Annotated in this window: 61 protein-coding genes, 1 pseudogene and 1 riboswitch (2 of these 63 running past the window's edge); of the genes and pseudogenes, 5 read left to right on the forward strand and 57 right to left on the reverse strand. The window is 50.1% G+C overall.

Translation table 11 applies throughout. From position 1 onward, the window contains the following. The 18 genes and pseudogenes from C557_RS0108575 to C557_RS0108655 form a co-directional block, all read right to left on the reverse strand. Window positions 1–504, reverse strand: the 5' portion of a protein-coding gene (locus C557_RS0108575) for a response regulator transcription factor (RefSeq protein WP_018751443.1). The gene continues 213 nt to the left of window position 1, outside the view; 504 of the gene's 717 nt are visible here — the first part of the coding sequence; its start codon is at window positions 502–504; its stop codon lies off the left edge, out of view. Between the two features lie 66 nt (window positions 505–570). Further along, entirely contained in the window at window positions 571–1,836 is a 1,266-nt protein-coding gene (gene ccsA / locus C557_RS0108580; RefSeq protein WP_018751444.1) for a cytochrome c biogenesis protein CcsA, read from the reverse strand. Next, complete coding sequence (gene resB / locus C557_RS0108585; protein ID WP_018751445.1) at window positions 1,833–3,503, reverse strand: cytochrome c biogenesis protein ResB; 1,671 nt, start codon at window positions 3,501–3,503, stop codon at window positions 1,833–1,835. The genes ccsA and resB overlap by 4 nt, the downstream gene beginning before the upstream one ends. 22 nt (window positions 3,504–3,525) lie before the next feature. Then, window positions 3,526–4,053 carry a peroxiredoxin family protein gene (locus C557_RS0108590; RefSeq protein ID WP_018751446.1) on the reverse strand — a complete coding sequence of 176 codons (528 nt, stop codon included), beginning with the start codon at window positions 4,051–4,053 and terminating at the stop codon, window positions 3,526–3,528. Window positions 4,054–4,459: 406 nt separating this feature from the next. After that, window positions 4,460–5,173: pseudogene (locus C557_RS0108595) on the reverse strand (pseudouridine synthase); the annotation flags it as partial. A gap of 133 nt (window positions 5,174–5,306) precedes the next feature. Further along, window positions 5,307–5,840: a spore maturation protein gene (locus C557_RS0108600; protein ID WP_018751448.1), complete on the reverse strand. Its 534-nt coding sequence runs from the start codon at window positions 5,838–5,840 to the stop codon at window positions 5,307–5,309. 7 nt (window positions 5,841–5,847) lie between these two features. Continuing rightward, a complete protein-coding gene (locus tag C557_RS0108605) occupies window positions 5,848–6,477 on the reverse strand; it encodes a nucleoside recognition domain-containing protein (protein WP_018751449.1) in 630 nt (209 codons plus the stop codon). Between the two features lie 68 nt (window positions 6,478–6,545). Then, complete coding sequence (locus tag C557_RS0108610) at window positions 6,546–7,742, reverse strand: D-alanyl-D-alanine carboxypeptidase family protein (protein WP_018751450.1); 1,197 nt, start codon at window positions 7,740–7,742, stop codon at window positions 6,546–6,548. Between the two features lie 287 nt (window positions 7,743–8,029). Further along, window positions 8,030–8,503 (reverse strand): GerW family sporulation protein, encoded by a 474-nt coding sequence (ytfJ, locus tag C557_RS0108615; protein ID WP_018751451.1) that lies wholly within the window; start codon window positions 8,501–8,503, stop codon window positions 8,030–8,032. Next, window positions 8,476–9,198, reverse strand: coding sequence for a DUF2953 domain-containing protein (locus C557_RS0108620; RefSeq protein WP_018751452.1), 723 nt, complete (start codon window positions 9,196–9,198; stop codon window positions 8,476–8,478). The genes ytfJ and C557_RS0108620 overlap by 28 nt, the downstream gene beginning before the upstream one ends. Window positions 9,199–9,329: 131 nt before the next feature. After that, window positions 9,330–9,968, reverse strand: a complete 639-nt coding sequence (gene scpB / locus C557_RS0108625; protein WP_018751453.1) for an SMC-Scp complex subunit ScpB — start codon at window positions 9,966–9,968, stop codon at window positions 9,330–9,332. After that, entirely contained in the window at window positions 9,937–10,752 is an 816-nt protein-coding gene (locus C557_RS0108630) for a segregation and condensation protein A (RefSeq protein WP_040676610.1), read from the reverse strand. Before C557_RS0108630 ends, scpB begins: the two co-directional genes overlap by 32 nt. 140 nt (window positions 10,753–10,892) lie before the next feature. After that, complete coding sequence (gene ribH / locus C557_RS0108635) at window positions 10,893–11,360, reverse strand: 6,7-dimethyl-8-ribityllumazine synthase (RefSeq protein ID WP_018751455.1); 468 nt, start codon at window positions 11,358–11,360, stop codon at window positions 10,893–10,895. Window positions 11,361–11,401: 41 nt separating this feature from the next. Beyond that, window positions 11,402–12,640 (reverse strand): bifunctional 3,4-dihydroxy-2-butanone-4-phosphate synthase/GTP cyclohydrolase II, encoded by a 1,239-nt coding sequence (locus C557_RS0108640; RefSeq protein ID WP_018751456.1) that lies wholly within the window; start codon window positions 12,638–12,640, stop codon window positions 11,402–11,404. Between the two features lie 45 nt (window positions 12,641–12,685). Beyond that, a complete protein-coding gene (gene ribE, locus C557_RS0108645; RefSeq protein WP_026263377.1) occupies window positions 12,686–13,366 on the reverse strand; it encodes a riboflavin synthase in 681 nt (226 codons plus the stop codon). Beyond that, entirely contained in the window at window positions 13,308–13,481 is a 174-nt protein-coding gene (locus C557_RS24925) for a hypothetical protein (RefSeq protein ID WP_018751458.1), read from the reverse strand. The genes ribE and C557_RS24925 overlap by 59 nt, the downstream gene beginning before the upstream one ends. A gap of 274 nt (window positions 13,482–13,755) precedes the next feature. Further along, window positions 13,756–13,908: riboswitch (FMN riboswitch) on the reverse strand. Window positions 13,909–14,031: 123 nt separating this feature from the next. Beyond that, a complete protein-coding gene (locus C557_RS0108650) occupies window positions 14,032–16,326 on the reverse strand; it encodes a beta-L-arabinofuranosidase domain-containing protein (RefSeq protein ID WP_018751459.1) in 2,295 nt (764 codons plus the stop codon). A gap of 21 nt (window positions 16,327–16,347) precedes the next feature. Next, the gene (locus tag C557_RS0108655; RefSeq protein WP_018751460.1) at window positions 16,348–17,580 is read right to left on the reverse strand and encodes a dicarboxylate/amino acid:cation symporter; all 1,233 of its coding nucleotides are present in this window, start codon (window positions 17,578–17,580) and stop codon (window positions 16,348–16,350) included. A gap of 299 nt (window positions 17,581–17,879) precedes the next feature. On the opposite strand from C557_RS0108655, the gene C557_RS0108660 reads away from it, so the two are divergent. Further along, window positions 17,880–18,788 (forward strand): helix-turn-helix domain-containing protein, encoded by a 909-nt coding sequence (locus C557_RS0108660; protein ID WP_018751461.1) that lies wholly within the window; start codon window positions 17,880–17,882, stop codon window positions 18,786–18,788. Between the two features lie 158 nt (window positions 18,789–18,946). Here the strand turns inward: C557_RS0108660 and C557_RS0108665 are convergent, their stop codons facing one another. From C557_RS0108665 to C557_RS0108760, 19 genes are all read right to left on the reverse strand, one after another. Then, window positions 18,947–19,384: a peptidylprolyl isomerase gene (locus C557_RS0108665; RefSeq protein ID WP_018751462.1), complete on the reverse strand. Its 438-nt coding sequence runs from the start codon at window positions 19,382–19,384 to the stop codon at window positions 18,947–18,949. Between the two features lie 156 nt (window positions 19,385–19,540). Next, on the reverse strand, window positions 19,541–20,869 hold the full coding sequence (gene lysA / locus C557_RS0108670) for a diaminopimelate decarboxylase (protein ID WP_018751463.1): 1,329 nt from the start codon (window positions 20,867–20,869) through the stop codon (window positions 19,541–19,543). Window positions 20,870–20,980: 111 nt separating this feature from the next. Further along, entirely contained in the window at window positions 20,981–22,639 is a 1,659-nt protein-coding gene (locus C557_RS0108675) for a spore germination protein (RefSeq protein ID WP_018751464.1), read from the reverse strand. 31 nt (window positions 22,640–22,670) lie between these two features. Further along, window positions 22,671–23,093, reverse strand: coding sequence for a stage V sporulation protein AB (locus C557_RS0108680; protein ID WP_018751465.1), 423 nt, complete (start codon window positions 23,091–23,093; stop codon window positions 22,671–22,673). Then, entirely contained in the window at window positions 23,093–23,740 is a 648-nt protein-coding gene (locus C557_RS0108685) for a stage V sporulation protein AA (RefSeq protein ID WP_018751466.1), read from the reverse strand. The genes C557_RS0108680 and C557_RS0108685 overlap by 1 nt, the downstream gene beginning before the upstream one ends. A gap of 226 nt (window positions 23,741–23,966) precedes the next feature. Further along, the gene (deoD, locus tag C557_RS0108690) at window positions 23,967–24,674 is read right to left on the reverse strand and encodes a purine-nucleoside phosphorylase (RefSeq protein ID WP_018751467.1); all 708 of its coding nucleotides are present in this window, start codon (window positions 24,672–24,674) and stop codon (window positions 23,967–23,969) included. Between the two features lie 252 nt (window positions 24,675–24,926). After that, the gene (sigF, locus tag C557_RS0108695; RefSeq protein ID WP_018751468.1) at window positions 24,927–25,682 is read right to left on the reverse strand and encodes an RNA polymerase sporulation sigma factor SigF; all 756 of its coding nucleotides are present in this window, start codon (window positions 25,680–25,682) and stop codon (window positions 24,927–24,929) included. 11 nt (window positions 25,683–25,693) lie between these two features. Next, entirely contained in the window at window positions 25,694–26,122 is a 429-nt protein-coding gene (gene spoIIAB / locus C557_RS0108700) for an anti-sigma F factor (protein WP_040676663.1), read from the reverse strand. 26 nt (window positions 26,123–26,148) lie between these two features. Further along, window positions 26,149–26,502 (reverse strand): anti-sigma F factor antagonist, encoded by a 354-nt coding sequence (gene spoIIAA, locus C557_RS0108705; RefSeq protein ID WP_018751470.1) that lies wholly within the window; start codon window positions 26,500–26,502, stop codon window positions 26,149–26,151. 89 nt (window positions 26,503–26,591) lie between these two features. Next, complete coding sequence (locus tag C557_RS0108710; RefSeq protein ID WP_018751471.1) at window positions 26,592–27,782, reverse strand: D-alanyl-D-alanine carboxypeptidase family protein; 1,191 nt, start codon at window positions 27,780–27,782, stop codon at window positions 26,592–26,594. Between the two features lie 136 nt (window positions 27,783–27,918). Then, entirely contained in the window at window positions 27,919–29,250 is a 1,332-nt protein-coding gene (locus C557_RS0108715; RefSeq protein ID WP_018751472.1) for a pyrimidine-nucleoside phosphorylase, read from the reverse strand. A gap of 28 nt (window positions 29,251–29,278) precedes the next feature. Then, complete coding sequence (locus C557_RS0108720) at window positions 29,279–30,106, reverse strand: purine-nucleoside phosphorylase (RefSeq protein ID WP_018751473.1); 828 nt, start codon at window positions 30,104–30,106, stop codon at window positions 29,279–29,281. A gap of 258 nt (window positions 30,107–30,364) precedes the next feature. Continuing rightward, a complete protein-coding gene (gene deoB, locus C557_RS0108730; RefSeq protein WP_018751475.1) occupies window positions 30,365–31,549 on the reverse strand; it encodes a phosphopentomutase in 1,185 nt (394 codons plus the stop codon). Between the two features lie 115 nt (window positions 31,550–31,664). Beyond that, entirely contained in the window at window positions 31,665–32,624 is a 960-nt protein-coding gene (gene xerD, locus C557_RS0108735; RefSeq protein WP_018751476.1) for a site-specific tyrosine recombinase XerD, read from the reverse strand. A gap of 105 nt (window positions 32,625–32,729) precedes the next feature. Beyond that, a complete protein-coding gene (locus C557_RS0108740; protein ID WP_018751477.1) occupies window positions 32,730–32,966 on the reverse strand; it encodes a DUF4227 family protein in 237 nt (78 codons plus the stop codon). Between the two features lie 172 nt (window positions 32,967–33,138). Further along, window positions 33,139–33,612 carry a ferric iron uptake transcriptional regulator gene (fur, locus tag C557_RS0108745; RefSeq protein ID WP_018751478.1) on the reverse strand — a complete coding sequence of 158 codons (474 nt, stop codon included), beginning with the start codon at window positions 33,610–33,612 and terminating at the stop codon, window positions 33,139–33,141. A 125-nt stretch (window positions 33,613–33,737) separates the two neighbouring features. Further along, window positions 33,738–34,361 (reverse strand): stage II sporulation protein M, encoded by a 624-nt coding sequence (gene spoIIM, locus C557_RS0108750; protein ID WP_018751479.1) that lies wholly within the window; start codon window positions 34,359–34,361, stop codon window positions 33,738–33,740. 84 nt (window positions 34,362–34,445) lie between these two features. Continuing rightward, on the reverse strand, window positions 34,446–35,633 hold the full coding sequence (locus C557_RS0108755; RefSeq protein ID WP_018751480.1) for an endonuclease Q family protein: 1,188 nt from the start codon (window positions 35,631–35,633) through the stop codon (window positions 34,446–34,448). Next, window positions 35,630–36,196 (reverse strand): NUDIX hydrolase, encoded by a 567-nt coding sequence (locus C557_RS0108760; protein ID WP_018751481.1) that lies wholly within the window; start codon window positions 36,194–36,196, stop codon window positions 35,630–35,632. The genes C557_RS0108755 and C557_RS0108760 overlap by 4 nt, the downstream gene beginning before the upstream one ends. Window positions 36,197–36,308: 112 nt before the next feature. Between C557_RS0108760 and mciZ the strand changes: the two genes are divergently transcribed. Beyond that, entirely contained in the window at window positions 36,309–36,485 is a 177-nt protein-coding gene (mciZ, locus tag C557_RS24435; protein WP_018751482.1) for a Z-ring formation inhibitor MciZ, read from the forward strand. 1 nt (window position 36,486) lies between these two features. Next, on the forward strand, window positions 36,487–37,041 hold the full coding sequence (locus C557_RS0108770) for a tetratricopeptide repeat protein (RefSeq protein WP_018751483.1): 555 nt from the start codon (window positions 36,487–36,489) through the stop codon (window positions 37,039–37,041). Window positions 37,042–37,145: 104 nt separating this feature from the next. Here C557_RS0108770 and C557_RS0108775 read toward each other — a convergent pair whose 3' ends face one another. After that, the gene (locus tag C557_RS0108775; protein ID WP_018751484.1) at window positions 37,146–38,273 is read right to left on the reverse strand and encodes a M20/M25/M40 family metallo-hydrolase; all 1,128 of its coding nucleotides are present in this window, start codon (window positions 38,271–38,273) and stop codon (window positions 37,146–37,148) included. Window positions 38,274–38,348: 75 nt separating this feature from the next. On the opposite strand from C557_RS0108775, the gene prli42 reads away from it, so the two are divergent. Next, entirely contained in the window at window positions 38,349–38,456 is a 108-nt protein-coding gene (gene prli42, locus C557_RS24705) for a stressosome-associated protein Prli42 (protein WP_018751485.1), read from the forward strand. 15 nt (window positions 38,457–38,471) lie between these two features. Here prli42 and lipB read toward each other — a convergent pair whose 3' ends face one another. The 5 genes from lipB to lpdA form a co-directional block, all read right to left on the reverse strand. Continuing rightward, window positions 38,472–39,170: a lipoyl(octanoyl) transferase LipB gene (gene lipB / locus C557_RS0108785; RefSeq protein ID WP_018751486.1), complete on the reverse strand. Its 699-nt coding sequence runs from the start codon at window positions 39,168–39,170 to the stop codon at window positions 38,472–38,474. 59 nt (window positions 39,171–39,229) lie between these two features. Then, entirely contained in the window at window positions 39,230–40,594 is a 1,365-nt protein-coding gene (locus C557_RS0108790; protein ID WP_018751487.1) for a dihydrolipoamide acetyltransferase family protein, read from the reverse strand. Between the two features lie 19 nt (window positions 40,595–40,613). Continuing rightward, the gene (locus C557_RS0108795) at window positions 40,614–41,600 is read right to left on the reverse strand and encodes an alpha-ketoacid dehydrogenase subunit beta (protein WP_018751488.1); all 987 of its coding nucleotides are present in this window, start codon (window positions 41,598–41,600) and stop codon (window positions 40,614–40,616) included. A 2-nt stretch (window positions 41,601–41,602) separates the two neighbouring features. Beyond that, window positions 41,603–42,628: a thiamine pyrophosphate-dependent dehydrogenase E1 component subunit alpha gene (locus C557_RS0108800; protein WP_018751489.1), complete on the reverse strand. Its 1,026-nt coding sequence runs from the start codon at window positions 42,626–42,628 to the stop codon at window positions 41,603–41,605. A 116-nt stretch (window positions 42,629–42,744) separates the two neighbouring features. Further along, complete coding sequence (gene lpdA / locus C557_RS0108805; protein ID WP_018751490.1) at window positions 42,745–44,166, reverse strand: dihydrolipoyl dehydrogenase; 1,422 nt, start codon at window positions 44,164–44,166, stop codon at window positions 42,745–42,747. 177 nt (window positions 44,167–44,343) lie between these two features. Here lpdA and C557_RS0108810 point away from each other — a divergent pair, with 177 nt between their 5' ends. Continuing rightward, window positions 44,344–44,646, forward strand: a complete 303-nt coding sequence (locus C557_RS0108810) for a DUF2627 domain-containing protein (protein ID WP_018751491.1) — start codon at window positions 44,344–44,346, stop codon at window positions 44,644–44,646. An 82-nt stretch (window positions 44,647–44,728) separates the two neighbouring features. Here C557_RS0108810 and C557_RS0108815 read toward each other — a convergent pair whose 3' ends face one another. From C557_RS0108815 to folD, 14 genes are all read right to left on the reverse strand, one after another. Then, entirely contained in the window at window positions 44,729–44,938 is a 210-nt protein-coding gene (locus C557_RS0108815) for a hypothetical protein (protein WP_018751492.1), read from the reverse strand. A 25-nt stretch (window positions 44,939–44,963) separates the two neighbouring features. After that, window positions 44,964–45,275 carry an ArsR/SmtB family transcription factor gene (locus C557_RS0108820; protein WP_018751493.1) on the reverse strand — a complete coding sequence of 104 codons (312 nt, stop codon included), beginning with the start codon at window positions 45,273–45,275 and terminating at the stop codon, window positions 44,964–44,966. Between the two features lie 214 nt (window positions 45,276–45,489). Then, entirely contained in the window at window positions 45,490–45,708 is a 219-nt protein-coding gene (locus C557_RS0108825; RefSeq protein ID WP_018751494.1) for a hypothetical protein, read from the reverse strand. A gap of 161 nt (window positions 45,709–45,869) precedes the next feature. Continuing rightward, a complete protein-coding gene (spo0A, locus tag C557_RS0108830; protein ID WP_018751495.1) occupies window positions 45,870–46,676 on the reverse strand; it encodes a sporulation transcription factor Spo0A in 807 nt (268 codons plus the stop codon). A 255-nt stretch (window positions 46,677–46,931) separates the two neighbouring features. Beyond that, window positions 46,932–48,263: a SpoIVB peptidase gene (gene spoIVB / locus C557_RS0108835; protein ID WP_026263381.1), complete on the reverse strand. Its 1,332-nt coding sequence runs from the start codon at window positions 48,261–48,263 to the stop codon at window positions 46,932–46,934. A gap of 98 nt (window positions 48,264–48,361) precedes the next feature. Then, window positions 48,362–50,101 (reverse strand): DNA repair protein RecN, encoded by a 1,740-nt coding sequence (gene recN, locus C557_RS0108840; RefSeq protein ID WP_018751497.1) that lies wholly within the window; start codon window positions 50,099–50,101, stop codon window positions 48,362–48,364. 29 nt (window positions 50,102–50,130) lie between these two features. Beyond that, on the reverse strand, window positions 50,131–50,580 hold the full coding sequence (gene ahrC / locus C557_RS0108845; RefSeq protein WP_018751498.1) for a transcriptional regulator AhrC/ArgR: 450 nt from the start codon (window positions 50,578–50,580) through the stop codon (window positions 50,131–50,133). Then, on the reverse strand, window positions 50,577–51,077 hold the full coding sequence (locus tag C557_RS0108850; RefSeq protein ID WP_154656197.1) for a hypothetical protein: 501 nt from the start codon (window positions 51,075–51,077) through the stop codon (window positions 50,577–50,579). Before C557_RS0108850 ends, ahrC begins: the two co-directional genes overlap by 4 nt. Before the next feature lie 159 nt (window positions 51,078–51,236). Beyond that, window positions 51,237–52,091, reverse strand: a complete 855-nt coding sequence (locus C557_RS0108855; protein WP_018751500.1) for a TlyA family RNA methyltransferase — start codon at window positions 52,089–52,091, stop codon at window positions 51,237–51,239. A gap of 18 nt (window positions 52,092–52,109) precedes the next feature. Continuing rightward, window positions 52,110–54,023, reverse strand: coding sequence for a 1-deoxy-D-xylulose-5-phosphate synthase (gene dxs, locus C557_RS0108860; protein WP_018751501.1), 1,914 nt, complete (start codon window positions 54,021–54,023; stop codon window positions 52,110–52,112). Window positions 54,024–54,153: 130 nt separating this feature from the next. Next, complete coding sequence (locus tag C557_RS0108865) at window positions 54,154–55,029, reverse strand: polyprenyl synthetase family protein (RefSeq protein ID WP_040676668.1); 876 nt, start codon at window positions 55,027–55,029, stop codon at window positions 54,154–54,156. A gap of 55 nt (window positions 55,030–55,084) precedes the next feature. After that, window positions 55,085–55,366 (reverse strand): exodeoxyribonuclease VII small subunit, encoded by a 282-nt coding sequence (gene xseB, locus C557_RS0108870; protein ID WP_018751503.1) that lies wholly within the window; start codon window positions 55,364–55,366, stop codon window positions 55,085–55,087. Further along, complete coding sequence (gene xseA / locus C557_RS0108875; RefSeq protein WP_018751504.1) at window positions 55,341–56,723, reverse strand: exodeoxyribonuclease VII large subunit; 1,383 nt, start codon at window positions 56,721–56,723, stop codon at window positions 55,341–55,343. Before xseA ends, xseB begins: the two co-directional genes overlap by 26 nt. Window positions 56,724–56,861: 138 nt before the next feature. Then, on the reverse strand, window positions 56,862–57,671 hold the 3' portion of the coding sequence (gene folD / locus C557_RS0108880; RefSeq protein ID WP_018751505.1) for a bifunctional methylenetetrahydrofolate dehydrogenase/methenyltetrahydrofolate cyclohydrolase FolD. It continues 48 nt past the right edge of the window; 810 of the gene's 858 nt are visible here — the last part of the coding sequence; its start codon lies beyond the right edge, outside the window — the gene reads right to left on this strand; it ends in the stop codon at window positions 56,862–56,864.

The following is a 57,671-nucleotide window of genomic DNA, read 5'->3' on the forward strand; positions in this document are numbered from 1 at the left end:
TTCATACTCCTTCGGAGTCAAGCTGACCTCCTGGCCGCTCGCCGTAACCCGGTGAGCATCATGCTCGATGACGAGATGAGGGAATACGATATTGTTGCTGGTCCCACTTTCCTTGGACAGATAAGCAGTGGCCGAGGCACGCCGCATAATAGCCTTGACCCGATAAATAACTTCCCGCGGGCTGAATGGCTTCACTACATAGTCATCCGCTCCGACCTCAAAGCCCTGAACCCGGTTGATTTCCTCTCCCTTAGCCGTCAGCATCAGCACCGGCGTTGACTTGACCTGTCTGAGACGATTGCAGACCTCAACACCATCAATTCCCGGCAGCATGACGTCAAGCAGAATTAATCCATAATCCCCGGCGGTTGCTTTCTTCAAAGCCGTCTCACCGTCTTCCGCTTCATCGATTTCGTATCCTTCCTTTTCCAAGTACATCTTCAGCAGCCGGCGAATTCTCTCCTCATCATCGACGACCAGAATACGGTTTGCTTGATCTGACATATAACAACAACCCCTTCATCATCTTACCCAAAGCACTTGAGCAGTCCATATGGTTTTGTGATCCTGTTAATCGGTACCCGCGTAGGAATGCAGCCCAGCAATAATCAGGTTTACCCCCACGAGCGTAAACATAACGACCAGAAATCCCAGGACGGCAAGCCAGGAGGCCTGTCGACCCTGAAATCCCCGGGATAAGCGAAGATGCAGATATGCACTATAGAAAAGCCATGTGATCAATGCCCATACCTCTTTCGGGTCCCAACCCCAGAACCGCCCCCAGGCCTGTTGGGCCCAGATCATGGCAAAGACGAGTGCCCCCAAGGTAAAGATGGGAAAGCCAATGGCTATCGCCCGGTAGCTGATTTCATCAAGATCATCCGGATCTATCCCGCGCAACACCGGAGATAATGCCTTGCCTAATGGCTTGCGAGCCAATAGCCGAAGCAGCAAATAAAGCACGGTACCTGTTAGTATTGCCCAAATGACCGTATTCAGTTTACGTCCCGCATTTTGCCCATTCATCCAGGAAGGGGCTTCAAACAACGGCTGCGACATCCCCAAAAAGGGTTGTATCTCCGCAGGCTTGCTATCATGTGGACCTACGATCGGCGGAAGCTTATAAACTTCTTTATCCTCTATTGTACTATCTTGATCTACTTGGCTGTCAATCACTGTCTGATTTTGTATGAAAACAGCTTCATATCCGGCTGCGCGAAAGGCAAACACGGAAACAATAAAGCCCACTACTATAATAATAGAAAAAAGCGTAAATTCAACCCATCTTTTTTGCCTGCGACCTGTACTGTCTTTAGCTCCAAAATCCACGGACCGCAGCAAATACATCAACCCGGCGATAAAGCCCACGGCGAAGAAGGCTTCCCCCGCCGCGGCAAGAGTGACGTGGATGTACAGCCAAATGGAACGAAGAGAGGGGATCAGCGGCTGCACATCCTGTGGAAATACGGCGGCATACGCCATAATCACAATCGCCAGCGGCAAGGCGAACATACCGAGCAAGATTTTGCGATAGATAAGGAATACAATCGTAAAAGCAATCATGATCATCATCGACAAAAACGTCATAAACTCGTACATATTGCTGACCGGTACATGTCCGCTGTAGGCCCAGCGTGTTCCGCAATATATCAGATGAGATAACAAGCCAAGTGAGGATACCGTGAAAGAGATGCGTCCCCACTTCTGCTCATGATGCCTGGGATCGCGGCCTCGCCACGTTCTGCCGGTCACGGCAACAACATATAAGATGAAAGCCGCGCAGTATAGCAAAAAAGCAGTCATAAATGCGGTTCTGCTGATTTCCAAGAAATTCATGGACGCTTCCCCCTGTTTTCCAAAGACTTCTCATCCGCCTCCACGCCCATAGCAGCCAGAAACGAAGCTACCTCTCGGCGCATGCCAAACCAATTCTTGGCGGTATGTCCCCCCAGCGTTAGCTTTCCGTCGTCCACTCGCAGCCAAATCCGGCGATGCTGCCAGTAAAATCCGAGAATTAATCCCGCCATGACAATGCCAAGTCCCAGCCAGACAAAAGGCATAGCTCGATCAATCCGGATGTTCAGATAGCTTGATGAAGCTATAAAGTCTACATTCTCCATCCCTTGCACATCCAGCTCAAGGATAGCTTCCTGACCGCTGAGCTGCCGATTGATCGCCTCCTGCTGAAAGCGCTCCTTGTCAATTTGCTTGGGGAAGTACAAATATTGCACACCCTCAGCGGGTAAGTCCGGACCTTGAATAAGAAATAAGAAAGCGGGTGCATTAGGCTCGCCGGAAAGAGAAACCGGCTGGCCTTGCTCATTCAAGGAGAAATCCATATATTTGTTATGAAGTGTCAGCTTATAGGGGCCTACTTCATATTCACGCTCAGGGTTCTGCATATCCAGCTTGAATTTACCATAGAACTCCCCGGTTTTGGCATTAACCAGCGCTGGCTGCACCGATCTGAGCTTGGGCGTTAAATCAAAATCAAATTGATACGCCTTAAGTCCCTCATAGACCAGAGGATTATTCACCTGAATAGGATGACGCGCTACTTCCTCAAGTTGCGGCGCTTTGGATGGGTCTTGACAATCAGCGACACACTTATACAAAACAGCCTTTGTTTCATACAGCTTCGGAACGATTTTCCCCGTTTGCCTGAAGCTCTCGGACATTTCCTCCTCGGTATAGTATTCCACCGTAAACCGCTCATTCTCCAGATAATAGTCAGTATCCGGAATCCGCGTAGTCTCGCCTTCAGGGAACCAATAATGTTCATCCATATGAAGCCCCGGCAATCCCCGAAACAAAACCGCCAGCAAAAATACAATCAGTCCGATATGGATGACGTAAGGTCCCCAGCGGCTGAACCGCTGCTTTTCGGCCAGCAGAGCATCTCCTTCTGTATAAACACGGTAGTGTCGCTTGCGCAAGGGCTGGGCAGCTTGCTGGACGAAGTCTTTTCCGTCTATCCCTATATCCCCTTGATAAACCAGCTTCTGCCTCGTCAGAAACTCCGGATGCTTGCGTATCTTCTGTTTTGAAAGCGCTTTGTATAATGGCAACACCCGGTCGAGACTGCAAATGACTAAGGAGGCCCCAATCATGACCAGCAGCAGAATGAACCACCAGGATTCATAGGTATGAGACAAGCCAAGTCGATAATAAATCTCCCCGATGGTACCATATTTCTCTTTGTAGAAAGTAGAAGGATCGAAGCGGATAAAATTGCTCTCCTGCTCGAAGATTGTTCCTAACATCGCACCGATCAGCGTAATGATAATTAAATAAATCGCAACTTTGACCGAAGAGAAGAAATTCCAAATACGGTCGACGATATTGGGATTCACTCGTTGCGATCTGCGAGCAACCCCGTCATACCGCATTTCCAGCAGTTCCCCGGTGGTCTCCCCTTCTAACAAGGGTTTGCCGCAGGCTTCGCAAAGAATAGTGCCTACCCTGTTCTGATGCCCGCACTCGCACTTCGTATTCTCAATCAATGTCCGCTCCCTCCTCCCTCACTCAAGGATTCACCAGTTGCCGGATTAGATCATCTAGCGTATCCAGATTAAGCTCACCTTGGTGAATAGAGGATATCTTTCCGTTCCTGCCCACAAAAAAAGTTGTGGGCATCGGTACAATGCCGTAATCTCGCGTAACGATATGATCGGAATCATAGAGAATCGGGAAGCTCACACCTGTCTGCCTGACGAAGCTCTCGACCGTTATCGGGTCTTCGCCCGTATTGATGCCAAGCACCACCACGCCTTGATCGCGCCACTTCTCCCACTGGGCTTGCAAAGCTGGCATTTCCTTAACGCAATAAACACACCAGGTTGCCCAGAAATTGAGCACTACCACCTGATCCTTGTAATCTTTCAAGCTATGTACTTCTCCGTCCAAGCCTAGCAGCTTGAAGGCCGGCGGTGTCCCGCCTTGAATCGGCTTCTGCGCTTCGCCGCCGAATACTGCTGTGCCGATGGCATAGCCTCCCAGCACAACAATGAGCAGTAAGACAACAATCTGGATAGGCCTTCTCGCCTTCCCCATAGTCTTCTCCCTTTCCACGACAATTGTCATAAGTGTTGAACAAATCGTGAACACTCTATGAACATTATAACGAAATGCGTGCTCATTTCAGCCGAAATAAGTGTGAACATTATGTGACATCCGTGATTAACAGATCAGCGTGGAAGACGCCGCAGTTCGCCGCGTGCTCCCAATCGCTGTTAAAGCCGGACATATCATTCATGCGGGTTGCCACTTATTAGCGCTTTTTAGGTGCGGATCGTCTTGTTTTTGCGGGTCGATTTGAAGAGCCTGATTTTCTTGAATTGAGGGGTCTCCCCGATTGATTCACCTTTGTCTCGTTTGGTCCCTTTCTTACTGGCTTTGCTGTGTAGGACGAAGCTGCCGGTTTTGCAGCCGCAACAGGTCTGGCTGGTCTGGTCATACCCGCCAGTTTATAGAAGCTTTCAATTTCATCCTTGGTTAGATGACGATACAAGCCTCTCTTCAAATTACCGAGGAATAATTCGCCAAAGGATATTCTTTTCAGTTTGATCACAGGATGCGAAATAGCCTCGAACATTCGACGCACCTGACGATTTCTTCCCTCATGAATTGTAATGGAGATTGTCGAGGACTTCCCGTCCGTATCCAGATCGTGATACTCTACTTCTGCCGGGGCCGTCATTCCGTCCTCCAGCATAATCCCTTGCTTCAGCTTGTCCAGAGCTGTGCCATGCGGGACACCCTTGACAGTAGCAAGATACGTCTTGGGTACATGGTGCTTCGGATGCGTCAGCAAATGGGCAAACTCTCCGTCATTAGTGAGCAGTAGCAATCCTTCCGTATCGTAATCAAGCCGGCCTACCGGATATACGCGTTCGTCGATTCCCTTTAGATAATCGGTGACAATTTTTCTGCCTTGCGGATCGGATGCACTTGTGATTACTCCCTTGGGCTTGTTGAAGACGAGATACAGCTTCTTCTCCACGCCGATGGTCTTCCCATCCACGGTTATCGTATCCACATCAGGATCAGCCTTTGTGCCCAGTGTGGTCACAGTCTCACCATTCACTTGCACCTTACCGCTCAGTATCAATTCTTCGCATTTGCGGCGAGAAGCAACTCCTGCGCCCGCTAAAATTTTCTGCAATCTTTCCATTTTCACTAAGTCACCTCATAAACATGATACCTACCTGCAAGGAAAATCACAATAGCCGCAGGATGCCAATATAAAAACCGCCCCTGGCAGCGTCTTGGACGCAAGGGCGGCTCTCCTGCTGCTCCTTAGCTGTTTAACCGAACAGGAGCAAGCAAACAGCAAGGGCGGCGACAAAACCAATCACATCAGAGAACAAGCCTACCTTCAGGGCATAACGTCCATTGCGAATGCCTACGGCCCCAAAATAAACGGTTAGCACATACAATGTAGTATCTGTACTGCCTTGGATGGTGGAGGCCATTCGACCGATCATGGAATCGGGGCCATAGGTCTTGATCAAATCCGTCGTGAAGGCCAGCGACCCCGTTCCTGTCAAAGGCCTAAGGAAGCCCAGCGGCAATACCTCCGCCGGAATATGTAGCGCCGCAAGGAACGGCGTCATCCAGCCCACAAGGAAATCAAGGGCTCCAGAGGCGCGGAATACACTGATAGCCACCATCATTCCAACCAGATGCGGGATAATGCCAATGGCTGTCGAGAAGCCATCCTTGGCTCCGTCGACAAACGATTCGTAGACCGGAACCTTTTTGAAATAAGCATACAGTGGAATGAAGGCAATCATCACCGGTACGGCCCAGGCCGATATCACATTGATCCAATCCAGCACGATTCACTCACCTCTTAAACGAAAAAGTTGGCGGTGTTGTTCGCTGTGGTGGCGTACGATAGCCGCTTCGTCCACGATACCATCGGTCCGCCAGAATGGCTGCTGCGGTGGCAATCGCCGTCGCAAGCAATGTAGAGCCCACAATTTCGGCAGGATTGTCTGACCCGAAGTTGATGCGGATAGCAATTAAAGTGGTCGGGATTAAGGTGATGCTTGCCGTATTTAAAGCTAGCAGCGTACACATCGCCGGGGATGCCGTTGTTTTGTCAGGATTAAGCTCTTGCAGCTCTTGCATGGCCCGAATTCCCATCGGCGTTGCTGCATTTCCCAAGCCTAGCAGATTGGCGCTCATGTTCGACAGAATATACCCCATGGCTGGATGATCTTTGGGCACATCCGGGAACAGATAAGCAACAACAGGACCAAGCCAGCGGGAGATGGTCTGAACCAGACCCGACTCCTCCGCAAGCCGTATAATGCCAAGCCAGAACACCAGCACACTGATCAAGCCAAAGCATACCGTTACTCCCGTTGCAGCCCCATCAAAAGCCGCTTGGGTGACTGTGCTGATATCCCCCTTTATTGCCGCAAACCCAAATCCGATCAATATTAGTGCAAGCCATATTTTATTGACCATCTCTATTCCCCCTCTCTCTCACCCTTACCCTGGCCGATAGGTCTCTATGCAGGGATGCCCTTTTTCCCCTAAGCACCAAGCAGCAGGGACTGCAGCACCTTATGCAACGAGCTTGGCCAGATACCGCTACCCAAGGCTCGAAGGCCCCCTTCTAAGGTGGCAAATGCGCTCCTGCCTTCTTCCCGGTCCTTCACACCGGACTTTAAGCTCTTCCTCTCATATACCGGTACCGAGCCGATAAGCTGTTCATTTAAGGTGATAGAGATTTCCCCGCGATAGCCAAACGAGGCCGTCCGGCTTTCCTTCAGCTTCATTCTTTTCTCCACATGTCTGATCTCCTCAGGGGCTAGCGCATACTGAAACGAAGCTCCCGTTACTAGTCCTCCTTGTATCCGCTGCCCTTTCTTAATGATGGTGGCGAGGGGATAGTTGGCAAAGCCGAAATCCAGCAGCTTGCGATGATCGTTCCAATCATCTCCATCATTCAGGGTCACCACAGCAAGCTGCTGCCCGCCACGGGAAGCAGAGCTTACAAGGCAACGCTTGGCGATCTTCGTGTAGCCGGTTTTGACTCCGTCCGCTCCTTCATAAAATCGCAGCATTTTATTTTTATTAAGCCACTTGTAGTCCCAGGGATCATTGGGATTGGGGGCCGTCTTGTCCGGAGTACGGACGATTTCCTTGAAATGCGGATTCTTAAGAGCGTAAGCGGTCAGCTTGGCCAAATCGTTGGCTGACGAATAGTGGCCCTTGGCATCCAGCCCATGCGGGTTTTGAAATTGTGTGTTGTCAAGTCCCAACAGCCTGGCTTTCTCGTTCATTAGATGTACAAAGCCTTCCTCTGAACCGCCAACATGCTCAGCAATTGCTGAAGCCGCATCATTGCCTGAGCGAAGCATCAGGCCATAAAGCATATTTTCCAGGCTCATCTCTTCCCCCAAATGCAAGTAAATGGAAGAGCCCTCCTTGGCATAGGCATTTTTGCCCACCCTGACTACATCGGACAGCTGGCCATGCTCAATAGCTACAATCGCAGTCATAATCTTCGTCAGACTGGCGATAGGCAGGCGCTCATCCCCCTTCACGTTAAAGATCAAGCGTTCCGAGGTCACATCGATAACGGCGGCAGCCTGAGCATGGATGGATGGTGGAGCTGGCGCGGCTTGTACGGTTTGCGGCAGCAAGAGCAGGGACAGAATCAATAGGCCGGCGGTTGCGCGGTGAATTGCACGCAAAATGCCAGAAAGTTGTCTACTATAGGTCATAAGTCAATTCCTCCGGTAGAGTACAGGCTTCTTATAGAAGTTGTTCAAAAAGTCGTCTTCCCAGAACGTGTAGCTCCGCTAGTTACATCCCTGGCTTCATCCAACCTAAAGCGTTTTAAAAAAACGCACATCGGAAGCATAAGCTTTGGTCCTGAAATTCGACTTTTTGAACACGCACTTATATAACTTATATGCGTTGGCAAAAGGGAGTATGTCCTGCTCAAAAAAAGACCCCTCCCGGTCAAGCGGAAGGGATCGGTACTTATACCAGATTAGCTTCTGATCGGCTAGATGATTGGCCCTGACGGCTCGACCGGCTCTTGATGTGCAGACGAGGCTACATGCACATGATGTTCACCCGGGAACATGGACTGAATTCTGTCGATCACTCCGGGAACCGCATCGATAATTTTCTCGACGAGATGGGTCTGATTATCCAGAGGTACGATGTGTACTCCCGGCTTGCCGACAACGAGGAACGCTATCGGATTAATCGAGACGCCACCACCGCTACCGCCACCAAAAGGTCTGTATGCACTATGTCCTTCCGTGGAAGAGCCCGAGGCATGCTTCGCATGTCCGTCATCAATGTTAAAATCGCTGCCCCCGGCAGCAAATCCAAAGCCCACACGGCTGATCGGCAAAATAACACTACCGTCCGGCGTTTCCACCGGCTCGCCAACAATCGTATTGACGTCAACCATATCCTTGATATTCTCCATAGCCGTTTGCATTAGCCCTTGAATAGGATGGTCAGCCATTTCTTCACTCCTCCCTTCACTTTTAGCACGCGAACTCCAAGCAATAGTCCAGCATATATAGCATAACCGCAGCGAATTTGTGCTATGCAGCGGACTTCCGTGGAAAATAACGGCGCACGGTCAAACACGGGAACAACAAACAACTTAGGACGTTGCTTCAACGAAACATAGCAGGTCAGCCACCCAATCAAAGTGGTCTTGACCCCCCATAAGACCCCGGTCAATGTAGCAGTATGAGCAGCGTCCTGTAAGCCGATATTGGTGGACCAATCCAGCTTGTGGAAAGTAATATGCCTCAGCGTAGCCTTAATCCAAACGCGAAAGCCCTTGGTCGCCTCAAGCACCCGCTGAACCTCATCCATCCATTTTTCTACCTTATCCCGGTTCACCTTCGGCTTACTGCTCGAAGAATCTTGCTGCAAAATGTTCTCCGGACGGTCTCGCTCGAATTGCAGGCCCTCCTTCCAATTTTTCAACCGGATGGAGGGAACCTGATAATGGATATGTACTAGGCCGTACAACAGGTAAATATCGAACAGAATCAGATCGTCCCGGTTCTGCTTCTTCATCGTCAAATGAATCGTAATGGTAGACAGCAAAATCAAAGCAGCTAGAATCAGCAGCAGGATCAGGATGCCTCCGAGCCAAATCCACACGGGAAAGCCCTCCATACCTATCAGATAAAATGCTCCCATATAGTATGGCTTCCCAAAAAGAAAAAAATTCCTGAATTCTGCCTTTAATTATGCATTCCTAACGCAAAAAAGCTGCCTCGTTCCGCTGACCGACGGTGAAGGAAAAAACGAGACAGCTTGGCGAACTTATTTTAAATTTTCTCCAACTCCTCTGGCAACGGCTGTGTCTCATCGTCAACATCGTCGAATGTTAACTGCTGCTCCTCCAGCTTCTGGAAAAGCAATTGAGTCTCTTCTTCAAGCTGGTCGGTACTCTCGTAGTCAGCTAGATCTGGCAAGTCCTTAAGCCCCGCTAGGCCGAAATAATCCAGAAAAGCCTTCGTGGTTCCGTACAAAATGGGCCGACCAATCGCTTCAGCCCGGCCAACCTCCTCAATCAAATCCTTATTAACCAGAGAATGAATGGCGCGTTCCGATTTGACCCCGCGAATCTCTTCAATTTCTACCCGGGTAATCGGCTGGCGATAAGCCACGATGGACAAAGTCTCAAGTGCGGCTTGAGATAAAGACGATCTTGATGGCGAGTAAGCCAGGCGTTCAAAATAGGGCGCATGATCCGGTAACGTCGCTAATTGATAATGACCGGCAATATGAACAATTTGCAAGCCTCTTCCGGTTCGTTTGAAGGAGTTCTTCATATCGAGCAGAGCATCCGTAATCACTTCCTGACGTTGCTCCGTAACTTCTGCCAATTGCTTGAGGCTTAAGCCCTCCTCTCCGGCTAAAAACAATAGCCCCTCAATAATCGATTTCAGTTCCTTGAAGTTCATCTGTCTTTCCTTCCCCTCTCCACTCCATGACAATATCGTCAAACAGCTTGTTCTGAAAGCAAACAATCTGTTTCATCTTCATTAACTCCAGTACGGCTAAAAAAGTAACCACAATCTCATGCCGATACATCTCCGGATGCAGCAGCTTTGAGAATAGCAGTCTACCTCCCTTGCCCGATTGCTCCAGCGCAGATATTACATCCTTGATCCGGTCCTTGACCGAAATCTCGTCGCGGTGAATACGTGCCACAGTGTTGCGCTTGGAGGCTCTGCGCAAAGCTTTCTGAAACACAGCGATCAAATCGCTAGCATGCAGCCCCTTCACCGGATTCTCCTGCACCTCTGGCATAAACGGCGTCAAATCCTCAGGTTCTTTGGAGAAGATCAAACTGCGCTCCCATTCACGTTCATGCAGATGCTCGGCGATGCCTTTATATTTGCGATATTCAATCAGCTTGCGAATGAGCTCGTCCCTAGGGTCCTCTTCATCCTCCAGCAAATAATTGAATTCATCGTCCAATTCAATGACAGGCGGCTTGGGCAGCAATTGCTTGCTCTTGATAGACAGCAGCGTGGCTGCCATGACCAGAAATTCACTAGTCACCTCCAGCTCAAGCTCCTGCATGTCATGCAAATATTCGAGATATTGGTCCGTGATCTCACTGATGGAAATCTCGTTAATGTTAATCTCCGCTTTATCAATGAGATGCAATAATAAATCAAGCGGACCCTCGAAGGTTTCCAGCTTGTACGTTACTGTCGTCAATGAACATCCTCCACCCATAGCCAAACATATATATAACTAATTTTACCTTAAAAAACGGAGTTACAAAAGATGCGATCTCCTTCTCTCCAATATAAGAAGGGTATTACACACAAAAAAAATGTAGTGCCCTGAAATCGGACACTACATTCAAGTAAGCATTATTTTAATTGTTTCGTCAAGTTGGCCATCTCAATCGCGGACATCGCTGCGTCCCAGCCCTTATTTCCGGCTTTGGTGCCCGCCCGTTCAATGGCTTGCTCGATATTTTCCGTAGTCACCACACCGAAGATCGTAGGCACACCAGTCTTCAAGCCTACGGCTGCCACGCCCTTAGCAACTTCGTTGCAGACATAATCATAATGGGTCGTTGACCCACGAATGACCGTTCCCAGTGTAATAACCGCATCGTATTTGCCGCTCTCGGCCAATTTTTGCGCAACAAACGGAATTTCAAATGCCCCTGGAACCCATGCTACATTAATTTCCTCTTCCTTCGCCCCATGGCGATTCAAGGCATCCAAAGCACCCGTCAGCAATTTGCTGGTAATAAATTCATTAAATCTGCCTACAACAATTGCGTAGTTTAGTCCTTCCGATACTAAATGTCCCTCAAATACGTTTGCCATCTCTCATCATACCTTTCTGTATATAAAATAATAATTAACCACTAAATATAGGAAGTCTCGTCTTGCTCCAAATCGTCGAATTTAAGCAAATGCCCCAATTTGGCTTGCTTAGTATGCAGGTACTTGGTATTGTCTTCATTTTCCTTCATTTGAATCGGCACACGCTCGACAACTTCCAGCCCGTAGCCCTCCAGTCCTTTGATTTTGCGCGGGTTATTGGTCATCAACCGAATTTGGCGAACACCCAGATCTTTCAGAATCTGCGCCCCGATGCCATATTCCCGCAAATCTGCCGGGAAGCCAAGCTTCAGATTGGCATCTACGGTGTCTAATCCCTGCTCCTGCAGCTTATAGGCCCGCAGCTTGTTGATTAATCCAATACCACGTCCCTCTTGGCGCATATACAGCAATACACCTCGACCCGCCTCTTCAATTTGACGTAAGGCAGCTTCAAACTGCGGACCACAATCGCAACGGTGGGAATGGAACACATCCCCGGTCAGGCATTCCGAGTGCACTCGCACCAACACTGGCTCATCACCGCTAATGTCTCCTTTAACCAGGGCCAGATGCTCCTTCGTATCCACATCGTTCGTATAAGCAACTGCTTGGAATTCGCCGTAGTCAGTTGGCATATGCACCTCGACCTCGCGGTTGACCAGCTTCTCCTTTTCGTTCCGATAATGAATCAAATCCTTGATGCTGATCAGCTTCAAGTCAAATGTCTTCGCAAGCTCAACCAAGTCAGGCAAGCGGGCCATCGTTCCATCTTCCTTAACCACTTCGCAAATCACCCCGGCAGGGTAAGCTCCACACAGGTGAGCCAAATCCACAGCCGCTTCTGTATGGCCTGCGCGCCGCAGCACGCCACCCTTCTTGGCAATCAGTGGGAACATATGCCCCGGACGCCGGAAATCTGACGGCTTGGCCTTGGGGTCCATAATGGCTTGCACCGTCAAGGAACGTTCGTATGCCGAGATGCCGGTCGTAGTATCTTTATGGTCGATGGATACAGTAAAGGCGGTGCCATGATTATCCGTATTTTGTGCCACCATCGGCTGCAAGTCCAGCTCCTCAGCCCGTTCGGACGTAATCGGGAGACATACCAGACCTCGTCCCTGGGTAATCATGAAATTAATGACCTCAGGCGTCGCCTTCTCAGCTAATGCAATGAAATCTCCCTCATTTTCCCGATCCTCATCGTCCACAACAATAATCACCTTGCCCTGCATCAGATCGTCAATGGCTTCTTCAACACGGTCCAATTTAATAGCGCTCATGCCGGTTCCCTCCTATGTTTTCTTTCCACTGCACATTCTAAATTTTTACATAAATCCATTCGCTGCCAGGAAGGGCACGTCGATGCCTTCCGTCCGTTTCTGACCATCCTGCTCCACTTCATTCTCCGCCAATTGGCCAAATCGCAGCATATGCTCCACGTATTTGCCTAAAATGTCGCATTCCAGGTTCACCGTATCCCCGGGCTTCTTAAAGGCCAATACCGTTTGTGCCAGCGTATGCGGGATAATGGAAATCTTAAAGCTGCCGGCATTTGCCTCCACCACCGTCAGGCTGATTCCGTCCACTGCAATCGAGCCCTTTGGAATAATGTATTTGAACAAGGATGAATTGCTGGGCTTAATCTCATAAACCACTGCATTCTGATCCCGGTTAATACTCCGGATCGTTCCCGTCCCGTCGGCATGCCCCTGAACGATATGACCGCCAAAACGGCCGTTCGCTGCCATCGCCCGCTCCAGGTTCACCCGGCTTCCCAGCTTCAAATCCTTCAAATTGGTATTGCGGTAGGTTTGCGGCATTACATCTACGGTGAAAGAAGTCGCGTTAAAAGAAATCGCGGTCAAGCATACGCCGTTAACGGATATGCTATCGCCCAATCTCAGCCCTTCTGTAACCACACTTGCCGAGATGCCCAGCAACATCGCTTCACCCTGCCGGTTGATCGATTTCATCGTTCCGATCTCTTCTACGAGTCCCGTAAACATCAAGCATTCCCTCCTTCACGGAGCCGACGACCCGATTAGCTCCAGTCTGTCCTAAAGCCCGCTCAGCCATATCCAGCGCCAAGCCCATGTAATACTCGTCATCGATGACCTTCATCCGTCCCACTCCTCTTTTCCCCTTACAAACCCTAACAAGCAAAAACAACCCTGCCGTAATCCGGCAGGGTTGATATGAGAGTGATTCTACGCAAGTCAAAAATTAGCTGTTGTCAAATCTTATCCTATCTTAAATTAACAAGACGGATCGACAAATTCAACAAAGCAAAGCTGTTACTCCACCAGCTCACTTCTCCCATTGTGAAAAGTAGAACTTTGCCGAGTAAAGCCCTTGGTTCCTGACACATCGACGGTTTAGCCTATGTGTCACTTGCGTTTTCCTTCTCCCATCCAGACTATACTGTCGGTCCCGGAATCTCACCGGCTCAGCCGCATATGCTTGCTTCAAACATAATACGGGTCACGGACTTGTGCTCAGAAGAGCCATCACCGTCGGTGGGGAGTTGCACCCCGCCCCGAAGGATTACAATTATTTTGTTAGTTGCTTTCGGGCTAATGTTATCATCCCGATACAGAAAATGCAAGGGCTCCTGTCGCAATTTGCCTAACCAAGCCAGTGACTTGCAAGGCAAATTGCTATCATTTATTGGTTAAAACTCAAACCTGAAATAAGTATGATACCGTTCATGATGAACTTGGTGAAGCGGAACAAAACGAATGCCATCCACAGTAAACTCAGGCCCCGTCATACTTGGCTCTAGCCGCCGGACAAACTCTTCGGTACTACAAGACCAAGTCAATAATTGTTGCCCTTCGTGAAGAGCAGCCATAATGTAAGGCCCGTAGCAAACACTCTTTATGCGAGCATCATCCGGTGCCGCCATCCATCTGATCGCATAGGGAAACAACAACTCAATTCGATCTCCATCATGAGCTTGCTGCAGTACAAGATAACCGTCTTTGATGTCTACCTGCTGCCGCTTACCGTTAATTGTGACCTCAGGCAAGCCCTTTATCCACTCCGGAATTCGGAAATGAATCCGTATTTCTCGTCCTCCCGATAGGATGAATGCCGCCGTGTCTGCCAGCTTCTCCCGCTTCCGGGTTTGAGAAAGTGTTATGCCTTGCTCCTCCCACTCCAGGATGGACGGAATGTACAAATTGACATATAGCGTATCACCATCATGGAAATATATACTCTCCTGATACTTAAAGTGGTTTTCCAGTCCAGTGCCATGGCAGCAGGTATTCTCGTGTGTGTCAAATTTCTTGCAGGACCCCGGCGCCAGCGGCAGGAAATAGGTGCTCCCCCCCTCAGCGCACTGATTATTTTCTGTGGCCAGGATATGATTGTAGAGCGTCCTTTCGTAGTAGTCCATGTACTCTGGCTTTGGCTCAAAGCTGTACAGCTCCCTTGTCAGCTTCAGCATGTTGTAGCTGGCACAGGTTTCCGCCGTTTTGTCTGTCAGATAGGCAGCAATTTTGCCAGGCTCACGGAACATTTCCGTCTCCCCCACGCCACCGATCGAATAGGCATGATCTTCGATAACCATTCGCCAGAAGTTCTTGGCGGCCTCATAATACGCTGCATTTCCTTCCGCCTCGTATAGCTTCAAAGCTCCGATGATTTGCGGTATATGCTGATTCGCATGCATATCGCCCAGAGTGTCCATGTTTGCCTGCATTGGAAATAGCAGCTTTTCGTTATCGAAGTATTTGGCAGCTTCCACGTAGTGTGCCTCATTTGTAATCAGATATAGCTGGGTCATCACTTCATTCATTCCGCCAAATTCTCCGGCAATATAAAGCGACCACATTCGCTGGAGCTGCTCCTGGGATAAGCGGCTAAGCCGATGATGCACCCAATCTCCCAGCCGGGCACATATTTGCAGGGCCGCTTCCTGACCCGCCAGAACGTAGCATTCCAGCAGGCCAGCCATAATTTTGTGCAGGGTATAATAAGGCGCCCAGATCGTGGGATAAGTCGAATATTGCTCCAACAAATCAAATTGCTCTTCCGAATAGGCGCTGAGAAATCGCGAATGCACCCCAGGCATCGCCGACATCGCCTGTTGGCAGCAGTCCAATTGCTCAATCATATATTCAATCTTCGCTTTGACCGCCTCGCTTCCCCCCGTAGCATGGTAAGCCAGGGCCAAGGCTGACAAATAGTGACCTGTTGTATGACCTTTCAGGTTACATTCCGGAGCGTCCCAGCCGGTCATGGGCTTGGCCCCTTTGACATCTAACCCGGCAGCTATGCGAAAATTATATAGCATTTGATCATCGTCAACGGAACAGATATACTCCAGAGAACGGTCCATCGCATCAGCAAATTCCGTGCCTGGTTCCAGAGATACGCTTTGCCCATTAAACACATGAACCTTCTTCTGGGGCAAAGCAAGCTGATCGACGGCTTCCACTACAGTAATTTTCGCTTCTGTCTCCCAATTGCTATTCTCCAAGCGCCCCTTGACAATATACCTACCATTCAGAATCCATTTGGTCCAATCGGCTTTCTCCCAAACGACATTATGAACCGTACGACTGCCCGTATCATTTCTGACTACAACAACACCGGGCAATTGGGGAACCTCACCTTCTTGCACACGCAAATCCACCGGATAAACCTCAACAATTTCAGCTTTATATTCTTCTTCCAGCACGGTAGCCTCAAACGTCTTCTGCACGCTTTCCCCTTCATAAGTGACGGTCGCCACTAGCGGAATGATACGATTGCCTACTCCATGAGAAGGCCTGGTTACCTTGCCCGTATGGCTGATAAACAAAGTTTCTCTGGACTCCCAAGTAATTATTGAACCATTTTGCCCTTTTACCGGAAGCTGCAAGTCGGTATCCACCGTGTACAAATTGCCGATATATATACCTTCACAGTCAAGCCGCGCTATCTCTAGCCGCCGCTCCCTAGCTGCATTCCTATCCATCTGTGTCATCCTCTCTTTTCTCTAAGCCTGCTTCAGATTTCCCAGCTTGTTCTTCACCCAATTCTTGCCTTCAACAATTCGAGACATTGCCATGCAAATCGCCGGATCGCCCGTTACGTTAACCATAGTGCAGAGCGGATCTGTAATCGTCCCCATAATTACGAGAATTGGCACCGCTTCCATAGGAAAGCCGAAGGCTGTGCAAATAAACATTTCCCCGATAAAGCCCCCGCTAGGAATGGTTCCGACAATAATGCCGCTAATCAAAGCCACTAAAATGGCTGTAACCATATCCGCCGGGCCCATGGTCAGGTTGAAGATGCCGAACAGGAAAACGATTTTAATGATTTGCACAGCCACGACACCATTCTTGTGCATGCTGGCCCCTAGCGGAATGATAATATCACTGATCTCATCAGGAATACCCATATCCTTCACAGCCAGCCTGTTCACAGGGATACAGGCAGTGCTGCTGCAAGTCCCCATCGCTGTCGTCATCGGCAACCAGATGTTCTTCCAATAGCGCTTCAACCCGGTTCGGCCCCCGCCATAATACGATACGATTACGGAGAACAGGATGAAAAATAAAATGCAGAATATAGAATAAATGATTGCTGCCCGCCCAACGGACCATACCACCTGATTGCCCACATTACCGATTAATGTCGCAAAATAACAGGCAATACCGACCGGAGCATAATACATGATGATGGATACTACCTTGTTCAAAATGGCTGACAAGCTATGAAGCAGCTTGGCAACAGGTTCCCCCGCTTCTCCAATTGAACTGACGGACACGCCGAACAAAATGGCAAATACGATCAAGGCCATCATATTTTTTAAAGAGAGCAGTTCCACAAAGTCAGGAACCGTAAACAAACGAACAAAATCCAGAGAAGTGCCATCCACCTGTGCCGCTTCCCCAAAGGTGACGTCCGAATTCAGCGCAGGATTAAACACCAGGCCGCTGACTAAGGCCAGCACAGCAGTAATTAATCCTGTTACGACGATAACCATGAAGAAGAGACCCAAAATCTTTCCGAGCTTCTTCAAATTAGTCATGCTGGCGATAGAACTCGCAATGGAAACAAAGACAAGCGGAACAATGATACAGAACACCAAATTCAAAAATACATCCGCAAAGGGCTGCAGAACGGAGGCTCGCTCACCGAGAATGGTTCCGGCAATTCCGCCTATCAGTACACCGACCAGCAAAATGATTGAAAATCGATAACTTTTCAAAACTTGCAACATGTTGTTCTCACCTCAACCAGGAAGTAAAATGCTTTCGTAAAATAATTAATGCGCTTTCAAAACTTTTTCATCGTCGACGGAATGAAAGTTTATACGTTAAGTATGCCGTGGCGAAAAGGAATTTAAAATTAGCAAAATGAACATAATATAGGTCAATATTAACCTGTAAAATATAACATTATGCGCATTTTACATTTTTCAATGGATTGAATATCCCCCCACATCTCCCTTGTATATTGCTATTTCTACATTTCTCATGTAACATTTTATATAATAAAATCAGCACAGGAGTTTTAGAAATGTCATATATTAATTTCAGTTGTCCGCCTCTGCCCCATTTGATCGTGGGAGGATTATCGCTATTCCGCAAGGGCGATATTCATGAGCGACGTATTCTCAACAATACCTTTGACTTGATCTTCGTCTTCAGCGGGACTCTGTACCTGGAGGAAAATGGGCAAAAGTATATCGTCGAGCCTGGCCATTTTCTTATTTTGCCCCCTGACCATCTGCACAAAGGCTTTAAGCCATGTACAGAGGACACGACCTTTTCCTGGATTCATTTCTCAACAACAGGCAGCTTTTCTTATTCGGAAAGCCCCCTATACTCCACGTCCACAAAAATGAACAAGCATAAGTATTATAAAAAAGATACCTTCTACATTTCACTGCCCCATTACGGGATGATCGACAAGAGCCTGCATGATGTGCTGAAGAGCCATATGGAGGATATATCTCAAGTTAAAATCGATAAATATCATAATGAAAAGCTGTTTTACGCCTCTACCATTTCGCAGATTCAATATCAACAGCTCTTTCTTAAAATTCTGACTATTTTTTGCGAATCCAATGAGCATGCTCAAGATAAGGATGTCGCTGCCGAAATCTACGACCTGTTCATGCTGAATTATCAGCAGGGCTTTAATTTGAATGAGCTGGCAGCACAATTCTCCTTCCATCCCGCTCATATTATTCGCTGCGTTAAGAACAAGTACGGGATGAGCCCGCTGCAATTGCTGCTATCCATCCGATTGAACAAAGCAAAGCAACTATTAGCGGATCAGGATCAGACCGTGAACTGGATTGCCGCTGCCGTTGGCTTCTCTGATACTTCGTATTTTTGCAAGCAATTTAAGAAAGTCATCGGCATGACTCCACTGGAATATCGCAAAGCTGTCCATACCCGCCAGTCTGGTGAGCAATCATAAAAAGTACTGGGCCACGCACATAGTAAATTCTTGATTCTCTTACAAAAAAAGCAAGGGTGTCTCCGCTGCCAAAGTGGCAGTGAAAGCACCCTTGCTTTATGATTAATTTGCGTATTCAAAAAGATCGCTTTTTGAACTCCCTCTTCAAAAGTTATGCCTTAAGCTTCGTCCCAAACCGTAACTTCCTTCATTTTGTCGCCAGGACGAACGTTGTCTACATGATCCATACCGGAGGTTACTTTACCAAATACCGTGTGGACACCGTCCAAATGAGGTTGTGGTTCATACACGATGAAGAACTGGCTGCCGCCTGTATCCTTGCCGGCATGAGCCATCGACAATATGCCGCGTCCGTGCTTCGTCACATTCGTAGCTGTTTCACATTTGATGGTATACCCTGGTCCACCTGTGCCAGTTCCGTTAGGACAGCCGCCTTGAGCTACAAAGCCCGGAATGACGCGATGGAAGGTAAGCCCGTTATAGAATCCCGAATTTGCCAGCTTCTCAAAGTTGGCAACCGTTCCCGGCGCTTCCTCAGGCAGAAATTCAATTTCTACCTCTCCGCCTGTTTCCAATACAATCTTGCCTTTTTTCATATCGTACACACCTTTCTTATTAACAAAAACTTTGACAAACCTCTTACAGTGTACTAGAAAATGGGGTTGCAAGCAAAAAGCAAGGCCGAAAAACTTACGCCGCAGCGGAAAGTTCCTTTCAGCCTTGCCGATTGCTTGATATTATGAAAGGGCTGCTTATTTCAAGGATGGTTCCTTGGCGATTCGTTCCGGAATCACATCGCATGAAATCAAATCCTCTAGCGACTCCCGCTTCACAACCAGATCGCTGTGTCCCTCTTGTACAAAAACAACAGCCGGACGGCGAATCCGGTTATAGTTGCTCGCCATGGCATAATTATATGCCCCGGTACATGCAACAGCCAACAAATCCCCGCTGTTCGTCTTCGGCAACTCAACATCCCAGATAAGCATATCGCCGCTTTCGCAGCATTTACCAGCAATGGAGACCGTCTCTTCGTTGGCTTCATCAGCCCGGTTGGCCAGCATCGCTTCATATTTGGAGCTGTACAAGGCCGGACGTGGGTTGTCCGTCATTCCGCCATCTACGGCCACGTATTTACGCACACCAGGGATTTCCTTGCTGGTTCCTACCGTATAGAGCGTCGTTCCGGCATCACCTACGATACTCCGGCCCGGCTCCACCCAGATCTCCGGCAATTGTGGATAAGAGGCAAAATGCTGCTTCACCGCATCCGTAATAGCACCAACATAATCGGATACAAGTAGCGGGGTATCTTCCTCGGTATAACGAATACCGAAGCCACCCCCTAAGTTAACTACTTTGAATAAAACATCCAGCTGCTGCTTCACCTGCATAGCAAAAGCCGCTACCCGCTCTACAGCCAGCTCAAAGCCACCCACCTCAAAGATTTGCGAGCCGATATGGGAATGGACTCCCAAAAGCTGCAAATTTGCACTTCGGTTGGCCAGATCGACGGCTTCCAGGGCCGAGCCGTTCCCGATGTCAAAGCCGAACTTGGAATCCGTTTGGCCTGTAGACATATATTCGTGTGTATGAGCTTCCACCCCAGGGGTTACACGCAATAGGACATTCACTGTAATGCCTTTCTCAGCGGCGATCGCTTGCAGCATGTGCAGTTCAACGAAGTTGTCCGCTACAAAGCAGCCGATTCCGGCAGAAATCGCCATTTCCAATTCTTGAGGCGTCTTGTTATTGCCGTGAAAGTGGATTCGCTGTGCGGGAAAACCCGCTTGAAGAGCCGTAAACAATTCCCCCTCGGAGACGACGTCCAAGGACAGGCCCTCCTCCTCGGCCAGCCGGCACATCGCCATGACGCAAAATGCCTTGCTCGCATAGGCCACCTGAAAGGTCAGACCCGACGCACGAAAAGCATTCATATATTCACGGCATCTTTGCCGAACAAGGGCTTCATCTACGACATAAAGCGGCGTGCCATAGGTTTGTTTCAATTCTACCGCATCGCAGCCGCCAATCTCGAGATGGCCATTTGCATTAATCTTGCTGGTACCGTGTAAATACATCCTAAGTCCTCCACTTTTAAATTTTACACCAGTATAGCAAATAACGACGAATGTGAGAAATGGATTTTTCGGAATAACATTTGTGTTATTTGTAAGACAGGCCGGAGTCCTTTATTTTTTGCCCGGCATTCTGGTATCATCCCTTGGCTTGTTATACGACGGTCTTTGCTTCGAAGTCATCACCGGAACGCGCAGCAGGACAGCGGCCATCGCCTTTGCATTAAAGGGTATAAATGGCCACAAATAAGAGGAGTTATTGGAACGCCGCAAGGTCAGCAGTACGATAAATGCTGTAGTTCCAATCACAAAGCCTGGCCCCCCGAATATCGCCACGACCAATAGCAATCCAAGCCGGACAATGCGATTAGCCAGGCCCAATTCATAGCTGGGTGTAGCGAACATCCCGATAGCAGCTACGGCCATATATAGCACCACCTCATTGACAAATAGCCCCGTTTGCACGGCGATATCGCCAATGAGAATCGCAGCGATCAACCCCATAGCGGAGGCTAACGGAGTTGGGGTATGCACTGCGGCCATCCGCATCAGGTCAACACCGAACTCCACCAGGAGAAACTGGGCGATCAACGGAATTTCCGCTTGCTTCTCCGGACCGATAAAGGCTAATGAGGCGGGCTTAAACTCCGGATGAACAACAATCAACAGCCATAGGGGCAGCAAGAATAGCGAGGCAAATACACCAAAGAAGCGCACCCAGCGCAGGTAAGTCCCCATAAACGGTGTTTGCCGGTTCTCTTCAGCATGTTGGCATAAATCAAAGAAGGTCGTCGGTAAAATCATGACACTTGGCGAAGTATCCACAAATACCACCGCACGCCCCTCCAGCAAATGAGAGGCGACCACATCAGGCCGCTCGGAGTAGCGAACCAATGGATAAGGGTTCCAGCCCCGGTTGATGATCGCTTCCTCCAATTGTTTGTCCGCCAGCGGAATGCCGTCAATGTTGATTTCCTTAATTTTTTCACGGATGGAATCCACCAGCGTCTTATCTACAATATCATCAATGAAGGCAATACATACATCCGTTCTAGTCCGGCGTCCCACGCCCATCATCTCGAATTTGAGCCCAGGGTCCCGCAGGCGGCGGCGAACCAAGGTAATGTTCGTCACCAAGGTCTCCGTGAAGCCATCGCGTGAGCCACGAACCACCCGCTCCAGTGACGGCTCTTCCGGGCTGCGGACCGGATATTGCCGTGTATCCATCACCAAGGCTGTCTGCTCGCCCTCCAGGAACAGTACGCTATTGCCTGTCAGCACTTTGTTAATGGCATCGCTGAGCTTTTCCGTCTTATCCACCTGAATGTGAGGAATATATAGCTCAAAGAACGAGCGAAGGGCCCCTGTTGATAAATCCTCGGGCGTCAAATAAGTCAATCGCTTGATAATCTCTACCATCACATCTGATTGGGCGAACCCGTTAACAAAGAACAACCCCGTCTTCTTGCCGCCAAAGGTCATCTCGCGGAAAACAATATCAAAGCTACTCCCGAGTCCAACCACTTCTTCAAGCGTATGCCTTGTGGTCGACAAACTGCGGCTGATGTTATCGCTCTTCTGCCAATACCGTACCGATTCCTCTACGGAATCGGACATTTCCCGCTCCCGCTTTTGTTGGGCTGATTCTCTTCCCGAGGAGTCGGCATTGTCCTTCTCCTGAGTACCCGGCTCTTCTCCCGAATCAAAGTCCGGGATGCCTTGCATATGCTTTAGTTCATCCTGAGAGCTTTCATTCGTATCGCGTTCCATCATACCGCTCGCTCAACCTCCATCACTTCCATATTTACGGCCTGTACCAAAACCATTCAAATAACGATCCTGCTGTCTTGCCAAATACCATAGCCAACAGCAACCCGAATAAATACCGCTTCATATGCAGCCTCTTGGCCAGGATAGGCAAGACATTCAGCACCTCGGTCAATGCAGCCGCCAGCATACCGACGAACACACCGTTGAACATGCCAACGACCCCGGTCAAAATCGGGGGACCTGCCAGTCGCCAATCCCAGAAATCCGCCACAGTACCAAGTACCGCGCCACCAATCATCGCGCCTTCGTACCAATGGACCCTGTTGTAGCTTCGTGTCACCTGTGCCAGCCGGGGGATCATGTCAAGCACGATGAACAGGGCAATCACGCCGGCGCCAACAGCAATGCCTCCGGCCAACCCCAAAAATATGGAAATCGCCGCTGCTACACCTGCCATCAAGAACCCTTCTCCACAGCTTCGGCTTGCTGCATTTTTTTATATTCCTCAGCAACCACATACTGGTTCAGATTCTCTTGATAGAGGAACATCTCCACCTCCAGCGGGGTTGGCTCCTCATTCCATTTTTTCTTGAACAAATGATTGAAGAAGACGATCATCCCGAAGCCGATGCCCAAGGAGTAAGCAGCCTGAAACAGATAGGGATGCTCATCCCGCTCACCCGTAATCATTTCGACAATCCGTACCTGTACCTCCGGCATGCTGACATCCGCATGAAAATTCATGATCGTCAAAGCCGCTCCAAAGAACAGCAGCAGCCATACGAGTACAAACAACAGCAGGGAAGCCGGCTTCTCCTTGCGGATCATTTCCACCAGTACATGTGGTTCTCCAATCCACTCGATGCGTTGCCCGGGGTAACGATTCCGCAGAATGGAGATAACCTGGAGCATATCTATGACAATCAGGTTGCCATCCCGCTGCTCGGGTTGAACCAGCACCAGTCTCAGCAGCTCGGATTCCAGCTCCGGCGCCGCCAGTATCCGGGCGACGTCGCCCAGCCGAATTGGCACTCCCGCCGGAAGCCCTACCTGCTTGCGGAGTCGCAAATATATGATGGGCACAGGCACAGCCTCCCGCTTCATATGCCCCCTCCTTCCGCTTCGTATTGCCCATAGTATGCCAAAGCAGGGGCGCCTTTACTCCCGTTCGGTAGTCATGCACGTGAAGAGATGCCCTAACATGCCTAAGGACCTCCCATACCACAAAATAGCGGGTATTGAAGGTCCTTTATTGAACGTATTCATTATTGTGCGTGGTGAACAAGCTGAGACAGGCTCCCCATTGTTCACCACACTTTTATTGTTGCATCTACAACGTAACCGCTGTATCCAGCGCAACCTCCATCATTTGCTTGAACGTTGTTTGTCGCTCCTCCGAAGTAGTCTCTTCCCCCGTTAACAAATGGTCGCTTACGGTCAAGATCGTCAAAGCATGAACACCATATTTGGCTGCTAGCGTATAGAGTGCTGTTGTCTCCATTTCGATACCAAGCACCCCGTATTTCATCAGCAGTTCGGTGATGCGGGTATCATCACGGTAGAACATGTCGGAAGTGAAGATATTGCCGACATGCAACTTTAGTCCTTTCTCTACCCCTCGCTCGTAAGCGGCCTTCAACAGCGGAAAGCTCGCAATTGGCGAGTAGTCAAAGCCGCCAAAAACATGGCGGTTCATGCTGGAATCGGTACATGAGGCCTGAGCCAAAATAACGTCCCGCACGTGCACATGCTCCTGCATACCACCGCAGGTGCCAACCCTAATCAGATTCTTCACACCATATTCCCGTATCAGCTCGTTTACGTAAATGGAAATGGAGGGAACGCCCATCCCCGTCCCTTGCACGGAGATCCGTTTCCCTTGATAAGTACCGGTAAAACCAAGCATCCCGCGCACTTCATTGTAGCAAATCACGTCGCTTAGATACGTGTCCGCGATAAATTTGGCCCGCAGCGGGTCCCCTGGCAGCAGAATGGTCTCTGCAATATCTCCTGTCTTCGCCGCAATATGTACACTCATATGATAATAGTCTCCCTTACACAAGATTAGTCTCCGCCTCTATTATAAGGGATGAGCCCTCAAAGGGAAAATCCCCTTCGGGCGACAACCCAGCCATAGCCGATTGCCCAAAGGGGACGTGCCTCCACTTCCGCTCCGCTGCTGAAGTCCCTAGCTTCATCGGGGCTTAAGCGTTTTGAAAAAAACGCACATCGGAAGCTTAAGCTTCGCTGCTGAAAGCCTGACGTTCGTACTACAAGTACACTTGTCACATCACTGTGCAATTTGGTCGCGTATGCTCTGCAGTATTTTTTTCTCCAGCCGGGACACCTGAACTTGAGAAATACCAAGCCGCGTGGCCACCTCGGATTGTGTCTGATCACGATAATACCGCAGATAAACAATCAGACGCTCACGTTCCGACAGACCGTCGATAGCTTCATGCAGAGCCAGCTTGTCAAACCAGCGCTCCTGAGATTCATCGGCAATCTGATCCATAAGTGTAATCGGATCACCGTCATTCTCAAACACCGTCTCATGAATCGATGCCGGTGGCTTATTGGCCTCCTGAGCAAATACTACATCCTCGGGAGTGACTCCAAGTTCCTCCGCCACTTCCTTGATGGTTGGCAAACGGCCCAGCAGCTTGGATAACTCATCTTTTTTCTTGCGCACCTTATTCGCCATTTCCTTGAGTGAACGGCTTACCTTCAATGTCCCGTCATCGCGTAAGAAACGCTGGATTTCCCCGATAATCATCGGCACCGCATAGGTCGAAAACTTCACATCATAGCTGAGATCAAACTTATCTACCGACTTTAGCAGACCGATGCAGCCGATTTGAAACAAATCTTCGGGTTCATACCCCCGGTTCATAAAGCGCTGTACGACAGACCAGACCAGACGTATGTTGCTGTTCACCAATCGGTCTCTGGCGGCACCGTCCCCCGATTGGCTCAGAGCAATCAGCCGTTTCACTTCCGCATCTTCCAAAAAATCTCGCGAGGTTTGCTTCACTTCGGCATCCATAGACCCAACCCCTAATTGTATAAAGCTTTCTTGGATACAATCCTTTTCTTCATCCGAATACGGGTGCCACCGCCCATTTCGCTATGCACATCAAACTCGTCCATAAAATTCTCCATAATCGTAAACCCCATGCCCGAGCGTTCCAGTTCAGGCTTGGAGGTATACAGCGGCTGCTTGGCCAGCTCCAGGTCCTCGATACCGCGACCCTGATCCTCAATGATTAAGGTGATTGTATCCCCTTCAATCTCAGCAGAGATCGATACAACCCCCTCCGGATTGCCGTCATAGCCATGAATGATGGAGTTGGTAACGGCCTCGGATACAACGGTCTTCAAATCCGTAATTTCCTCCATCGTCGGGTCCAATTGCGAGACAAAGGCTGCGACAGTAACCCGGGCAAAGGATTCATTCTCGGATTTGGCCGCAAACTTAAGCGACATGAAATTGCCGGCTTGATGATCTGCGCTCACAACGCCACCTCCAAATCCGTCAGTGCCAGTTCCTCGTTCTCGAAGATCGGCATAATTTTGAACAATCCGGACATTTCAAACAGACGATAGACCGGTGGGTTGACATCGCAGATTACCATTTTGCCGCCCTTTTGCTTAATGAGCTTGTATCTGCCGAGGATGACGCCAATGCCGGAGCTATCCATAAACAGCAGCGATTTGAGGCTTAGAACCAGGTTCCGGCAATTGCCGCGCCCAATCTCTTCATCCAACCGCAAGCGGATATCGTCCGCAGTATGATGATCCAACTCCCCACTTAAGCGTACGATCAACGTCTCGCGGTGTCTTTCCATTTCCACTTGTAAATTCAACTCTGTTCACTCTCCTCCCTGACATGAACACAACAATTCTACGATCTCGCTTTCGATTCCTGCTAGCTGACAAAACTAGAAGAAAAACCCTATGAATCTACAAAAAACAAGTGAGCTGCGGTCCGCTTGAAGAGCGTCCACCACCCGGCCTTATCAATATCCGCAGAGGCGGTCAACTCAAATTCTGCGAGAACCTGACCATTCTGATACACCACCAGCTTGCCGACCACCTGACCAGCCTTGATCGGAGCAGCCAATTTGTCAGGAGCAACCAGCTTGTGCGTAATGCTGTCCGGCCCCGCTCCCTTCTTCACCAGAACGTTCAGCGGCTTGGCCGATGCCAGTTCCAGCTGAGCACTGGTTCCCTTCTGTACCTTCACCTTGCCGATAGCTTCCCCTGCTTGATAGATCGGCAGCAATGAATATTGCGAGAAGGCATAGTCGAACATTGCGGATACCTCACTATTGCGCGTTTTGGTATTGGGTTCGCCCAGCACAACTGCAACAAGACGCAGACCATCCCGCTTGGCTGTAGCAGCCAGACAGAACTTGGCTTCGGAGGTATAGCCTGTCTTCAGGCCATCCGCTCCACTGTAGAAGCGTACAAGCTTGTTCGTATTCACCAGCCAGAAGGGCTTCTCGCTGCCCTGCCGCAAATAATCCTGATAGGCCCCCGTGTACTTCGTGACCGCCTCGTGCTTCAGCAGCTCCCGGCTCATCAGGGCGATATCGTAGGCAGAGCTGTAATGGTTCTCCACGGGCAGCCCATTGCAGTTGGCGAAATGCGTATTTTTCATGCCGAGCTCCTTGGCCCGCTTGTTCATCAGGTTCACGAAGCCCTTCTCCGATCCTGCGATCTTCTCGGCCAGCGCTACAGAAGCATCGTTGCCGGAAGCCATAGCTACCCCTTTCAGCAATTCCTCCACCGTCATGGTTTCCCCTGGCTCCAGGAAGATCTGTGATCCCCCCATGGAAGCGGCGTATTCACTCGCTGTCACCTTATCGGTCAGCTTAAGTGTTCCGTTATCAATAGCTTCCATCGTCAGCAGCATCGTCATAATCTTGGTGATACTGGCGGGCGGCAAGGACTGATGGCCTTTTTTCTCATAAATGACCGTACCCGTATCTGCATCGAGTAACACGGCGGATAAGGCATTTTGAGCCAGGGCAATTTGATCGTCCCCCGCACGGGCTTCGCTCTCCTCGGCATAAACGCCGGGCGCCCAGACTGAAAACGCCAATACCAACACGGTCAACCAGATAAATCCCCGTTGTTTCAAGATTAGTCCTCCTTTTAGACATAAGTCTGGATTCTGCTAACCTAGTATCGGCTGAATGATGGAATTTTATTCCTAGGAAACGCAAAAAACGCCTTGCGGCGTTTTTGGCAAATCTATTATCATGTGATGAATTCGGTTAGAAGCGTTTGACCCCCTCTGGGGTTACTAGCGCAAATACAAGCGGTCTTCTTGGCACTTTGGTTCCCGATATGCCGTAAGCCTGAAGTACCCGCCGCGCGGCTTCTGCTTGACCAGATTGATGAGCGGGGTTGAAGTGCAGAACAGCAAGCGTCTCGCCCGCCTTTACCGAATCGCCAATCTTCTTCCGCAGCTCTACTCCGGCAGCAAGATCGATGACAGAATCCTTCGTTTCCCGGCCTGCCCCGAGCAGCATAGCTGCAATGCCGATCTCCTCAGCCTGTATGGATTCAATGTATCCCTCCGCCGGGGCTTGCACCTCGACCACAAGCTCTGCTTGAGGCAGCAATTCCGGGTTATCGATCTGAGCGATATCTCCACCTTGGGCCGCAACCAGTTCCTTAAGCTTCTCCAAGGCCCTGCCGCTATCCAGTTGCTCCATCAGCAGAGCACTCGCTTCTTCTTCCGTCTTAGCCTTGCCGCCCAGAATCAGCATATGGGAGGCCAGAATGAGGCAGACCTCCTCCAAGTCAGCGGGTCCCTGTCCCCGGAGGGTCAATACCGCTTCCTTAATCTCCAGCGCATTGCCAATCGCATGACCCAGCGGCTGGTCCATATCACTGATTACAGCAACTGTACTGCGGCCTACCTGGGTACCGATATCAACCATCGCTTTGGCCAAACGAATAGAATCCTCCAGCGTCTTCATAAACGCGCCGCTTCCGGTCTTGACATCCAGCACAATCGCATCCGCTCCGGCGGCAATCTTCTTGCTCATGACACTGCTGGCGATGAGCGGAATGGACTCCACTGTGGCTGTGACGTCACGCAAAGCATATAGCTTCTTGTCGGCAGGGGTCATATTCCCACTTTGACCTACTACTGCAAGCCCGATATCATTGACCTGACGGAAGAAGTCCTCCTTGCCAAGCTCCACGGAGAAGCCCGATATCGCCTCCAGCTTATCGATCGTCCCTCCGGTGTGTCCCAGTCCCCTACCGGACATCTTAGCCACAGGGACACCCGCTGCAGCTACCAAGGGAGCAAGAACTACTGTAGTCTTGTCACCAACACCTCCAGTAGAGTGCTTGTCTACCTTAATTCCGTGAATCGAACTAAGGTCAATCATATCGCCGGAATGCGCCATCGCCATGGTCAAGTCTGCCGTTTCCCGCGCGCTCATGCCCTGATAAAATACAGCCATCGCCCAAGCCGACATCTGATAATCAGGAATATCTCCGTTGCTATAGCCATTGACCAAGAAGGCAATCTCATCTCCGGTCAATTCCCGGCCCTCTCTCTTCTTGCGAATCAGATCCACTGCTCTCATCGTCCTTACCTCCATTCCTCAGGCTGTTCTACATTTTGGGAATGATAGACAATACAAGACTCAGAAATTTCTCACGTACGCGGTCCGTTGTCTCCATGACCTCATGATGGGACAAAGGCTGATCCAGAATTCCGGAGGCCATATTGCTGATGCAGGAGATGCCCAACACCTCAAGACCCGCATGTCTGGCCACGATAACTTCAGATACCGTCGACATCCCTACAGCATCCGCGCCCATCGTCCGCAGCATGCGAATCTCCGCAGGCGTCTCATAACAAGGTCCCAGAAGTCCGGCGTATACCCCCTCCTGCAACGGCACATCCTTCTCTGTGGCAATTCCCTTTGCCAATTCACGAAGCTTGCGGCTGTAAGCCTGAGACATATCCGGGAACCGCGGACCCAATTCCTCATCATTAGGTCCAATCAGCGGATTCCGTCCAGTCAGATTGATATGATCGGAAATCAGCATCAGATCCCCGGGCGCGTAAGCTGTGTTTACCCCACCGGCGGCATTAGTCACAAGGAGTGTGGCCACGCCCAGCTCTTTCATCACCCGTACGGGAAAAGCGGTCACCTCGGGACCATAGCCCTCGTACATATGGAACCGACCCTTCATTAGCACAACCGGTGTGCCTTGCACTGTGCCGATTAACAATTCCCCGGCATGCCCTTCAACGGTAGACTGCGGGAAGAAGGGAATGTCATGATACGCAATGCTGACAGGCTGCTCCAGGTGATCGGCAAGAACTCCCAGCCCAGAGCCCAAAATCAAGCCTACCTTCGGCGTAAGTGTCGAGCGAGAACGGATATATTGTGCCGCTTCCCGAATCATACCTATTGTTAAAGTTGTCGTCATTGATGGAATCCTCCTGTTATGGATAAATAAATTGAATATAGGCAGAGCTTATGATCTAGGCAAAGAAGCAGACGAGAAAATGTTCTTACGATCGCTGTTGCTCATGGATTTCTCCTATTTAATAAATTCTTATGAGGTAGAAATCCATTCCCAAAGGCAAACCAGCATATGCTTCCGATGCAGCTTTCTTGCAGAGAGCTTTGAGCTTCTTCAGAATCATTTCCTCCCTTGCTTGTTATGCCAATTCCTTAGCTCAGCTTATAACTCACGCAAGAAGCTGCGTCCATGCTGCGGCGCCTTCACGCCGAAGTTATCGGCGATGGTCGCCGCCAGGTCAGCATAGGTGCTTCTCACGCCAAGACTGCCCGGCTTGGTTAGCCCTGGGCTGTACACCAGAAGCGGCACATACTCACGGGTATGATCTGTTCCGGCATGAATGGGATCATTGCCATGGTCTGCGGTAATGATCAGCACATCGTGCTCGCCTACCTTCTCCATTAAGGCTGGCAATGCCGCATCAAATTCCTCCAACGCCCGCGCATATCCCTGTGGATCGCGACGATGTCCGTAGAGCGAATCAAAATCAACTAAATTAGTAAACAGCAAGCCCGTAAAATCCTCACCGAGATGTTCTAAAGTTTGCTCAATACCGTGCGCATTGCTCTTGGTTGGATAAGAAGCAGTAATGCCTTCTCCGGTGAAAATATCATTGATTTTGCCGACAGCCACAACTTGCTTGCCAGCATGCTTCAGTGCGTTCAGCACCGTCGGTTCCGGTGGCTTCACCGCATAATCATGACGGTTTGGCGTGCGTTGGAAGTTCCCCGGCTCACCAACAAATGGCCGGGCGATAACACGGCCTACGGTGTGCTCAGGCTCCAGAGTCAATCGGCGGGCAATTTCGCAAGCCCGGTACAGCTCGTCCAGTGGGACGACCTCCTCATGAGCAGCGATCTGGAATACGCTGTCCGCCGAGGTGTAGACAATCCAAGCGCCGGTCCGCATATGCTCTTCACCAAGTTCTACCAGGATTTCTGTGCCGGATGCCGGCTTGTTGCCGATGATTTTACGCCCCGTCTCCTCCTCGAAGCGAGCGAGCAAATCACGTGGGAAGCCATTCGGGTACGTCTGAAACGGCGTCTCGATTTTCAGTCCCATCAGCTCCCAATGACCGGTCATTGTATCCTTGCCAGCCGAAATTTCTGCCATTTTCCCATAATAGGCTGCCGGCTCTGCTACCGAAGCCAAATGGGGCAGCTCCGCAATGTTTCCAAGGCCAAGCCGCTGCAAATGAGGCAGCTTGGTGCCCGGTACAGTCTGCATAATATGACCTAAAGTATGTGCACCTTTATCGCCAAAGTCAGGGGCATCGGGCAGCTCGCCAATTCCTACACTATCAAGAACGATGACCGTCATTTTGTTAAAACGAGGTTCGCGTTGCATACATAAATCACTCCTTATCGTATTACCTCTTTGATAGAGGTAGTTCAAAAAGTCATCTTTTGATCACGAAGCGGGTCAGAAAGTGGACTCGCACTTATAAGTCTTTGCAACTTAGTTATCCCTTGTGAGACGATAAACCATCCGCCTCTCCAGCCCCTTCGAGCAAATCTGCTTCCGAATCGCGTTGCCTTGCCCTGGGATGAAAGCTGTCATACACCGCTTTCAGGTTAGGCTTGGTCCGATTGAGGTACATCTGAATGGTTGCAGCATCGGTATGGCCCAACATCTCCTGTACTGATTTGACATCTGCCCCACGCTCCAACAGATGAACGGCAAAGGAATGGCGCAAAGTATGCGGCGTAATATCCACCCCGATTCCTGCCTCCAGCCCGTACTTCTTGATGACCTTCCAGAAGCCTTGACGACTAATTTGTCCCCCCCGGCGATTCGGGAATAAAGCTTGATTGTCGTCGGACAGATTGAAATGAGGCCGTCCCTCCTCTATATAACGGGCCAGCCACTGTGCTGTCACCGGGCCAAACGGTATAATGCGTTCCTTGCCGCGTTCGCCGGAACAGCGCAGAAATCGCAGCACCAGGTCCACATCGCTGGCCTGAAGCTTGACCAATTCAGTTACGCGAATACCTGTCGCGTATAGCAGTTCCAGCATCGCCTTGTCCCTAAGGCCTAGCGGAGTCTCACCATCAGGCGCATCCAGCAAGCGCTCCGTGTCCTCCACACTCAAAATGGGCGGCAGCTTCTTCTCAAGCTTGGGCAGTTCCACCATCACCAAGGGATCTTGCTCAATCAACCGCTCCCGCAACAAATATTGAAAAAAAGCGCGAAGCGTGACGGATACCCGCAGAATGGTCGCCGGAGCCTTGCCCTGCTCCTTCAGAGATGCAAAATAGAGCATGATTCCCGCTCGGGTCACCTCGTTAAAATGCTCGATCCCGCGTTCCCGCAAATACCGCAGATATTGCTTCAGGTCATGGGCATAGGATTGCTGCGTAGCTTGGCTTAGCCGTCGCTGCTCAGTGAGAGACGAAATAAAAGAGGCGGCATCCCGTTCCATGTGCTGCGCCCCCCTTCTTCATTATCACAAACGATCATTGCGTTGATCTCCATTTATTGAATTCCACGTCAAGGTTCCATTTCCCTGCTGCTTGGAACAGATTGCTCACTCTCCATACCAGAAAAACAGCACCAACCGATCCGTTAGCGCCTCCATCCGGCTGCTGCTTGCGTTTCCTTCATGAAAGGCTTTAACCGCCGCGCCTTCCGGCACCCGATATTTATCTGCACGGAAGACGTACTCGTCCAATAGTCCCAGCCCTTTATACAGAGTATATGCGAGCGCAATGAACAGGAGCAAATATTTGCCGCTTCGCAGCCATTTGCGAAGTGAAATGACCATCTGGCTTCACCCTCTCCTTCGATCCGTATCCCTACCCATAACGGCTTGGACACCTCTATACTTCAAGTATATAGGTCGAGGGCAATGAGTATTCCGGCTAGCGCATTCTCCACCAGCAGAACGTAAAAAGCTCCTTACGGCATGAGGCCGTATGGAGCTCTGCTTCCATCATTTATTGCTTATTTCCAGGTCCCGACGAATCATTGTTCTTGTCCTTACAGCGGTAACAAATTCCCTGAAAGTCCAGCCGGTGATCCAACACCGTAAAGTTGAATTCTTTCTCCAGACGTTCCTCCAGCGGACCCAGCCAATCCTCACGAATCTCATCCATCGCCCCACACTGCACGCAAATCAAGTGGTGGTGATGATGTTTAGTTGTATCCGTGCGCAAGTCGTAACGAGCTACCCCGTCGCCGAAATTAATCTTCTCCACCACATGGAGTTCGCTAAGCAATTCCAACGTCCGATAAACGGTGGCCAGCCCAATTTCCGGAGCTTTGTCTTTAACGAGCATAAAAACATCTTCCGCGCTGAGATGATCGTCTTCATTTTCAAGCAATACGCGTACCGTGGCTTCCCGCTGGGGCGTCAATTTGTAACCGTGGGATTGTAACTGTTGTTTAATTTTATCGATCTTAGCTTCCATGTTCTCCCTCCCCCAGCCATGCCGCACATCCAAAAAAGTTCTATGACCACTTCCTTCATTATAGGGGGAGTTAATCAACAAAGTCAAACATTTTGCTAGAGCAGCACCGGGTTCGCCATTCTACTCTATAGCATGGGGGCAACCCAACCCATCAACACGGGCGTCACCCATGTTTCAAAGGAGGAAATACCAAGCAGGACCGCCGCCATCACCAATGTAAGCGTGGTGTACGACAAGAAGGGCCGGGCAGCCTGACCTTTGTGATTCATCAACACTCGGGAACGAATAATGCCCAGGGAGAAGCCAATCGCCGCCACACTGGCAATCAGTAGAGCGGGAATAACGACGAGGTTGTGCGGCGCTACCGATACGAGCGCAAACAGGAGTCCCTTCCATGTATACTGGCCCACAAGGCAGCCGACAGTGAAGCCGATCAATACCCCTTTCAGAAAATCCAGAATCAGAATGCCGGGTAATCCGATCACCGATAAACCAAGCAGCCAGATCAACCCCAGCCATTTTAAATGCAAAGCGGCCACGCTCCAAAATGTCATCGGCTGAAAATCGGCGCCTTCTTCATGTATCGAGAGAAAGAAGTCGCCAAGATAGCGAGATATATCCTGTTGTTGCTCTAAAGTCAAAGCATTCACCATCAATGCGCCAAAAACGACACCCATAAGAAACAGGACGGAAACGAACACGTATAACGGGGTTTGATCCTTAAGTGTATGGCGAATAGGTTGCAGCATAACGAGCCTCCTTGCTTGTTCGTTTTGGTTCCTACCTTAAACTATGAACAAGCCTGGCTCCCTATGCGCATTTCGCCCGCTATCTTAAGATTTCACGACTTTGCCGTATACACCGCCGCCGCCCGAAGCTAATTCAAGCCGTCCGCTGCGCGCAGCGGCAATCTGCTCCGCCAGGACCGGGCCTACCGCATCTGCAAGGCTCGCTTCCGGTACTCTGTGCAGAATATTCATCTCTGTGCCGAAGGTCTTCAGCAATAATTCAAGCTTGGCCGGCCCCAGACCGGGAATAAATTCAAGCGGCACCTGATAATGATACGGCGGACGATGGTCAGGTACGCATGATTCCTGACGATCCGCGATAGAGCGGATACGATCCAGCACGCCGCGTACTAGCTTGACACTGCCGCAGTAAGGACAACGTTCGACCGTCGTCGCCGCCTCGTCAATAATATAGCTGCAGCCGCTGCAATAGGTCCGGTGGTACTTCCCAAGTCTTGGATTAAGACCATAATTGCCTGCCACCTGCCGACCTTCCTCGCGCCGCAACGCTTTGGCAAATTCCGTAAAGCTGGCCTCCTTGAGTAAAAGCTCATTGTACTCTCGACCGATTTTTCCCAAGGAATGGGCGTCCGAATTCGTCAAGATGGTATATGGATCAAGTTCACTGAGCAATCCGGCCATCTCGGTATCCGCACTGAGTCCCAGTTCCACGCCTTGAATAAGCGTTGGGTCCAGCACATCCGCCATTCGCGGAGCACAGCTTCCGTAAATGCTGCGATGCGGGGTGAAAATATGAGCGGGGATCAATAGCCCACCCCGGGCGACAATCTCTTCCTGCAACAGCTTGGCCGGAGCATACACCCGCTGCGAGCTCAAGTTAACGTTCTTCATTCTGGTGCTCAGCCAGTGGGTAAAGCCACGGATCGTCTCCAGATGGGGGAAGAAAGCCAGCACATGTGCCGGGCCCATGCCAGGCTCACGAATTTCCAGCTCACTGCCGAGCAGTAGCGTGGTCCCCTGATAGGCAATCCCACCGTCTGTGAGCTCCTGCATCTCTCCATGGCGCAGAGCTTCCTCAATGTCCTCCTGTACACCTGGAGACTGACAATCAATAATACCGACCAGTCCGATACCTTTCCGCTCGGCTGCCTCCTTCGCTATACCGGCAAATGTAAGGTCCTTGCTGCCGCTGATTTTGACAGGCGCCCCGCCTCCGGTGCGTCCGATATGGATGTGCAAATCGGCAAATACAGTACTGAGTTGAGTGCTCATTCGACCACTTCCAATGCCTTCTGCGCCAGTTGCGCTTGCCAAATGTATACCGCCAGAATCGTCTTGGCGTCAGCGATCCGCCCTTCTGCTATATAGGCAAGGGCTTGCTCCAGCTCAGCCTCATGCAATTCGATAAATTCATCCTCATCCAGAGACATCTCCCCGGCTGCCAGATCTTCGGCCAAGTATAAATGAATGATTTCATCCGCAAAACCCGGGGAGGTGTAGAAGGAATGCAAATGGGTTAGCTTGCCGCTGCGAAATCCGGTCTCCTCCTGAAGCTCCCGTGCCGCTGCCTCTCTGGGGTCTTCCCCCTGCTCCAGCTTGCCCGCCGGAATCTCTAATTCGCAACGCCCCATGGCCTGACGGTATTGATCCACCAGTAAAAGGCGCCCTTGATGTATCGCCAGTACGGCCACGGCTCCGGGATGCTTAACAACCTCCCGGGTAGCTGTCGTTCCATCTGGCAGCATTACGGTATCGATTTGCAAGGAGATGATCTTGCCGCTAAATATCGGTTGCGTAGACACCGTTGTTTCCCTTAATTGATCTTTTTCTTTCATGGCACAATTCCTCCCTAATTTATAAGCGTTCAAATATAGCTCATAACTTGTCCCGCTCGGACATATGTTGTTATTATATCAAACCCGTCCGGGAAAGGAGCTTAAGGAGCGTATGAAAAGTTATATCGCGCAAGACCGCATTCACGCCCAAGGAAAAGCTTGGCAAATTCGCATTCTCTTATCCCAGTGGATGAAGGAGGCTGGAGGCGCCGTTCCTCTGTCTGAGTTCATCCATACGCGTACGCGGCAATCAACAACAGCCCATGGCGGCTCCAAAGCAGGGCGATAGTATGACAGGCCCAACAGAGCTGCAACAGCCCTCAAGCCTTGACCGCCTGTATGAACAGATCTCCGAGGCCATCTCTGCAGACCAACCCGAATTGGCCGGGCAGTTGATTCAGGACAGCGATCCCTATGAGTTCAGCCTTTTCGTACAAGCCTTATATCTCTCGGGTTATACCCTGCTTGCCAAAGAAAAGCTGCTTACGCTAAAGACTTCACTGCTGCGGAGACCGCATGCCCCTTATCTGGAGCTTGCTTTCATCTGGGCAGACATCTGCTATGAGGAAGGCAGGTTTGACGAAGCTGCGCCGATCCTCGAAGCCATTGCCGAGCAAAGCCCTCACTTCGCCGCGGCCAGATTCGGGGCTGCCGCCTGTCAGCTAAGACAAGCGATCGCCCGCCTGGAGCGAAGAGTGAAGCTCTATCATCCCCCGCAGACGGAAGCAGAGAAAATCGCCAAATATATTGAACAGTGCCATGATATGCTGGAACTGGTTCAAGAGTCAGACTGGAGGGTTTGCTGGTCCGGTTCACGAATCCAAACCGATCGTTTTTCGGCATAAGACTACCCCGACCTGCTGATATCTCCGGGAGCTCCGGGAGATGCTGACTATCAACAAAAGCCCGACGCAAGCGAATGCACCGGGCTTTAAGCAAGGCATGACGTTTAGACAATAACGGATTGTCGAACGATTTCCAACGCATATTCCGCCGTTTTTACGATATCGGCCTGTTTGATTTTTTCCTTGGTCGTATGAATATCCTCGTAGCCAATCGCTAAATTGACAGTTGGGATCCCCAGACCGTTTAATACATTGGCATCGCTGCCTCCCCCGGTCGTAAACGTCGTCCCTGGCAAACCGAGGGCCGCTGCTGCCTTTTGCGCGATCTTCAGCACAGCATCCTCCTCAGAGACGCGGAATGCGCGATACACGATATTCCCGTGAAATTCACCCTTGGCTCCATAATCACGGCAGACCTCCTCCACCACTTCCTTCATTTCGCCAAGCTGCTTCTCTACCTTCTCCTGAGACATGCTGCGAGCTTCCCCGTACAAGGTTACATGGTCCGGTACAATATTGGTGGCTCCGCCACCTTCAAACCTGCCGATATTAGCCGTGGTTTCGTGATCGATACGCCCCAGATTCATACGAGCCAGCACTTTGCCAGCTACCTGAATGGCACTGATTCCATCTTCGGGATTGACACCAGCATGCGCCGCTTTCCCAAAAATCTCAATTTTCACACTCGCTTGCGTAGGGGCTCCGACACAGATCGTCCCCACTTCACCGCCCGTATCGATAGCAAAACCAAATTTGGCGTTAATATGCTTGGTTTCCAGCGCTCTCGCCCCGCGCAAGCTGGACTCTTCACCAACGGAAATAACAAACTGGATGGCACCATGTGGTATTTGCTGCTCCTGAAGTGTTTCAATCAACTCTAACAATACCGCTACTCCAGCTTTGTCATCAGCGCCAAGCACGGTCGTTCCATCGCTGCGAATCCAGCCATCCTCACCGACGATTGGCTTCACGCCTTTACCTGGCGTTACCGTATCCATATGGCATGAGAACAGGAACGGATCAGCAGATATCCCTTCGCTCGCCTGAAGTGTAGCGATAAGATTGCCAGCGCCATGTCCGGTTTCCGCCTGCGAATTATCTTCGACCACTTCAAGTCCCAATGCAGTAAATTTATGAGTCAACACATCGGCTATTTGCCGCTCGTGTTTGGTTTCACTATCGATTTGCACCAGCTCCAGAAAGTGCCGGATCACTCTTTCCTGATTGATCATTAGACTTTCCTCACTTTCTTCTTTACGATATGATAATAAGGACAACATTTAACGTGAAAATAAAGGAGTATCGTGATGCGTAAAAAATGGATGAGAATTGTTGTATATCTGATGCTGTTCGCCATGGTGGGTTCCACCCTGCTATTATTCCTGGAGCCTCTGCTCATCCCACAAGGCCGCTAAGCTGCGGCTACGTTCTTATTCATAGCCTGCGGCTTTGAACGCTCCGTCAAGCTTGAACAACTCATTGAAATAAGGTACGATTTCCCGCGCAACCTCGCTTACACGAAACGTTCGACCTGTAACGTCCTCCAGCGACGTCACCCCGTATTCCTGAATGCCGCAAGGCACTATCCCCCGGAATCCTGCATCCTGAATGCCTGACTTTACATTAAAGGCAAATCCATGACTTGTAATAAAACCTCTACTACGACGGCATTTATTAAATTTCACACCGATCGCACAAATTTTGACATTCCCTACCCAAACACCGGTATATTCCGGTTTTCGCGATCCTTTAATTCCTAAGGAATCCAAATAATTAATAATGACCTGCTCCAATTGACGCAGGTAGCCATGAAGATCGAGACCCCGCCCTGCATCCAGCTTCAACAGAGGATAACCAACTAGCTGTCCCGGCCCGTGATAGGTAATATCCCCGCCCCGATCGATTTCAAACACAGCGATGCCCTGCGCCTGAAGCTGCTCGGGACTTAGCAGCAAATGCTCGGGATGGCGCTGAGAGCCGATCGTATAGGTCGGTGGATGCTGAAGCAGCAGCAGGTGCTCCTGCTGCTGTCCTTCATCAATTTGTTTGACAAGCCGTTTTTGCAATTCCCATGCTTCCCCATACTCCAACGTCGGATAATAGCAGATTTTCAAGCCGTTCTTGCTCATCGCGCTTCGCCTCTTTATAGGAAATCTAGGCATCAGGCTCTCGCCCCGCCATGCCAAATTTAATAGACTTGGGTATCAAGCGAGTAGCTTTCCATGTTTTCCTTAACTCGCTGCATAAAGCGTCCGCAAATGACTCCGTCCAGAATCCGATGATCCAGTGACAGACAGAGATTAGCCATGGAACGGACCGCAATCATGTCGTTAATGACTACCGGCCGTTTCACGATGGATTCAAAGGTTAATATAGCCGCTTGCGGATAATTGATAATCGGCTGTGTCAGAATCGAACCGAAGGAACCCGTGTTGTTCACCGTAAATGTTCCGCCCTGCATATCATCCAGCTTCAGCTTGCCTGCACGAACCTTGCTAGCCAATTCTTCAATCTCCCGAGCCAGTCCGGCGATGTTCTTCTGGTCGGCCTTCTTGATGACCGGGGTCAGTACAGAATCCTCTGTGCCAACTGCCAGCGAAATATTGATATCTCGCTTGACTATAATTTTGTCTACTCCCCAGACGGAATTCATAATCGGGTAATCCTTGATTGCACCCACTACGGCCTTCAGCAAAAAGGCCAGGTAGGTCAAGTTGACGCCTTCCTTCTGCTTGAACTCTTGCTTCAACTTGTTGCGCAGTTGAACCAGATTTGTGACATCGACCTCAATCATCATCCAGCCATGCGGAATTTCAGAGACACTCTGACGCATCCGGGTCGCAATCGTGTTGCGAATAGGGGTTACATCAATAAAATACTCGGAGCGATCTCCACGCTCTACCTCAATCGTTGGAATTGGCGGATTTTCCGTCAAATGCAGGCCGGAATGACGCACAGGCTCGGAAGAGACCGCCGAAATGGCTGCCACGGGTGCAACTGACTGTTGTGCAGCAGCCGAAGTAGAAGCTGAGATAGATGTAGCCCCAGTTCTTGTACTGGTTTGACCTCCATGTTCTATATAAGCCAGTACATCCTTGCGGGTCACTCGCCCTCCCAGGCCAGTACCGGCAATTTGCCGCAGGTCAAGTCCATACTGGGCAGCCAGCGTCTGGACAGCCGGCGAATAACGGCTGCGCTGCCCGCTCTCCGGTTCTATTGGTGGTGCGGCCGGAGCCTGCGTTGTGCTGCTGAAAGAAGCCGTCGCTTCAGCGCCCGATTCACCGGCGCCAGATGCTGCTGCTGACGTTTCAATACGGCAAATGATGGCCCCTACCTGGACTTCCTCGCCTTCCTTGGCCAACAGTTCACCCATCACTCCATCCAGTGTCGAAGGAATTTCGGCGTTCACTTTGTCTGTAATGACTTCGCAGATAGGCTCATATTGCTCCACCGGGTCTCCGGGTTGCTTTAACCATTTCCCAATGGTAGCCGACACCAGTGATTCAGCAAGTTGCGGCATGACAACATCGGTTAACGTTTTATTGGATGGCATATTATGGCTCACTCCCTAATTAATAAAGCGCCAATTGAAGCATGGCTTCCTTGACCTTGTCTTTGCTAAGCATAAAGAACTTCTCCATCGGCGGGCTGATCGGCATCGCCGGAACATCGGGGCCGCATAAGCGCTGGATAGGCGCATCCAGATCAAATAAACATTCCTCGGATACGATCGCCGACACTTCAGCGCCGATCCCCCCGGTCTTGTTATCCTCGTGGATAATAAGCACCTTCCCGGTCTTGCGAGCGGCCTCCACAATAGCCTCGCGGTCTAAAGGCTGCAAGGTACGCAAGTCAAGAATATGCGCGCTTACTCCTTGCTCTGCAGCCAGTTCCTCGGCAGCTTGCATGGCAAAATGCAAAGGCAGACTGTAGCTGATTACCGTAATATCGGAGCCTTCGCGAAGCACCTTTGCCTTACCGATGGGTACTACATAATCGTCCTCTGGAACATCCTCCTTGATCAGCTTGTAGCATTTCTTGTTCTCGAAGAAGAGCACAGGATCGGGATCACGAATTGCCGCCTTTAGCAAGCCTTTGGCGTCATAAGCGGAATAAGGGGCCACAATCTTGAGCCCTGGTGTTCCGAAGAAGATGGATTCGGGGCACTGCGAATGATACAGTCCGCCAAAGATTCCGCCGCCAATTGGAGCACGAACCACGACCGGGCAGCTCCAGTCATTGTTGGAGCGATAGCGGATTTTGGCTGCTTCGCTAATAATCTGGTTTGTAGCTGGCAGCATGAAGTCTGAATACTGCATCTCTGCGATCGGCTTAAGTCCGTACATTGCAGCACCGATGGCTACGCCCGCAATCGCTGACTCGGCCAAGGGTGTATCGATGACGCGCGTTTCCCCAAATTGCTCCTGCAGACCCTTCGTCGTTGTAAATACGCCGCCCTTGACTCCGACATCCTCTCCTAAAACAAATACATTTTCGTCCCGCTCCATCTCTTCCTTCATGGCCAGACGAATAGCATCGATATACTCCATAACCGGCATAATTACAGCCCCTCCCCTTCGCTGGCATACACATGCAACAACGTATCTTCCGGACGAGGGAACGGTGCATTGTCAGCCGCTTCCACCGCTTCTTTCAACTGCTGGTTGATCTCTTTGAACAGCTCTTCATTCTGCTCTTCGCTCCACAAGCCCGCTTCCACCAAGTAGGCTTTCAGCTTCGGAATGCCGTCCTTCTTCCAGTTCTCGTCAACTTCTTCCTTGGTCCGATACGCTAAATCGTTGTCTGAAGTGGAGTGAGGGGACAAACGATACATCATCGCTTCAATCAGAGTAGGCCCTTCCCCGCGGACAGCCCGTTCCCGTGCTTCCTTCACGACCCGATAGACCTCAAAGGCATCATTACCGTCTACGCGAATGCCCGGGAAGCCATAACCCTGGGCACGGTCACAGACGCGACCACCCAATTGCTTCTTCACAGGTACAGAGATAGCATACTGGTTATTTTCGCACATAAAGATTACCGGCAGCTTCTGTACCCCGGCAAAATTAAGTCCCTCGTGAAAATCCCCTTGATTGCTGGAGCCCTCGCCAAAGGTGACAAACGAGACGATATCCTGCTTCTTCATCTTTGCGGCAAGTGCCACTCCGACCGCATGAGGAACCTGCGTAGTCACCGGGCTTGAGCCCGTCACGATCCGCAGGCGCTTGCTTCCGAAATGCCCCGGCATTTGCCGGCCTCCGCTATTAGGATCATCCGCCTTGGCAAAAGCGGACAGCATCAGTTCCGTCAGCGACATGCCCGCCGACAGAACCAAGCCATAATCGCGATAATATGGCAGGAAATAATCACGCTGCCGATTAAGGGCAAAGGCTGCTGCCACCTGAGCGGTCTCCTGACCAATGCCGGAGACGTGAAAGTTAATTTTCCCCGCTCGCTGCAATAGCATGTTGCGTTCATCGAATTTGCGGGCAAGCACCATATATTTGTACATCTCAATCACTTCAGCATTCGATAAACCGAGTTGCTCGTGCCTTGATTTTGTTTGAATTGAACTTTTCGCATTCATGGGAGTTACCTCCTTTAATTGGGTTTTCTTTACCTAATCTTAAAACCAGGTACTAAGACTTGGAATAAGTTTATTATAACCGCTTTTGCGCGAAAAGGAAAACGTTAACTCCAGAATCAAGTATTTAAAGACTGCCCATCTACAGCCAAGGCCGCCTCACCGATAATTTCCGCCAAGGTAGGATGGGCAAATACCGCTTGTCCAATTTCCCAAGGCGTGGCATCAAGAAGCTGTGCCAATGCAGCCTGACCAATCAATTCGGTAGCATGGGGACCAATAATTTGTACGCCCAGAATATCGTTTGTTTGAGCATCGGCTACCATCTTGACGAAGCCCTCCGTTTCGCCGTGAACCAACGCCTTGCCAATCGCGGAGAACGGAACTTTGCCGATGTTGACCTTCAACCCCTTGTCCTTGGCCTCCTTGGCCGTAATTCCCACCGAAGCTACCTCAGGCCGTGTATAAACACAACGTGGTACCTGGCTCTCCTGATATGCATAAGACGTTGCACCCGCCAAATGATTCACGGCCGTCAACCCTTCATGGCTGGCTGCATGGGCAAGCTGTAGCCCGCCGATGCAATCGCCAATGGCATAAATATGCGGCTCGGTCGTCTGCATATACTCATTTACTCGAATGAAACCACGTTCTAAACCTACATCGGTATTCTCCAAGCCAATGTTCTCTACGTTGGCCTGGCGCCCTACGGAGATCAGCAGCTTGTCGCCGGATAGCTCCAGCTTGTCTTCCCCCTGACGGGCAGATATCTGTACACGGTTCCCCTTGATTGCATACGTTTCAGGCTCCACTGATACACCCGTCAATATGTTGACGCCCCTACGCTGCAACTGCTTCTGCAACTCATGCGCCACGTCCTTGTCCTCCGCTGGAAGAAGCTGATCCGCTGCCTCTACCAGCGTCACCTCTACACCGAAGTCGCTCAGCAGTGAAGCCCACTCCACACCGATGACCCCGCCTCCAATAATCAGGATGGAACCGGGCAGCTCCTCCAGTTGCAGAGCTTCATCACTGGTAAGAATATGGATACCGTCCGGTGTTAGCCCCGGCAATATGCGTGGTCTTGAGCCCGTTGCAATAATCAGATTTGTCGGTACAACGGTTTCCATCTCGCCGTCCGCAAATTCAACAGCTACCGCTCCACTCTTGGGCGAGAAGATAGATGGGCCAATCACTCGTCCTTTCCCTTCGATAATGCGAATCTTATGCTTACGCATCAAATATTGAACTCCTTTATGGAGTTGATCTACGATTCCTTGCTTCCGCTCTTGAACCTTTGGAAATACTAATGTTAATTCACCCGCCTCAATACCAAAGCTGGCGCTATCCTTCATTTGGGCATAAAGCTCGGCACTACGCAGCAGAGCCTTACTTGGAATACAGCCACGGTGCAGACAGGTTCCTCCCAGCTTGTCCTGCTCAATGATGACAACCTCTTTCCCCAATTGCGCCGCACGAATCGCCGCTATGTATCCTCCAGTGCCTCCGCCTAATACGGCTACATCACATGTAATTGTCATTTAACCATCTCCATCCATCTATCAATATGCTCATCCATAATCAATCATTTATATTTTACCTTGTTTCTCTATGATTACAAAAGAGAAACCAACCATGGACATCCCTGGGTGAAATAGGTATGATATTTCTAACCGTCGCCTCAATCTCGGTTGTATGGCAGAAAGGACGATGCTCTTATGAAGCTAAAGCTGTCCAGGTTCATTGCGATCCTCATGCTGGTTCTGCCTGGTATTGCCGCAATGACGGGCTTTCTGAAGATGAAGGACGCCTTGTTTAACTATATGTCCGACCATGGCAACGATTCTCTCAGCCGTGTCACCTTTGACTGGCTGGAATTCGGGCTGGGCTTCGTCCTCTTTCTTGCTGGCGCCGGTTTCTTGGGAGGCTGGATTTTCTTCCGTGACCGCAAGCGCAATTATTTAGGCCCCAGATTTCGCAACAAGCAAGCAACGGCAGAGGAGAATTCCTCACAGTCCTGAACTTGAATATGTCAAAACCTATATATTCTATACATCTCAAAAAAACCTCTTGCCCCAAGCTTTGGTGTAAGAGGTTTTTGTCTTATTCGTATAAAGCATCCTTCAGCTTGGTTGACATCCGCGATCCGCTATGTCCTGACACCCGCAGCAGCGCCTTGCGCAGCCTAAGATTCTCCGCCGTGACCTGTTCAATGCGCTTTAGCAGTTCCTGAACCAATTGCCGCTCATTATCCCCTAATGCAGCCTGCTCCAGCCTATCGCTATATGCAGACAAGTCAAACTCGTTTGCCATGTTGTTCATTTCCTCTCTTAACAATCTAATGCTTGCATGCAGCATGCTCAACAGCCTGGGTCAGCAAGGAAATGACATGCTCATCATCGCAGCTATAATATACCGTATTGGCTTCTCTGCGAAATTTCACCAGCCGCAAATTGCGTAACAGGCTTAATTGATGCGAAACTGCCGATTGTGATAACCCCAACACTTCCGATATATGAGTCACAGAACATTCCTCCTCTGACAGCAAATAAAGGATTTTGATCCGTGTTGGATCGGACAGTGTTTTAAAAATAGTGGAAACTTGCTCAAGAATCTCCGGACTCAAAAAATGATGGACCTCTTTCTTCACCAGGGCTCCCCTTCCATGCCATTGTTTCAATAGTCAATATGAATGTATGCTCACGCAAAGAATAATCTTGTACCTCAGAATTGTCAAGCTTGTCATGATCGCCTGTCATGATCGCCATGTTATGATCGCCAAGCCTTCATAAGCTATTACTATTTCAGCTACGTATTGCTGCCACCTCAATTTCGGATAAATCTTGATAAATATATATAAGGTATTAACTCTTCTTTCCAGCTTTCCAGGTTACAAATGTATTAATCAGTATTACAATAATTAATCCTAATAACAGGATATTAGTCATACTAAGATTTGAATCTATCGCTTTAATATCATTTGATATTTGATGAGAACCACTACTTACCGTAGAACTAACACTACTTACTTGATTAGAAAGATTTATTATTTGCTGTTTGTAATCTACTTCGGGATTTTCCATTGAAAATCACCCTCTCTCCGCTTAAGATTCTCAATCTGAAAGAAATTGCTCCTCTACTGGTTGTTTAACCTAACCAATAAAGGAGCAAAATCTATACATATTTACTGTAAAAGTTTAGAGGTATAGAGTAAGTAATTTGCCAAGCCCTATTCCTCATCCCTTCAAGAAACTTTATGCTCAATCCGCAGCTTGTCGGCGACCATCGCAATAAATTCACTGTTGGTGGGCTTCGATTTGCTGATGTTGATCGTATAACCGAACAAATGACTGATGCTGTCGATGTTGCCGCGCGTCCATGCGACTTCAATAGCATGACGGATGGCACGTTCGACACGGGAAGGTGTAGTCTTGAATTTTTCAGCAATTGCAGGATAAAGCGTTTTGGTTATGGCTCCAAGAATCTCAATGTTGTTGTACACCATCGTAATGGCTTCGCGCAGATACTGATATCCTTTAATATGCGCAGGTACACCGATTTCATGAATGATCGAAGTAATGTTCGCGTCCAAATTCTTTCCTTTGCCAAGCGGAACTACATTGGATTTCACAAATGCAGCGGATGCTCCACCACTCGTCAGGCTTTGTACGCCTACAAGCTGGCGAATCCGGTTAGCCAGAACCTCCATGTCAAATGGTTTCAGAATGTAGTAAGAAGCGCCAAGCTGAACGGCACGCTGCGTGATGTTCTCTTGACCGAAGGCGGTCAGCATGATGATTTTGGGCTGTGGATTCAGGTTGAGATCACGTATACGTTCGAGCACTCCCAGTCCATCCAGGTGAGGCATGATGATATCCAGAATCAGAACCTCCGGCACCTTGCCAGCCGCATTATCGATCATCTCCAGCACTTCTTCCCCATTATATGCGATTCCTGAGACGATCATATCGTCTTGTTCTGAGATGTATTCCGCAAGCAAATTTGTAAATTCTCGATTATCATCCGCCAACAACACTTCGATTTTATGCACTACCGACTTCCTCCTTCAAAATGAAAAAATGATGATCTCCTTCTCTTTCCCAAGAATAAGGATTCGACATGTAAAAGTAAATTCCTTCTGTCGAAAATTATTTTTCTTTATTTTTTTACGGTGTTAAGTTATAATAATTTATTTGTTTACATAAAGTGATGATGTTCGTAGCCATTCGACAAATGCATACATATTTTGCTTGATGGGTGTCGACATTGGTCATATCCTAAATATAAAAAAACCTCAAGGCAGCAATTAGCTAGCCTTAAGATTTTGGGTTGGTTCTGGGTGACCTTTTAATATTCCTGCATCCTGAAGCATCCATTCAATGAAGCAGCCATACCCGGATCGTGGGTCATTGACAAATACGTGGGTAACTGCACCAATCAGCTTACCGTTTTGCAGGATTGGACTGCCGCTCATCCCTTGAACAATCCCGCCCGTTTTTTCAACTAAACGTGGATCTGTGATGCGCAGGACAAGCCCTTTGGTTTCAGGAACGTTTTGTTTGGAAACATGCACAATTTCAACCTTGAAGCGTTCTACACGTTGCCCTTCCACCACCGTAAGTATCTCCGCCGGGCCTTCCTTGACTTCCTCGGCGAATGCGACTGGAACAGGCTTCTGGAAGACGCTGTGCTCCGGATTTTGTGACATCTTGCCAAAGATACCGAAATGCGTATTGCGCTCAATGTTGCCTAATATTTTGCCCTCTTTCAAAAAATGAGCCCGTTTCTCGCCGGGTTCTCCACTTTCGCTTTTCGATATGGAAGAAACACTGGATTGAAGAATTTGACCACTTCCCACCACAATGGGAGTCTGAGTGTTCATATCCGTGATGATGTGTCCAAGCGCACCATATACCCCCTGATTGGGCGCATAGAACGTTAATGTGCCAACCCCGGCAGCGGAGTCCCTAATATACAAACCCAATCTCCAGGCGCCGTCCTGCTTGTCAAAGGCTGGACTTAACGAGGTATTAAATTCCTTCTCCCCTCGTTTGTAGGTAATCTTCAGCGGGCGCTTGCTCTTGCCCGCATCAGCCGCGATATTAGCTACATCACTAATATCCTTGAGTTTGACCCCATTGATATGCGTGATTAAATCGCCAGCTTGAATACCGGCCTGCTCTCCGGGGGATACCTTCTCCGCTTCGGTAATCACCTGATGATGCCCAACGACGAGAATACCGGCAGATTTCACCTTAACTCCAATCGTTTGTCCCCCGGGTATTACCTTTAACTCGGGAATGACATTCACCTTGACTGTCTTGAGAGGAATTTGACCGAATAATTTCATACGAAGCTTGGCTTCTCCGCTCTGGAGCGTCGAAAGCTTGAGGGGATTCCCCAAAGATACTTTCATGGAGGGGTTGGCCTGATCATTCAACCGAACGACATCAGGGCGATCAACACTAATTTCAGCTTGTACCGGTAAAGCTAAAGAAATCTGTGTCCCCTGCCCTTGGAACAGGCGTAATTCGTCCGGCATGGCGGGCAAATGCCCTTCAGCGGCGGACGTACCGATAAAACAAAAGAAGAAGGCAAGAAAAAGACCGAGCATTCTTTTCCTGAGGTTCGGGTTCAACGGCTGTCACGCTCCCTTAACTTCTTCGCTTGACGAAAAGGTGGTCGCCAATTGCGTACCTATAAGATACCCCCGGTCAGGTGTTTTATTACTGTCAATCATTGTGCCGCACGGAATAATCCATCCTTTTGTTCCTGCGCCAGCTTGAGCATTTCTTGTGCATGATGTTGCGTTTTCTCCGTTATTTCAACCCCTCCAAGCATTCGGGCCAGCTCATTCACACGTCCTGCTTCATCAAGCGCTTCAACTTGGGTCATCGTCCGGCCATCGACAACAATCTTCTCAATAAGATACTGACGATCCGCCATACACGCCACCTGTGGCAGATGGGTAATGGCAAAGACCTGACACATCGTAGACAAGCGCATCAGCTTATCAGCGATGGCTTGTGCGGCCCGGCCGCTAACTCCTGTATCGACTTCATCAAAGATCAATACCGGGACCTGCTCGTGGCGGGCAAAAATGCTCTTGAGCGCCAGCATAATCCGCGATAACTCCCCGCCGGAAGCAATTTTACCCAAGGGACGCAACGGCTCGCCCGGATTAGGAGAAATCAGGAATTCTGCTGTATCAATACCATTCCTGCCAGGACGAACCTTCCGCCCTTCCCATTCAAGACCTTGACGATCCTCAGCCCATGCCAGCTTCACCTGCATGCTGGTCCGCCCCATTTGCAAGTCCTTAAGCTCCCCTTCAATTTGGGCAGCAAGCTCATCGGCAATCTTACGTCGCAAAGCGCTCAGCTTGACGGCTTGCTTCAATAGCTTGGAACCCAGCTTTTCACGCTGAGTCTGCAATTGCTCCAATCGTTCATCCTTATTCTCAAGCGCATCCGTTTCCTGTCGTATCTTATTGTAATATTCTAAAATGCCGCCTATATCATCGCCATACTTGCGACGCAGGGTGGAGATAAGGTTAAGACGTTCCTCCACTTCATCAAGCCGCTCTGGATTAAATTCAATATGCTCACGATAACTTCTCAAACCAAACGAAACATCCTCAAGCTGATAATAAGCCGATTGCAATTGTTCCAGCAGCGGCCCAACTCCCTTACTGTCGTAAGCAGCCACATCGTTCAAGCGGGAGACCGCTTTGGCAATGGCGTCAAGACCATGTGGACCGTGCAGTAAATCATAAGCCCCCGATATTGAATCCATCATCTTCTCGCTGTGGGATAGTTTCACCTTTTCTTCCAGAAGCCATTCATCTTCACCGGGCTTTAACTCGGCAGCGGCAATTTCATTTAGCTGAAAACGATACAAATCCAGCATTTGCAACGCTTGCTGGCTAGTATTACGCAATTCATCATATTCCTTGTCAACGCGCACAAACTCATTATAGGTGGTCCGATATTCCGTTTTCACCGAAGCAATTGCCTCCGCACCATACGCATCAAGCAGCTCTAAATGGAGCTCGGGCCGAAGCAAGGTTTGATGCTCATGTTGGCCATGCAAATTGATCAACCCCCCGCCAACCTCTCGCAGCATGGACAAATTGACCAGTTGACCGTTAATACGCGCCGAGCTTTTGCCTTGCAGGCTGATCTCACGGCGGATAATAAGCAATTCCCCAGGATCAGCGGCTATGCCCAATCCATTCAGTATAGTCCATACCGGATGCGTCTCAGGAACATCAAAGGAGGCCTCCATCTCTGCCTTATCGCAGCCATAGCGAATCAAATCCGCAGAGCCACGACCGCCAGCAATCAAGCCCAGAGCATCAATGATAATCGATTTGCCCGCACCCGTCTCCCCTGTCAACACGTGAAATCCGGAACCAAATGAAACCTCGACCTCTTCAACCACCGCCAGATTGCGAATGGATAAATGAATCAACATGCGAGGCACTCCTCCCTACACCGAATCCGTTATGATATGTAACCCATAATTTGTTCGATTACAAAAGCACTGTACTCCTCATTTCGGCAAATTAACAAAATGGTATCATCGCCACTGATTGTCCCCAGCAAATCCGGCCATTCCATATTATCGATCAGCACAGCTACGGAATTCGCTGTCCCGGGCAGACACTTCATAACCACCAGATTACTGGTATGATCAATATGCACAAAGCTGTCCACCAGCGCCCGCTGCAGCTTATGCACCGGATTATAGCGATTAACAATAGGCATGGAGTATTTATAACGCCCATCATCTGTAGGAACCTTGATTAGCATTAACTCCTTGATGTCGCGCGACACTGTCGCCTGCGTCACCGGATATCCCGCTTCTCTCAACGCCTCCACCAGTTCATCTTGAGTTTCAATCTCCATTGACGAAATAATATCACGAATTTTGATTTGTCGTTGACCCTTCATTCTGCCCTCCATAAGCCCTTCAAGGCTGCTTCTTCTTCATCTTCGTCCGTGGTCAGGACGATTTCCTTCACTTCTCCCTGGTCCGGGTCCACGTACAGAACACCCGCGCACTCGGGATATAACAGTAAATAAGGCAGTAATTCCCTGCGAACACCACTGCCTGTCCATTCGATGGGCAAACGCTCCCGTGCAGTTCTTACCAAATAGAATTCCCCGTTCTTGACCGCAATATAGTCGATGAACAAGCGGCTATGCACAACCTCCCGATTGACTCGGAAAGCAAGAGGCACCTTCAATTTATCACTAATCACCTCATAACCCGCTTGCTCAAGCAGTTCAACAGCAGGATGCTCCAAAATCTCTTCATTCATTTTAAAGCCGATGCCTGATCTTAACGTAAACGGCTTACGGACCCAAATACGAAAGCCGCGATACAATAAATAAAATCCAATTCCCGCAATCAGCAGCATGAGAAGACCATCTGAGCTTGCACCCACCGCAATCACCTCAACCCTTATTTCGACGCAACTGCGGAAAGCTCCTTCTGCCTCACTCATTCTATTTATCGGATTTCTAAAGGCATAAGCAGCCATTTTTCTATATTATAGGGAACTTATGTTCGTTTTTCAAGCTGTCATTTAGCAAAAAAAGACCCATCATTTTGATGAGCCTGTAAAAGTATTCGCCGCTTCCTGTACAACAGCAGCAGCCATATCATGAATCGCCTGCTGCTTCCCGGTATTTTCCGCCTCTTGAATGGATTGATCATCTTCCAATTTAAGATGTGCCAAAAATTCAATGTTGCCTTCACCCCCGGTAATCGGTGAAAACGTTAATCCGGCAACTTTAAATCCGTGTTGCACTGCAAACCCGAGAACGGTTTCCAGCACCTCCTGATGTACCTTCGGGTCGCGAATCACTCCGGATTTGCCAACCTTCTCCCGCCCTGCCTCAAATTGCGGCTTGATGAGTGCTGCGATATCCGCCGGCCGCTTAAGCAAGGTTAACAAGGGCGGCAAAATAATTTTGAGCGAGATAAAGGAAACGTCAATGCTGGCAAAATTAGGCACAGGACCGTCCAGATCCTCCGGTGTCATATAGCGAAAATTGGTTCGCTCCTTTACGTTGACCCGCTCATCATTGCGAAGCGACCAGTCAAGCTGATTGTAGCCAACATCAATGGCGTATACATAGCTTGCTCCATGCTGCAAGGCACAATCCGTAAAACCACCGGTTGAGGACCCGATATCGAGCATCGTTCTACCCTCAAGCTTGATCTCAAAACGCTTTAAGGCCTTCTCCAGCTTAAGTCCCCCACGGCTGACATAAGGGTGTACCGCCCCTTTGACCGACAGGACCGTATCGCGGGAAATCTTAGTCCCCGCCTTCTCCAGACGTTCCTGTCCACCGAACACCAGTCCAGCCATAATCGCGGCCTTGGCCTTTTCCCTGCTCTCAAAAAATCCCTGCTCCACCAGCAGGACATCTAGTCGTTCCTTGGATACCGACATGCCAATCTCCCGTCTGCCTTAATAAGGGTTCACCTTTTTGCCATATGCCATATGCTGCTTGGCACGAAATTTTTGCACCTCTTCGACTACGCTCTCTGCCGTCAAGCCCACTTCGGCAAGCTGATCCTTGATGCTGCCATGCTCGATAAAGCGATCCGGCACTCCCATCAGACTGATATCCACTCCCGTAATTCCTAGTTCGGCATAATGCTCCAGAATGGCACTGCCCAGGCTTCCGGCTTGCGAGGCTTCCTCCAGCACAACCATTTTGCCGCCCATTTGCGCCAGCTTTGCCAACATTTCACCATCAAGCGGCTTCAAAAACCGTGCGTTGACAACACTAGCTGTAACTCCTTCGCGCTTAAGCAGCTCTGCCGCTTCCTCAGCAACCTGCACCATTGGGCCAACGGCGATAAGGGTTAGGCTTTCCCCTTCTCGCAGCATCTCCCATGTTCCAATCGGAATCGGCACTAATTCCTCATCCAGAGGAACACCAGGCACATTGATGCGAGGATAACGGTATGCGATGGGACCATCGTTATATTCAAGCGCTGTCTTCATCATATGACGCAGTTCATTTTCGTCCTTAGGCATCATCATCACCATATTCGGAATATGACGCATGAACGCGATATCATAGACGCCTTGATGTGTTTCACCGTCCGCACCAACAAAGCCGGCACGATCAATGGCGAACATAACGTTGGCATTATGACGGCAAATGTCATGCACAATCTGATCATACGCCCGCTGCATAAAGGTGGAATACACCGCATAAACCGGCTTCATTCCTTCCATTGCCAGCGCCGCGCACATCGTTGCCGCATGCTGTTCGGCAATACCCACATCAATCATGCGATCAGGGAAGCGTTCCGCAAAGGGCACAAGACCGGAGCCGCCCGGCATAGCTGGCGTAACCGCAACAATCCGTTCGTCCTGCTCAGCCAGACGGATGAGGGTTTGCCCGAAAACCTCAGTATACATCGGATTCCCAACAGCCTTAAGCACTTGACCAGATTCAATCTTGTACGGCGAAATTCCGTGCCATTTATGAGAATCCTTCTCCGCCGGCTGGTATCCCTTGCCTTTGGTTGTTAGGACATGGACAAGCACAGGACCGCTAACATTATTTGCTTGCTTGAATGACTCGATCAATCCAGGCAAATCATGGCCGTCAACGGGGCCCAAATATTTGAAGCCGAGCTCTTCAAACAGCACACCCGAAACCATCAAATATTTCAGACTGTCCTTCACTCGTTCCACCGTTTTGGCAACCTTGCCTCCGATGGCTGGAATCCGCTTAAGCAATTGCTCCACTTCATCCTTGGCCCGTAAGTAATTACGATCCGAACGAATTTTAGTCAAATAATTGTGCATCGCGCCAACGTTGGGGGCAATGGACATTTCATTATCATTCAAAATAACCATCAGGTCCTTCTTTTCATGCCCGATATGATTCAGGGCTTCAAAGGCCATCCCACCGGTTAACGCACCGTCACCGATCATGGCTATTACCCGATGAGACTCACCCTTAAGATCTCTGGCAAGCGCCATCCCCATCGCTGCGGAGAGCGATGTGCTGCTGTGTCCCGCTTCCCATACATCATGCTCACTTTCGTTCCTCTTCACGAAGCCGCATAAGCCCCCATGCTTGCGCAGTGAGTCAAATTGGTCCATCCGTCCGGTCAGTATTTTATGGACATATGCCTGATGGCCCACGTCAAAAATAAATTTGTCCTGCGGACTGTTATAACAATAGTGCAGGGCGATCGTCAATTCCACCACACCCAAATTAGAAGCCAAATGCCCACCAGTTATAGATAATTTCTCGATCAGAAACTGACGTATTTCGGCAGCAAGCGGCTCCAACTGCTCCATGGACAAGTTTTTCAGATCGGCAGGCTCATGAATTTGTGAAAGCAGCACAGCCATTCCCCGCTTCCTTAAATAAATTTCTCAGACTTTCAGAAGGTTCAAAACCTTTCTTAAAGGTCTAATCTCTCTTGTTGATAATAACCTTCATTATACCATATGTGACGATGTTGTCGAAAACAGAATCAATTTAGTGATCACGGTTTAGCAGGAAATCGGCAATTTCCAATAAGCGCTGCGGATAAGGAATGCAGCCCTCCTGTAAAGCCTGCTTTGCCTCGCGGGTAAGGCGATTCACCTCTGCACGCGAGCCCTCAATGCCCAGGAAGTAAGGATAGGTAACCTTCTCCTGCTTAATGTCGCTTTGCGTCTTTTTGCCCAGCTTGCTTTCGTCTCCAATCAAATCCAGAATATCATCCTGAATTTGAAAGGCATGGCCCAATGCCCGGCCAAAGCGCTCCAAGGCATCAAGCTGAGCTTCTGTGGCAGAAGCAATGCGTCCGCCTGCCTTGAGACAGAATACGATTAAATCGCCTGTCTTATGCTCATGGATAAAGCGAAGTTGCTCCAGGGCCGTTAGTCCTTGCTCGCCCTCCATATCAGCCACCTGCCCGCCCACCATCCCGGCAGGCCCGGCAAAGCGAGATAATTCCCCCACGATAGCCAGCACGTTTTCGGCGGGCACGCCATGCTGAGTTCCCGCTTGAACTACACTGTAGAAGGCATGCGTCAATAGCCCATCTCCAGACAAAATAGCCATCGCTTCGCCGAACACTTTGTGGCTGGTTGGCTTGCCGCGACGGAAGTCATCATTATCCAAGGCTGGCAGGTCGTCATGAATCAGTGAATACGTATGCACCATTTCCACGGCGCAGGCGACGGGCAAGGCAGCTTCCCGGCTCCCGCCCAACGCTTCCGCCGCAGCCACGACGAGCAGTGGACGCAGCCTCTTCCCTCCTGCCATCAATGAATATTCCATCGCTTTGCGCAGGCTCTCCGGAACCTCCCATGTCGCGGGAATGCTTAAGGTCAGCCCGGATACCACGACGCGGCCAACCTCTTCCATATATTCGTCTAACGCTGTCTGCTTGTGCTGCTGCAAAAAGATCCCCGCTCTCTGTTCAGAAATCACTTGGCTCGCCCAGCGGCGGCTGAAACGGCTGCTTGCTAATCTCGCCATCCTCTTCAACAATCATCTCGATTTTGCGTTCAACCTCAGCCAGCTTCTGTCCACATAATTGCGAAAGCTGCATTCCCTGCTGAAACAGGTCGATCGCCTTCTCCAAGGGTACGTCGCCCCGCTCCAGCTCAGATACAATATTCTCCAACTGTTGCATGGCTTCCTCGAAGTTAACCTGTGCCTGCTCTGCCACAGGATCAACCTTTTCCGCCTGCTTCTTCATCTTTACCAGCTCCTTCCGCCCTCATGCCCCATACTTGGCAATCCAACTCTCCATCCGTAATAGCCACCCGGATTCTGTCCCCCAGCTCCACCTGGGCTAGTGATTTAACCAGTTTCGTGCCTGTTTCGTCATAAACGAGACTATACCCACGCCCCATTACCTTCAACGGGCTTAGCGCGTCCAGTTGGCGGATATGTGCCGTTAGCTGACGCGAGCGATCACGCAGCAGACTGAGCATCGATTGCCGCAGCAAACGGTCCGCGCTCTGCTGACGCCGCAGCGCGAATTGCAACGTCTCCTGCGGATGATAGCGCAGGAGACGTTGACGCAGGCGGCCATGCGCCGCATCCGCCAGTTGCAGCCGCAGCGCGGCGCGCTCCTGTAGCCGCGATGACAGCCTGTCCAGCCGCTCCGCGTGCTGGAGCAGGCTGCGCCGCGGCTGCAGAAGCGCCGGCGAGCGCTGTATGCGGCTGAGCCGCTCGCGCGCTTGCCGCAGGCGATGCTGCAAGCCCTGCTGCAGCATCTGCTCGCGCTGGCGGAGCTGCGCGCGCAGCTCCGCCGTGTGCGGCACGGCCAGCTCGGCGGCCGCTGTGGGCGTTGCCGCCCGCAGGTCGGCGACAAAATCGGCGATCGTAAAGTCGGTCTCATGGCCAACGGCCGAAATGACCGGAATCGCCGATTCGTAGATCGCACGCGCGACCTGCTCCTCGTTAAACGCCCACAGCTCCTCGAGCGAGCCGCCGCCGCGGCCGACGATCAATACGTCGGCCTCACCCATGGCGTTCAGCGTGCGGAGCGCCTTCACGATCGAGGGCGCTGCCCCTTTGCCTTGAACCAGCACCGGGTAGAGAACAACCGCCGCTTGCGGGTAACGTCGCGCCAGCGTGGTCAAGATATCCCTCACCGCCGCCCCCGTCGGCGAGGTCACCACACCAATCGTGCGCGGAAAGCGCGGCAATGGCCGCTTCCGCTGCGGCGCAAACAGGCCTTCTCCCTCCAGCTTCTGCTTCAATTGCTCGAAGGCCAGGTACAGGCTGCCAATGCCATCGGGCTGCATATGTGTTGCATAGAACTGATATTGCCCATCCCGTTCATAGACGGAAACATTTCCGCGGGCGATAACCCGTGCGCCCTCCTTCGGCTTGAACGGGAGCCGCTGATTATGCGAAGCAAACATGATGCATTTGATCCGGCTGTCCGTATCCTTGAGCGTAAAATACATATGTCCGCTGGAGTGATGCGTGAAGTTGGAGATTTCCCCGCGAATCCAGACATCCGCCAGCGTCGCGTCGGATTCCAGCTTCATCCGCATATAGCGGTTTAATTCCTTGACCGATAAAATTCGCTGCGGCTGCACCAGAACACTCCCCTTTCCTAGTATATAAGTTGAACACAAAGAAGCAGACGAGAAAATGTTCTTACGATTCTTTAATTCAACTTATATAATAACGCCCGTCCTGTAGCCTTTGGCTCATTTATTCACCACATCACAATTTCAAGCCAGACCTTGAAGTCTCTTGGCCGCAATCAGCGTATTTTGCATCAGCATCGTAATGGTCATCGGGCCTACGCCGCCGGGAACAGGTGTAATCGGTCCGGAGATTTCCCGAACACTCTCATAATCCACATCTCCCGCCAGCTTACCGTTATCCAGGCGATTCATCCCGACGTCGATGACAACAGCTCCCGGCTTCACATAAGAGGCATCCACAAAATTGGCTCGTCCAATAGCAACCACAAGAATGTCTGCTTGTTGGGTCAATTCCTTCATATTGGTGGTACGAGAATGACACATCGTAACCGTCGCATTCTCCCGTTGCAGCAGCAGGGATACCGGCTTGCCAACGATATTGCTGCGCCCGATTACCACCGCATGCTTGCCCGAGATTGAGAGACCTGTACGCTTGATCAGTTCAATAACGCCCGCAGGAGTGCAAGGCAACAGACTATCGTCACCAATGACCAGATTCCCCACATTCACGGGATGGAAGCCATCAACGTCTTTCTCTACTGCGATAGCGTCAATGACCGCCTTCTCCTCGATATGCCCCGGCAAGGGCAACTGGACCAGAATCCCATGGATATTCGCCTGCTGATTCAGCTTATTCACCAGAGTCAACAGTTCATCCTGTGAGGTCGCGGCTGAGAGACGGTGAACTTCGGAATAGTAGCCCAGATCATGACAAGCCTTCTCCTTATTGCGTACATAGACTTGAGATGCCGGATCTTCGCCAACGAGCACGACGGCCAGCCCCGGTGTGAAGCCCTGCTTCACCAGTTGCTGCACTTCCTCTCGCAAACTTCC

It is taken from the genome of Paenibacillus sanguinis 2301083 = DSM 16941, assembly GCF_000374825.1.
Taxonomy (GTDB): domain Bacteria; phylum Bacillota; class Bacilli; order Paenibacillales; family Paenibacillaceae; genus Fontibacillus; species Fontibacillus sanguinis.

Bases quoted from the DNA above. Each gene is read 5' to 3' on its own strand.
- ccsA (WP_018751444.1), bottom strand. From the start codon at position 1,836: ATGAATTTCTTGGAAATCAGCAGAACCGCATTTATGACTGCTTTTTTG.
- C557_RS0108590 (WP_018751446.1), bottom strand. From the start codon at position 4,053: ATGGGGAAGGCGAGAAGGCCTATCCAGATTGTTGTCTTACTGCTCATT.
- C557_RS0108605 (WP_018751449.1), bottom strand. From the start codon at position 6,477: ATGGTCAATAAAATATGGCTTGCACTAATATTGATCGGATTTGGGTTT.
- C557_RS0108610 (WP_018751450.1), bottom strand. From the start codon at position 7,742: ATGACCTATAGTAGACAACTTTCTGGCATTTTGCGTGCAATTCACCGC.
- ytfJ (WP_018751451.1), bottom strand. From the start codon at position 8,503: ATGGCTGACCATCCTATTCAAGGGCTAATGCAAACGGCTATGGAGAAT.
- C557_RS0108620 (WP_018751452.1), bottom strand. From the start codon at position 9,198: ATGGGAGCATTTTATCTGATAGGTATGGAGGGCTTTCCCGTGTGGATT.
- scpB (WP_018751453.1), bottom strand. From the start codon at position 9,968: ATGAACTTCAAGGAACTGAAATCGATTATTGAGGGGCTATTGTTTTTA.
- C557_RS0108630 (WP_040676610.1), bottom strand. From the start codon at position 10,752: ATGGGTGGAGGATGTTCATTGACGACAGTAACGTACAAGCTGGAAACC.
- ribH (WP_018751455.1), bottom strand. From the start codon at position 11,360: ATGGCAAACGTATTTGAGGGACATTTAGTATCGGAAGGACTAAACTAC.
- C557_RS0108640 (WP_018751456.1), bottom strand. From the start codon at position 12,640: ATGAGCGCTATTAAATTGGACCGTGTTGAAGAAGCCATTGACGATCTG.
- ribE (WP_026263377.1), bottom strand. From the start codon at position 13,366: ATGTTTACGGGACTCGTAGAAGAGATCGGAACGATGAAATCGATCAAC.
- C557_RS24925 (WP_018751458.1), bottom strand. From the start codon at position 13,481: ATGAAGGTCATCGATGACGAGTATTACATGGGCTTGGCGCTGGATATG.
- C557_RS0108650 (WP_018751459.1), bottom strand. From the start codon at position 16,326: ATGGATAGGAATGCAGCTAGGGAGCGGCGGCTAGAGATAGCGCGGCTT.
- C557_RS0108655 (WP_018751460.1), bottom strand. From the start codon at position 17,580: ATGTTGCAAGTTTTGAAAAGTTATCGATTTTCAATCATTTTGCTGGTC.
- C557_RS0108660 (WP_018751461.1), top strand. From the start codon at position 17,880: ATGTCATATATTAATTTCAGTTGTCCGCCTCTGCCCCATTTGATCGTG.
- C557_RS0108665 (WP_018751462.1), bottom strand. From the start codon at position 19,384: ATGAAAAAAGGCAAGATTGTATTGGAAACAGGCGGAGAGGTAGAAATT.
- lysA (WP_018751463.1), bottom strand. From the start codon at position 20,869: ATGTATTTACACGGTACCAGCAAGATTAATGCAAATGGCCATCTCGAG.
- C557_RS0108675 (WP_018751464.1), bottom strand. From the start codon at position 22,639: ATGATGGAACGCGATACGAATGAAAGCTCTCAGGATGAACTAAAGCAT.
- C557_RS0108680 (WP_018751465.1), bottom strand. From the start codon at position 23,093: ATGGCAGGTGTAGCAGCGGCGATTTCCATATTTTTGGGGTTGGCCGGA.
- C557_RS0108685 (WP_018751466.1), bottom strand. From the start codon at position 23,740: ATGAAGCGGGAGGCTGTGCCTGTGCCCATCATATATTTGCGACTCCGC.
- deoD (WP_018751467.1), bottom strand. From the start codon at position 24,674: ATGAGTGTACATATTGCGGCGAAGACAGGAGATATTGCAGAGACCATT.
- sigF (WP_018751468.1), bottom strand. From the start codon at position 25,682: ATGGATGCCGAAGTGAAGCAAACCTCGCGAGATTTTTTGGAAGATGCG.
- spoIIAB (WP_040676663.1), bottom strand. From the start codon at position 26,122: ATGTCGCTTAAGTTTGCGGCCAAATCCGAGAATGAATCCTTTGCCCGG.
- C557_RS0108715 (WP_018751472.1), bottom strand. From the start codon at position 29,250: ATGAGAGCAGTGGATCTGATTCGCAAGAAGAGAGAGGGCCGGGAATTG.
- C557_RS0108720 (WP_018751473.1), bottom strand. From the start codon at position 30,106: ATGACGACAACTTTAACAATAGGTATGATTCGGGAAGCGGCACAATAT.
- deoB (WP_018751475.1), bottom strand. From the start codon at position 31,549: ATGCAACGCGAACCTCGTTTTAACAAAATGACGGTCATCGTTCTTGAT.
- xerD (WP_018751476.1), bottom strand. From the start codon at position 32,624: ATGGAACGGGATGCCGCCTCTTTTATTTCGTCTCTCACTGAGCAGCGA.
- C557_RS0108740 (WP_018751477.1), bottom strand. From the start codon at position 32,966: ATGGTCATTTCACTTCGCAAATGGCTGCGAAGCGGCAAATATTTGCTC.
- fur (WP_018751478.1), bottom strand. From the start codon at position 33,612: ATGGAAGCTAAGATCGATAAAATTAAACAACAGTTACAATCCCACGGT.
- spoIIM (WP_018751479.1), bottom strand. From the start codon at position 34,361: ATGCTGCAACCTATTCGCCATACACTTAAGGATCAAACCCCGTTATAC.
- C557_RS0108755 (WP_018751480.1), bottom strand. From the start codon at position 35,633: ATGAGCACTCAACTCAGTACTGTATTTGCCGATTTGCACATCCATATC.
- C557_RS0108760 (WP_018751481.1), bottom strand. From the start codon at position 36,196: ATGAAAGAAAAAGATCAATTAAGGGAAACAACGGTGTCTACGCAACCG.
- mciZ (WP_018751482.1), top strand. From the start codon at position 36,309: ATGAAAAGTTATATCGCGCAAGACCGCATTCACGCCCAAGGAAAAGCT.
- C557_RS0108770 (WP_018751483.1), top strand. From the start codon at position 36,487: ATGACAGGCCCAACAGAGCTGCAACAGCCCTCAAGCCTTGACCGCCTG.
- C557_RS0108775 (WP_018751484.1), bottom strand. From the start codon at position 38,273: ATGATCAATCAGGAAAGAGTGATCCGGCACTTTCTGGAGCTGGTGCAA.
- prli42 (WP_018751485.1), top strand. From the start codon at position 38,349: ATGCGTAAAAAATGGATGAGAATTGTTGTATATCTGATGCTGTTCGCC.
- lipB (WP_018751486.1), bottom strand. From the start codon at position 39,170: ATGAGCAAGAACGGCTTGAAAATCTGCTATTATCCGACGTTGGAGTAT.
- C557_RS0108790 (WP_018751487.1), bottom strand. From the start codon at position 40,594: ATGCCATCCAATAAAACGTTAACCGATGTTGTCATGCCGCAACTTGCT.
- C557_RS0108795 (WP_018751488.1), bottom strand. From the start codon at position 41,600: ATGCCGGTTATGGAGTATATCGATGCTATTCGTCTGGCCATGAAGGAA.
- C557_RS0108800 (WP_018751489.1), bottom strand. From the start codon at position 42,628: ATGAATGCGAAAAGTTCAATTCAAACAAAATCAAGGCACGAGCAACTC.
- lpdA (WP_018751490.1), bottom strand. From the start codon at position 44,166: ATGACAATTACATGTGATGTAGCCGTATTAGGCGGAGGCACTGGAGGA.
- C557_RS0108810 (WP_018751491.1), top strand. From the start codon at position 44,344: ATGAAGCTAAAGCTGTCCAGGTTCATTGCGATCCTCATGCTGGTTCTG.
- C557_RS0108815 (WP_018751492.1), bottom strand. From the start codon at position 44,938: ATGGCAAACGAGTTTGACTTGTCTGCATATAGCGATAGGCTGGAGCAG.
- C557_RS0108825 (WP_018751494.1), bottom strand. From the start codon at position 45,708: ATGGAAAATCCCGAAGTAGATTACAAACAGCAAATAATAAATCTTTCT.
- recN (WP_018751497.1), bottom strand. From the start codon at position 50,101: ATGTTGATTCATTTATCCATTCGCAATCTGGCGGTGGTTGAAGAGGTC.
- ahrC (WP_018751498.1), bottom strand. From the start codon at position 50,580: ATGAAGGGTCAACGACAAATCAAAATTCGTGATATTATTTCGTCAATG.
- C557_RS0108855 (WP_018751500.1), bottom strand. From the start codon at position 52,091: ATGTCGGTATCCAAGGAACGACTAGATGTCCTGCTGGTGGAGCAGGGA.
- dxs (WP_018751501.1), bottom strand. From the start codon at position 54,023: ATGGCTGTGCTGCTTTCACAAATTCATGAGCCTGCCGATCTGAAAAAC.
- C557_RS0108865 (WP_040676668.1), bottom strand. From the start codon at position 55,029: ATGGAAGAGGTTGGCCGCGTCGTGGTATCCGGGCTGACCTTAAGCATT.
- xseB (WP_018751503.1), bottom strand. From the start codon at position 55,366: ATGAAGAAGCAGGCGGAAAAGGTTGATCCTGTGGCAGAGCAGGCACAG.